Source organism: Collinsella aerofaciens (genome assembly GCF_040910245.1).
Classification (GTDB): domain Bacteria; phylum Actinomycetota; class Coriobacteriia; order Coriobacteriales; family Coriobacteriaceae; genus Collinsella.
Genome location: NZ_JBDGAY010000008.1, coordinates 1 through 56,966 on the forward strand (window position 1 = coordinate 1; position 56,966 = coordinate 56,966).

The window sequence follows — 56,966 nt, forward strand, 5'->3', positions numbered from 1 at the left end:
CGCTCGCAGCGAACTGGATGTGCTCCTTCTCGGTGGCCTACGCCGCGCGGCGGTAGCGGATAGGATTCCGTATCCCGGAGAGGCAAGGTCAGTCTCACGACGCATCTCAACGACAACATCGCGCAGGTCGCATTCGATGCTCCGATCGCTGGAGACTACGTCGTGGTAATAACCAGCGAGTTCGTGAAGGGCGCCAATGCCTGGGGCTGGACGCAGACCGCGTGCATGGTCTACGACAAGACGCCGACGGGCTTCAAAGTCGACTTCTTCGCGCCGAACGAGACCTATAAGTATTTCGACGTCGTGCTGAACTGGATCGCGCTACCCGTCTAGATGAACCACGACGTTTCCCCGTGATTCCAGACATTCCGGTTCGTTGTCGCCGCCACCTGCAGGCCGACCTCGCCGGTCGATGCCGAGACATAGCAGTACGCGCACACGTTCTCGACCGTTCCGTTGGGGGACACGCAGACCCCCGGCACGTAGACGTTGCCGTCCCTTGGCCGCATCTGCTCGGGCAGGAGGCCGGCGGCCCAATATGCCGACGTGCCCTGCGTCGCGCCCCATTGCAGCACGCAACGGGCGCCGTCGCGGCGGTAGCGCACGAACGACTTTCCGGCGCCGGGTTCGCCGTACAGATAGGTCCAGTCGATCAGGGATACGGAATGCTATCCGTATATCGCGTCGATCGTCTCGGCATCGCCCGCGCCGAAAGCCAGCGCGCTGCCGAGGCCGGACGTCCTGTATACGGCGAAGAGGGCTCCCCTGAAGGTCACCTGCTCGCCCGATACCGACGCCATCGCGAATGCGGTCACGACCGAGTAGCCGTCTCCACCCGCCGCGCCCGCGACGACGTGCGACCCGTCCGAGGTCGGCATGACGCCGCTCGCGCCGTGCCCGAAGGCGACGGTCACCGCAGCGCGGCCTTTGAGGCCAGGGATGACAACCGTGCCGTTTTGCTTGATTCCCGGCGTCGCCAAGACGCGGGATACGGAATGCCTACAGCTCCATCGCTGCCGTGTATGAGTCGCTAGCCCTCGCCACGACTGTGCGGAATGATTGCAGGTAGTGGCTCATGGCCGTGTTGACCGTCGTGTGGCCGAGAGCCACCGCAATGTCCTCGATGGCGGCCCCGTGCTCAAGAGAGATCGTCGCCCAGCTGTGTCGCAGGCAGGTCATCGGCACGTGCGGCAGGTCGAATCGCTTGCAGAACGCGCGGAAGCGTCGCGCTAAGGTATTTGGGTCAAGCTCGCACAACCTTCCAGTTCTGCGGTTTCCGCGAATCTTGCGTAGGCGCTCAAGCGCGAATCGCGGCAGCTTGAGACGCCTGTTTGATAGCTTGGTCTTGCATCCGGTTTCGACCAGCTCGCCCTTGACTACATGCAGCCCGCGCCGTACGTGCACCCACCCGCTCCGCCAGTCGACGTCCTCGATGCGCACCGCACATGCCTCGCACCTGCGCAGGCCCAAAGCGGCACCCAGGAGCACGGCAGCCTCGAACGGCTGTCCCACGATGGCTTTGAGCGTCGTTCGCTCCTGTTCAGCGGTCAACGTCGGGCGGCGCACGGTTGGCTTTTTGGGCAACTCCACGCCCTGAGTCACGTCCCAGATTCTGAGCTGGTGGCGGCGCAAGACCCAGCGGTATATCTGGCGGAAGGTCTTGTAAGCCTTCTCGGCGGCACCGGCAAGCTCAAACGAGTCCACCCATTCCTGGACTTGCTCGAATGTGATCGTCTCTATCTCGCGCTCGCCCCATCTGGGCAGCAGATGGCACCTGATGGCACTCTCGTAGCCCTCCAGGGTAGTGGCCCTCAGGCGTTTGCGCTTGTCGTCCATATATTCGTTGGCGGCGGTGGAAAAAATCATTATGCGAATCCAATCTCTCGAAAATCCCAGACGAAACGAATGGCAATAACCGTCGTTTTCGCCTGGGATTTTCCGCATTAAAGCGTGGGGGACATACCCGCGAAACTCGACGAATAAACGACTACGGAAGGAAGGTAGAGCGTGGAATCTCTAACGGCGCTCATCGTCTCGAATGTCATCTCATGCACCGTGGCGGCGCTCGTCGCGTCTGCCGTCGCGTCTGTGAAGACACAGGGACGCAAGGTGTCCGAGAACGCGCAGCGCGAGCGCGCAGCGGATGACGCCGTGCGAAACGGAATGCGCGAGCTGCTATGGAGTGAGCTGAAAGCCATCCATGAGGGTGCGACCAAGCAAAACGGCATGACCGTAGCAGACCGAAAGCACTTGGAGGGCGTGTACGCAGCCTATCACGGGCTAGGCGGAAATGGCACGGGGACGCGCCTGTACACGGATGCGATGAATCAGCCCGTAATCGATTAGGAGGAGTCATATGACAGCAATTCAGGCGGCGCTGACCATCGCAACCGTGGTGGTCGTCCCGTACATCGTCCAGGCGATCAAGACGGAGGCCATGAGCGGCACGGCCGCGCGCTGGCTCGCCATCTCCGTGTCCGCAGCGTGCGGCGCCCTGACCGCTCTCGCCGGCGGCCTGCCGGGCGACCCGGCGGCATGCGTGACGGCGGTCTTCGCGGCGGTCGGCGGCGTGCAGGTCGCCTACGCGGCCTTTAAATCTGTCGGCGTTACCAGCAAATGGCTCGATGCGCTCCTGGCGCTCGGGAAGCTGCCGAAGGACGGGGTAGATGCGTAGCAAGGCCCTCACAGCCGCCCTGTGCGCCGTTCTAGCCCTTTTTCTGGCCGGGTGCTCGGCCGCCGGGTCCACGGCCAGCGGTTCAGGGGCGCAGAACGACTCTCAGACCGTCTCAGAGAAAGAGACGGTGATTCTCTACGACGAGCCTGCGAGCGGGCCGCCCTACTACTATCAGGCGGACGAGCGCTGGGGCGGCCTGCCCTACGCCACGGCGGACAGCACCGTGGCGGAATCCGGCTGCGGCCTGTGCTGCGCCGCCATGGCCGCGAGCTACATCACCGGCGAGGACATCACGCCGCCGGTGCTGCTCAATCTCGTGGGAAACCGGTGCATCGACGGCGGCATGAACCACATGGGGAGGTTCTGCGAAGAGCTTAACGACCTCTATGGAATCGAGTACCAAGACCTTTGGACGCTGGACGACGCGGAATCATACCTGCGCGACGGCTGGATGCTCTTCTCCGGCATGGGAGGGGCGGTCTACGAGGGCGGCAGGGAGTACGGCGCTCACGTCCTGCTCATATGGAAGTGCGACGAGGACGGCGTGTACATCAAAGACCCCGACGACCCGAGCCTTACGGAACCCATCAGCTGGGAGCGGTTCAGGGGAATCGACTGGGGCAGCTACTTTTACGCAGTTAGGAGCGAACAGGTATGAACGGCATCGACATCAGTGACTACCAGAAGAGCATCGACCTTGGGAAGGTCCCCTTCGACTTCATGATTTGCAAGGCGACTGAGGGCACGTCCATCGTGCACAAGACCTGCGACCCCTTCATCCAGAAGGCGAAGTCCCTTGGCAAGTGCTGGGGCTTCTACCACTTCATGAACAAGGAAGACCCGGTGAAGCAGGCCGACTTCTTCTACAAGAACTGCAAGGGCTACTTCGGCGAGGGCATCCCGGTGCTGGATTACGAGCAGTACGGGCGCATCGGCACCGCCGGGGCGAAGAGGTTCCTCGATCGCATCTACGGGCTTACCGGCGTGCGTTGTATCGTCTACATGAGCCGTTCCGTGTGCACCGAGGAGGATTGGAGCGCCATCGCCCCCAACCACGGCCTGTGGGTCGCCCAGTACGCCAACAACAACCAGACTGGATACCAGGGCGACCCGTGGCTCCCCTCGGGCGGCTTCGGCGCTTGGAAGACGTGCGCCATCCACCAGTATTCCTCTTCCGGTCGATTGAGCGGCTACAGCGGGAACCTCGACCTGGACATCGCCTTCATGGACAAGGAGGCGTGGGGCAAGTTCGCCAACCCCTCAGGAAAGGCGCAGAAGCCAGCGGACACGTCCAATGCCCCCTCCGGCTCCACGCTCAACCTGGCGGCGGGTGTGATGCAGGGCAAGTACGGCACCGGCGACGCCCGCAAGACCGCGCTCGGCTCCCGCTACGACGAGGTTCAGGCGTTTATCAACCACATCGCCACGGCGAGCGCATCCACCCTTGCAAGCGAGGCGAAGTCCGGGAAGTACGGCAACGGCGGCACGCGCAAGGCGGTCCTCGGAGACCGCTACGACGAGGCCCAGACCATCATCAACGGAGACTCGAAGCAGACCTACACCGTCAAGAGCGGCGACACGCTCAGCGGAATCGGCGCGTCTCTCGGCGTTGACTGGCATACCATCGCCATCAAGAACGGCATTGGATCGCCGTACGCCATCTATCCTGGTCAAAAACTCTCTTACTAGCGCAAAGCGGGGCACCCTTAATAGGGGTGCCCCGCTTTTGGCGTTATACAGGCTTACGGTAAGCCGCTCAGCTTGTGTTTCTTAAACCGTCGCGTGCCTGCCACTTTCACAGGTTCCTATCACCACAAACCAGTTCTTAGACACTTTCACAACTGCCGTGTCGAGTTCAATAGTTGGCACCACAGCGGTGTTCGCTGCTTTTCTCATTAGCTCCACCATAAGCAACAGACAGGTAGATATTCGTATCTGCCTGTCTTTTTATTTCTAGTCCGTACCGCGGAGAATCGAACTCTGTGCAGGGCGCGGGCGTAAAGAAAACGCGTAAGCGTTTTTAGCCCGCGGGCGAGGACGCCGGTAGGCGGCCGAAGCCGGCGCGTATTTGCGAAGTAAATACGCGGATTCTCCGCGCAATGCCTCAGCCCAAAACAGATGCGATGTCGATCGGATGACAGCCGACAATGCCCCCGCGCCAACGTCATCTCTACCCGCGGAGAATCGAACTCTATGCAGGGCGCGAGCGTAAAGAAAACGCCTTGGCAACGCAGACCGGGACGCGCTTTCCCAATGGCGGCCCAGGCGGAAAGCGTGTCCCGGAATCCGCGCTCAGACTGGGACGTAGTTTCCGGATGGCGCCTCAAGCGGAAACTGCGACCCGGAATCCCGCCGTAGAGTGGGACATGCTTTCCCAATGGCAGCTCAAGCGGAAAGCGCATCCCGGAATCTAAGCTCGGAATGGGATTCATTTTCCTGATGGTGGGCTCAGCGGAAAATGAGACCCGGAATTTGCTCTGAGAACGGGACACACTTTCCGCTTCACCTGCCGCCTCGAAAAACCTGCGCTCTCACCATCCCAAAACTGGGTAGAAGAAAGCCAAAACGCAATCGCAGGAGGTCAACATGACTGCAGAAGATAAGGCAAAGAACGCCGGCAAGGTCGCGCTCGTCCTGGAGGGCGGTAGCTTTCGCGGGCAATTTACCGCAGGCGTGCTCGACGTCCTCATGGAGGCTGGTGTCGAAATCCCGGCGGTGTACGGCGTCTCGGCCGGCGCCCTCAACGGCGTGAACTATAAGTCGCACCAGATCGGCCGTGCCAACCGCATCAACCTGGCTTTCTGCAACGACAGTCGCTTCATGGGCGCCGCATCGTTTGCGTCCACGGGCTCTATTGTGGGTTACGACTTTATCTTCAACGATGTCCAGGACCGCCTGGACCCCTTTGACAACGAGACGTTCGACGCGAGCCCCATCGAGATGTACGCCGTCGCGACGGACATGCTTTTTGGAACCGCCGCGTACCTGCCGGTCAAAAGCGCCGTGCTCGATCTCGACGCTGTGCGCGCATCGACGTCGCTGCCGCTGGTGACGCCGCCGGTCGAGATTGACGGGCACAAATACGTCGACGGCGGTGTGGCCGATTCGGTTCCTATCGAGCACGTGCTGGAGGAGGCGGGCTTCGATCGCGCGGTTGTCATTGTCACGCAGGACCGCTCGTACGAGAAAAAGCCCTACGAGTTTATGCCTGCCGCGCGCGCCCGCTATGCCGACTACCCCTATCTGCTCGAGGCTATCGAGACGCGCCACGACCGTTACAACATCCAGCGCATGCACCTGTGGAAGTATGAGCGCGAGGGCCGTGCGTTGGTCGTCGCTCCGCAAAAGCCGGTCGAGGTCGGCCATGTCGAGCACGATTCGGCAAAGCTTTTGGACCTGTATATCCAGGGCCGTCAGGAGGCAAAGCGTCTGCTCGCGGAAATCCAAGAGTTCGTTGAGCGCTAACGACGGCGAACCCTCAAAAAATGGCAACAGCTAAAGAGCTGGAAAATCACGGCTCGTGGATGACATGTGCAGAAACTCTGGTCGGAGCCAAAATACCTGTTGACTCGTACGGCGAGCGGGGTAATATGGACGGGTTACTTGCAGAGCCCCGTGAATCTCTGTAACAACACGTACTGTACATGGAGGAGTCTAAGTGATTTCGAAATCGACTCACTACGCCAAGCAGGGCGAGGTCCAGCGCAACTGGGTTCTCGTTGACGCCGATGGTGCTGTCCTGGGCCGTCTTGCCACCCAGATCGCAATGATCCTGCGCGGTAAGAACAAGCCCCAGTTCACGCCCAACAGCGACTGCGGCGACTTCGTTGTCGTCATCAACGCCGATAAGGTCCAGCTTACCGGTAACAAGGCCGATACGAAGACCTATTATCGCCACAGCGGCTACAACGGCGGCCTCAAGGCTGAGAGCTTCCGCCAGGCTATGGAGAAGCACCCGGAGAAGGTCATCGAGCGCGCCGTTCGCGGTATGCTGCCCAAGACCACCCTCGGCCGTGCCCAGATGACCAAGCTTAAGGTCTACGCTGGTGCCGAGCATCCGCATGCTGCCCAGAACCCCACGAAGATTGAGCTGGAGGCTTAAAGATGGCTGAGAACACCGTTGTCTACCAGGGTACCGGCCGTCGTAAGAACGCCGTCGCCCGCGTCCGTCTCGTCCCCGGCACCGGCAAGGTGACCATCAACAAGCGTGACGCCGAGCAGTATTTCGGCCGTCATCAGCTCGTTGAGAACGCCCTTGCTCCCTTCAAGGTGACCGACACCGCCGGTCAGTTCGACGTTATCGCTCTGTGCGATGGCGGCGGCATCTCCGGTCAGTCCGGCGCTCTGCGCCTGGGCATCGCTCGCGCTCTTCTGAACGCTGGCGACTACCGTGCTGACCTCAAGAAGGCCGGTTTCCTTACGCGCGATGCTCGCGTGGTCGAGCGCAAGAAGTACGGCCTCAAGAAGGCCCGCCGCGCTCCCCAGTTCTCCAAGCGCTAAGGTTTTATCTCCTTTCGAGATACAATGTACAAGCGGGGCCTGCCGATTCCTCGGCGGGTCCCGCTTTTCTTTTTCGACTAGGGTGGGCGGTTGCATATCGCCTACTAGGGAAGGAGCGATCCTATGCCCCAGAACATCTTCGGCACCGATGGCGTCCGTGGCGTCGCCAACGCCGATCTTTCGTGCGACCTCGCGTTTCGCCTGGGCCGCGCGGCGACCAAGTTTCTTGGTCCGGACATCTGCATCGGCCGTGACACGCGCCTTTCGGGCACCATGCTCGAGAGTGCTCTGACCGCCGGCATTATGGCCGAGGGCGGCCGCCCGCACTGCTGCGGCGTTATCCCTACGCCGGCCGTGGCGCTGCTCACCGTCCAAAACGAGCTCGATGGCGGCATCGTCATTTCTGCTTCGCATAATCCGCCGGAGTTCAACGGCATCAAGTTCTTTAGCCGCAAGGGCATGAAGCTTCCCGACGCGGTTGAGGAAGAGATCAGCGCCTGGGTCATGTCCGAGGAGGCCATGGCTGCCGACACGCTGCCGACCGGCGCCGGTGTGGGTCACATCATCAAGATGAAGGACGCCCGCAAGGCATATGTCGATCATGCCATCAGCACGCTCGACGGCCTTAAGCTCGACGGCCTGGTTGTTGCCGTCGACTGCGGTCACGGTGCTTCCTGCCAGACCACGCCCGCCGCGCTGCAGCGCCTGGGCGCCACGGTCCATGCCATCAACACCGATTACTGCGGCACTGACATTAACGTTGAGTGTGGCTCCACGCACCTTGAGCCCCTGCGCGAGCTCGTGCTGCGCACCCATGCTGACATCGGTCTGGCCCACGACGGCGACGCCGACCGCGTGCTGTTCGTGGACAGCGAGGGCAATGAGATCGACGGTGACTACATCCTGGCTATCTGCGGATCTGACCTCGCCGCTCGCGGCAAGCTCGCCAACTCCGAGATCGTCTCGACCGTCATGTGCAACCTGGGCTTCTCCATCGCTATGAAGGAGCAGGGCTTCGAGATGGTCCAGACCGCCGTGGGCGACCGCTACGTTCTGGAGCGCATGCTCGCGGACGGCGCCGTCATCGGCGGCGAACAGTCCGGCCACATCATCTTCCTGGAGCACAACACCACCGGTGACGGCCTGGTGACGGCTCTGCAGCTGCTGGCCGTGCTCAAGCGCACCGGTCGTACCCTCACCGACCTTGCCGGCATCATGAAGAAGTACCCGCAGGTGCTCGTCAACGTGCATTCCGACAACAAGGCTGGTCTGGACGATTGCCAGCCCATCTGGGATGCCGTCGCTGCTGCCGAGAAGGAGCTTGACGGCCGCGGCCGCATTCTGGTGCGCCCGAGCGGTACCGAGCCGCTGGTCCGCGTGATGGCCGAGGCCGAGACGCACGAGCTGACCCAGCGTGTTGTCGACGACATCGTCGAGGTTGTCAAGCGCGAACTTCCCTAATGGTCAAAAACGGGTGCCAAGTGGTAAACTGTTAAAGCTATTTTGGTTGATTGGTATGTCCGAGGGGGATCATGTTCACTAAAGTCCTAAGGTCTTTTGGTATGCGTGGTCGAGTCCTTACGCTGGATGCTCCCATCTCGGGCGACGTCATTCCGTTGTCCGAGGTCAATGACCAGACATTTGCCACCGGCCTTTTGGGCCAGGGCGTGGCGATTCAGCCTACGGGTACGCGCGTGATTGCGCCGGCAGACGCCAAGGTCGAGGCCATTTTTCCCACGGGACACGCCGTTGCGCTTAACACGGTCGATGGCTTGGACGTGCTTATTCACGTTGGTTTGGACACTGTTCAGCTCGAGGGCAAGCACTTTACCGTACATGCGCAAGTGGGTGACATCGTCCATAAGGGCGATGTACTCATCGAGTTCGATCGCGAGGCAATTGCTGCCGAGGGCTACGATGTGACGGTTCCCATCTTGGTGTGCAACTCCGTTGAGTTCTCGAGCATTAAGGGCTCCGTTGGAGAGCACGTCGAGGAGATGGACCAACTCATCGTCGCTCGCGAGCGCTAGTGAGCGCGCTCGGCCTTTAGCCTACAATTCAAACACGTTTACGGAGGGCGCCCTTGAAAGAGGGCGCCCTCCGTGGCAAGATGGGAAACGTCCGAGGCTAAACAGCTTTGGGTCACCGTGGACGGGCAGGGGCCTCGACGCGGCTAGACACGAGACACATACATTACGCGACCTCGCCCTGGTGGCCGCACACGTTGGTTGCGGCCGACGCGGGCCGCGGGCAAGTGCTTGTAAGGGGAGCCTTGCCTCTTTTGTACGAGAAAGGACGCGTAATGAAGATCATTAAAGCTAAAGACTACGAGGATATGAGCCGTAAGGCCGCCAATATCATCTCGGCCCAGGTTATCCTCAAGCCCGATTGCGTACTGGGTCTTGCCACCGGCTCCACCCCGATTGGCGCCTACAAGCAGCTCGCCGCTTGGTACGAGAAGGGCGACGTCGACTTTGCCGAGGTCAGCACCTACAACCTGGACGAGTATCGCGGTCTTTCGCACGACGATCCCCAGAGCTATCACTACTTTATGCGCGAGAACTTCTTCGATCACATCAATATTGATCTGAACAACACGCACGTGCCCGATGGCTCCAACCCCGATGCCGCTGCTGCCTGCTCCGAGTACGACAAGATCGTCGCTGCCGCCGGTTACCCGGATCTGCAGCTGCTCGGCATTGGTAATAACGGTCATATTGGCTTCAACGAGCCCGATGACCACTTCTCCAAGGGTACGCACTGCGTCGATCTGACCGAGAGCACCATTCAGGCCAACAGCCGCCTGTTCGACAGCATCGATGATGTGCCCCGTCAGGCTTACACCATGGGCACCCAGACCATCATGTATGCCCGCATGATCCTGGTTGTCGCCAACGGTGAGGCCAAGGCTCAGGCTGTGCACGATATGTGCTATGGCCCGGTTACGCCCGAGTGCCCCGCTTCGATCCTGCAGCTCCACACCAATTGCGTCGTCGTTGCTGACGAGGCCGCTCTTTCGCTCTGCGAGTAACGCGACCAAGCGATCTTACATAGCTTTCCAAAAGGCCCTCGCTTTGCGGGGGCCTTTTTAGTGGATGCGGGCCGTAATGTGTGCATGACGGAAACCTTGCCACATGCTTGGCGAGTGGGCTCTAAATCATGAGATTCATTCCGTACCAGATTCTATGCACATTTGCCACTATAGAGTCGCAAGCGGTAGCGAGGAATAGGCGAGTTGCGCAACTCAAATAAAAACAGACGACTGCGCTACACTGCAAATTGGATGGGACATGCTGGCAAGCGCATTGACCTGCGCAAAGACCTATTGGTCGGGGGATAAATTACCATCGGGCCTCGCTGTACAAAAACTTGCCAAACACGTACCGGCAGACAACCAAAAACTCTAAGTCGCGCTATTCACGGGGTGGCTCATATGGTCCTGCAGCTACGGTGTCCATATGGTCGAGTTGAGGAGCAGGCATGGTAAACGATCTGGGCAATACGGACGACCTCGAGTTGATGCCGACGGGCGGCGGCTATATGGTGCGGCGCGATCGCTTGATGAACGAGCTCATCGTTAAAGGGCGCAAGGCAGGAATCGTTCTGCTTTACGCGCCCGACGGGTTTGGTAAGACGTCGGTATTGCTGCAATACGTGCAGGAAGTTAAATCGGATCCCACGCGAGGGCCGGTTCGGATAATCGAGGCCGACCGCGCGATTGGACGCGAGCTCTTTATGCAGCTCGAGGTTGTCGCCGATGAGCTTAAGGACAAACCGCATTCGCTCGTTGCGATCGACAACGTGCCCAATCTCGAGCAGCGCGAAACAGAGGACCTCATCGATCGAATCCGCAGCTTACGTGCTACGGGGACGGGGGTCTTTATTACTTGCCGCCCCTCCAACCGATTGCTTATCCACGGGTTGGGCGATTCTGTAAAAGTCAATGCGCAGATGCTCAAGGTGCACGCCTATGAGTATTCGTCATGGGCTACGGCGTTTTCGATCAGTACATCGCTCGATTTTTATCGGCTCACGCAGGGTGTGCCAGAGCTGGTATCTGCCCTGCAGACGGGAATGTATGGACAGGGCGATGTTGCCGGGTTGCTCGAGAACGAAATCGTCAACGTGTACGGTGCGGCGCTGGCAGATCTCGCATCGCTCGAGAACAACCTGTTGTTTACCGTTGCCTGCTTGATGGTGCTGATGGGCGAGGGTCGCATTGCGGAGCTAGAGGCGTGCGGTGTAAGGCTTTCGATGATCGACCAGTCCATCTTTGTGCGCGATTATCCGTTTTTTGGCGTGGATCCGTCTGATCGCACCTTTAGGTGTTTGGGCGCTAAGGACAACGCGCGCCTGAGGCTGCGAAAGCTCGTTGCCGAGATCCGTCCCGAACTTGTATCGCGGGCTGCTCGCATTTTGATTAAGGCGGGCCGATGCGATTTGGCTATGGACCTGGCCGATGCGTTCTTGGACCGCCATGTGGTGTTGGAACTTGCCGGGCAGTATGGGGCCGATCTTGCCCTGACCGGGCACGGAGGGGACATTTGCCGCGCGGCGACGGCGATGGTCAATGCGGAAAAGCAGGAGAAAGAGCCGGCACCCGCCGAGGCGCTCGGCGTGTATCTGGCGGCTGTCAGCGTGTGCAATACAAAGCTCGCAAGGTATATGGCGTCCGTTATCGAACGTGCGGGCGATCAGGCGGCGCGCGAGCTCGACCCCGCTACCTGGAAAATAGCACAGGCGCTCACTATCGCCTTTTACGGCGACAATGACCTGGGGCTTCCCGCCAACCCTGTTGTGCAAGAACAGACATCCTGCGAGGTGCTCGACATGCTGTCCGCGCATATCGAGGTCAAGCGCCACCTAACCGAGCGAGCGAAAGACGGCAATGTTCTCGCGAAGCTCAAGGCGCGCAAAGCCTATGATTGCGAGCTCGACATCGCGGGGATTCTCATACAGGCCGACCATATGCTGGTGGAGCTGTTCGACGGCTCGTTTGCTAAACCCGACGAGCGCGATGACAAGATGGCGCAGATACTCGAGGCGCTCGATATCCGCGGGCTTAAGGCGCCATCCATTTGGCTGCGTATGGTGCTGGCGGCGCGGCGCCTGCTCGCGGGCTTGCCCGTGACCGACGATGTGGCGTTTGGCGAGCTCGACCGCTTTGCGGTGCGTGTTCGCGACAATCAAATTCAGCTGTTTGGGCTATTGCTGGAGGGCTGGCAATCGCTGGCGGAGGGGCGGCCAGTCAACGCAAAGTTCCGTGCGGTCCAGGTGCTCAAGCTCGCCGACGAATCGATTACGTACATGCGCGAAAACGCTTTGCTGCTGGAGCGCGTGGCGTATCTGCGCAATACGTCGCTGGTATCGGTTCGCGAAGAGGCGGAGCTGCTCGATATTAGCAAGACGCAGGTCGGTGGCTCAGAAGCCTGGGTCGTGGCGCTGCATTTGGCCTGTGCGGGCCGAGACAGCGACCTTGCGGCCTGGATGTCCATGAATCGTGCGGGGATTCTAGAGCCATCGTATCGGCTCTTTGCGCGCCTTGCCATGCATTGTCTGGGCGAGCCGGCGGGCAGGATACGCAAGAAGCTTCCCGTGCGCGAGCTGTCGCGGTACTCGCTGCGCGACGATTTGGAAGGGGAGGGCGAGCGTCTGTTCCAGGCTGGCGAGGTTGAAGCCGTTGATACCATCGACCATATCGAGATTCGCATGTTTGGTGCGTTTCGCGCCGAGCGCGACGGGTTTCCCATCACGGACAAAATGTGGCGCCGCAAGAAGGCGGCGACACTTGCCGAGCGGCTTGCGCTGGGCATGGATGCGCTCGTCGATCGTGAGACGCTGGCCATGGAGCTGTGGCCCCATGCCGAGTTCAATAGCGCCCGCAACAACCTGTACTCGACGATATCGCGCTTGCGGTCGGCCTTGGGGCCGACGCCAGACGGCAAGTCGTGCGTGCTCATCCAAAATGAATGCATCGGACTCAACGGCGACTACGTCAAGACCGATGTACGGCTGTTTGACCAGATAAGCCGCGAGGTTTTGGGAAATCGCACGGGTGCGCGCGGGCCCCATTTAGTTGAACTGTGCCTTAAGATTGAGCAGCTTTATGCCGGACCGCTGTATGTTCCCAATGGCTGTAATCCCACCTACTTTTTGCGTATGCGACGCATTATGCAGTCAAAGTACATCGATTGCATGATTAAGGGGGCCAATGCCGCTCTAGAAGAAAACGATCTGCAGTCGGCGATTTGGCTGGCGGAGTCGGGGCTTCGGCAGGAAACGGCGCGCGAGGATATGGTGCGCTGCGCCATGCGCGTCTACAGTGCGGCGGGGCGGCGGCGCGATATCGTCGAGCTATACAGCGGGCATATGCACCATCTGAGGGAGCAGGTCAATGGCGTGCCCGAGCCCGAGACGCGGCGTCTATACGAGCGCTTGGTGGAGGGGCGGCTCAATCGCGTGCTGGTCGAGCGATAAAAAACGGGCGCCCAAAGTACTTGGGCACCCGTAAGCTTGCTATGTGTTGGCTCGCCGGATCATTGGCTCTTAGACGAGCTTGATCTTCTCGATGTCCTTGCGTGAGGACTCGCGATACAGCGAGAACTTGCGGCCGATGACCTGGACGACCTCGGCGTGGCAGCGCTCAGCGAGCTCTTCGGCGGCCTCGCGGGCAGAAAGGCTGGAGCCGTCCAGCACGGAGCACTTAACGAGCTCGTGCTTCTCCAGGTAGGCAACCGTCTGCTCGACGGTGCCCTCGTTGACATCGGACTTACCGATGATGATGGCGGGGTTGAGGTGATGGGCCATGCTGCGAAGCTGCTTGACCTGGGCTCCTGTCAGTGCCATGGGTTCTCGCTTTCTATGTATGGGGCGCCCCGCAATGGGGCCTTAATCTACGTGAGCTGTCCCACGATAGCGCAGGAACGGCGCGGTGTGGAGCGCGTTTGCCCAGTTCGCAAAGAATGCGGATGCCGGGCGGGAAGACGATGCAAGCTTTAGATGGGCTACGGGCGGGGTATGGAGACCGGCTCCCATGCAATAAACGCCCAACGGACCTTGCGGACGTGGTCGAGCATGTAACGCCCCTGCGGTACGCCCTTGGACCCTGGCTCGCCGGCATGGGGATTCTCAATCATATGCTGAGCGACGTAGTCGCGTAGACGGTCAATCTTATCCTCGTTACCGTGCTCGAGCATGCGGGAGAAGTCCGCCACTCCCGCCTCAAGGCTATCGAAGGTATCGCGACGAGGCGATTCAAAGTACGTAACCTGCGGCAGGGCGCCCATCTGAATGAGGATATTGAAGGCATACACAAAGCCATTACTGCGGGTAACCGAGGCACCGATAGCGTTCATCAGGTGCAGGTCATAGCGCGGGCTGGAGTTGGCGACCATCGTGACAGCACAACGCCGACGAGCCGTACGATCAAGCTTGGCAAGCGCGCCTTTTAGGTTGGTCGTGGTGACAGAGCGACTGGCAAAGGCAACATCTACCGCTTTCGCGACCGGTCCAACCAAATTCCAGTCATCATCCCAAGCAAGCTCAAGCGGCGTAATAAGATCCTCGAGCCCGTAATACTCAATGCCGGCATCAAGCGTGCCCAGCATGGCGGGGGAGAAATCAGCCGCAATCACAGGATGCCCGTCTTGCGCAAGCGGAATAGCAATCGACCCAGCCCCACACCCCATATCAAGCACCGATTCACCAGGCTCAAGAGCCAGCAATTTCATAAAATCCCGGGCATACGGAGCAGTCTCAAGAGGTCGAAAATGTCGAGCCCGCTTATCCCATTCAAAAGAATCATCAGCCCGATGCCGAGCGGCCTGCAGACGCATCCACTCCTGATTCCAATCAGCAGAAAGAAGCTCAGAGCGAGCATCCCCATCAACCACGGGCTAACCTCCTAGCAACAAAAAAGCGACTCCCCCCCAAAAGAAGAGCCGCAACCAGCATATATCAGAAAGAACCGATCCAACGCCAAACCGTCGCACCAGCCTAGTGGTGCAGGAGCGAAGCAACTGCAACCGGGATAGAGCCCAACCGAGGTCCCGTTGTGCGGGAGCCCCGGGGAGGGCAAATATATAAGGTCGATCGCGAGTTCCGCACGAGCCGGAGAGCACTTAATGTGCTCTCCGTGCGAGTCAGGACTGTCCGAGCAGGCGACCTTATATATTTGCCCTCCCCGGGGCTCCTCGCCAGTCCCCCTCAGCTAGTTCTTCAGCGAGTTCAGCGGTGCCGGGAAGCGTCCACCACGGTGGGCAAGCACGGTGCCGGCGTTGGGGTTCACCGGCATGATGGGCGCACGGCCAAACAGGCCGCCGTACTCGACGCAGTCGCCCACGCCCTTGCCGATGGCGGGAATCACGCGCACGGCCGTGGTCTTATTGTTGATGACGCCGATGGCCATCTCGTCGGCGATGATGCCGGCGATGGTCTCGACCGGGGTGTCGCCGGGGATGGCGATCATGTCCAGGCCGACGGAGCACACGCAGGTCATGGCCTCGAGCTTCTCGAGCGAAAGCGCGCCGGCCTCGACGGCGGCGATCATGCCGGCGTCTTCGGACACGGGGATAAAGGCGCCCGAGAGGCCACCGACGCTGGAACTGGCCATGACGCCGCCCTTCTTGACGGCGTCGTTGAGCATGGCGAGCGCGCAGGTCGTGCCCGGGCCACCGCAGGTGCCCACGCCGATAATCTCGAGGATGCGAGCAACGGAGTCGCCAATGGCGGGCGTAGGCGCCAGCGACAGGTCGACGATGCCCTTCTCGACACCCAGTCGATGGGCGGCCTCGCGGCTCATGAGCTCGCCGGCACGGGTGATCTTAAAGGCGGTCTGCTTAATCTTCTCGGCGACTTCCATCATCGAGGCGGAGTCGGGCAGCTTCTCCAGGGCTGCCGCCATAACGCCGGGGCCCGAGACGCCAACGTTGATGACGGCGTCGGCCTCGCCACCGCCGTGGACGGCGCCCGCCATAAACGGGGAGTCCTCGACCATGTTGGCAAAGCAGACAAACTTGGAGGCGCCAACGGAATCCTCATCTGCCGTAAGCTTGGCGGCATCGATGATGGTCTGGGCGGCCATGAGCACGGCGTCCATGTTGATGCCGGCACGCAGGCTGGCGACGTTGACGCTGGAGCAGACGCGGCTGGTGGTAGCGAGCGCCTGGGGGATGGACTGGATGACGCGGCGGTCGGCGTCGCCGATGCCCTTCTGAACGAGCGCGGAGAAGCCGCCCAGGTAATCGATGCCGAGCGTCTCGGCCGCGCGGTCGAGGGCATGCGCGATGGGGGTGAGGTCCTCATCCTTGCAGCATGCGGCGATCTGCGCCACCGGGGTGACGGAAACGCGCTTGTTGACGATGGGGATACCGTACTCGCGCTCGAGGTTCTCGGCGGTCTCGACCAAGTGCTCAGCCGTGTGCGTCACGTGGTCGTAGATCTTCGTGCACATGCGGTCGAGGCTCTCGTCGCCGCAACCCATGAGCGAAACACCCATGGTGATGGTCCTGATGTCGAGGTTCTGCTCCTCAACCATGCCGCGGGTTTCCGCGATTTCTGCGGGCGTGATCGCCATCCTTGCACTCCTATCTGCCAAAACGAGCATAGCCTTATCTATTCTAACGTGCCGCACGTGCCAAGTGGCGCGTGCGGCACGTTTTGGTGCTCGGTTGTTTCCGTTGTGTTACTGCCCAAAGACCTCTTCGGCGATGCGCGCGCTTTCGGCGGCATCCTTGGCGTAGTAGTCCGCGCCGATCTGCTTGGCGTATTCGGGGGTGAGCACGGCGCCACCTACGATGATCTTGACGCCCGGAACCTCGGCATGGAGCAACTTGATGGTCTCCTCCATAGCGACGACCGTGGTGGTCATAAGCGCCGAGAGGCCGACGAGCTTAATGTCGCGCTCCCGTACGGTCTTGAGTACCTCTTGCGGGTCGACGTCGCGGCCTAGGTCAAAGACGGTGTAGCCGTAGTTATCGAGCAGCATCTTGACGATGTTCTTACCGATGTCGTGGATATCGCCTTTAACGGTGGCCACGCAGATCTTGCCCTTGTCGGCAATCTCGCCGGCGGGCATCAGGCGCTTGATGGTGTCAAAGCCCACACGCGCGGCCTCGGCCGAGGCCATAAGCTGCGGCAAGAAGAACTTGCCCTGGTCAAAGAGGACGCCAACCTCGTCGAGGGCGGGGATAAAGTGATTGTTGATGAGGTCCATGGCGTCATGGTCTGCCAGCAGACGCTCGGTCTCGGCCGCGATTTCGCCCTTGCGACCCGAGACGACCATGCGACGAATCGGGTCGTCGTTGCCGTCGGTGCCGGTGGTGCCAGCAGCGGGCGCGGCGTCGGTCGATACCGCCTGAGCCGCCGCCGGATTCGCGGCGATCTTGTACGGATCGGTCCAGCCGGCGTAGCGCTCGATGTATCCGGTCGAGCCCTCGTCCTCAACGCTCAGCACGCGATAGCTGTAGACGGTATCCATAAAGCGCTTGGAGCCCGGGTTCATGATGGGGGCGTCCAGGCCCGCGCCAAAAGCGGCAGCCAAAAAGACCGAGCCCAGCAGCGGGCGGGCAGGCAGACCAAAGCTGATGTTCGACACGCCGAGCGCGCATTTGACGCCCAGACGCTCCTTGCACAGGGACATGGCGCGCAGGATCTGTTCGGCCTGGCGTTGATTGGTCGAGGCGGTCATGACCAGACAGTCGATGAGGATGCGGTCCGGGCCGATACCGTAGCGGGCGGCCTCGGCCACGATGCGCTCGGCGATGGCGAAGCGAGCTTCGGCGGTATCGGGGATGCCGCCTTCATCGAGCGTGAGGCCGACGACGTTGGTGCCGTAATGGGCGACCAGCGGAAAGATCTCATCCATGATTTGCTGTTTGCCATTGACCGAGTTGATGATGGGCTTGCCGGCGTAGCGGCGCACGGCTGCCTCGACGGCTGCGGGGTCGGTGGAGTCGATCTGCAGCGGCAGCAGCGTGGAGCCCTGGAGCTGCTCGGTCGCCTGCTGGATGATCTTGACCTCGTCGATCTCGGGCAGGCCCACGTTGACGTCCAGGATGTCGGCGCCCTGTTCCTGCTGGCTGATGCCCTGGCTCACGACGTAGTCCAGGTCGCCGTCGCGCAGGGCCTGTTGCAGGCGCTTTTTGCCGGTGGGATTGATGCGCTCGCCGATGACGGCGATTTTGTGGCCGTCACAGGGAAGGTCCACGACCGTCTGGGCGCTCGTGGCCGACATGCTGGGCTTGCGGCGGCGCGGGCTGGGCGTGTGGTTGTCGATAAGCGTGCGCAAGGCCGCCATATGCGCCGGCGTGGTTCCGCAGCAGCCGCCCACGACGCTCACGCCGTCCTCGATCATGCCGGCGACGGCCTCGGCGTATTCGGGGGCCTGGATATCAAAGACGGTATTGCCGTCGTCGTCCACGCGGGGCAGTCCCGCGTTAGCCTGCACCATAACGGGCTTGTCGGTAACGGTGAGCATACGTGCGGCGAGCCCTCGGAGCTCGGCCGGGCCCTGGCTGCAGTTGATACCCAAAACGTCGGCGCCGATGGCGTCGAGCGTGATGGCGGCGACCTCGGGGCTCGTTCCCAAGAAGGTGCGACCGTCTTCCTCAAAGGTCATGGTGGCAAAGACGGGCAGGTCGGAGTTCTCGCGGCAGGCGAGGACGGCCGCCTTGATCTCGGCAAGGTCGGTCATGGTCTCGATAATAAAGAGGTCCACGCCCGCGTCGACGCCGGCGCGCACCTCCTCGGCAAAGAGGTCATAGGCCTCGTCGAAGCTCAGGGTGCCCAAGGGGCGAAGCAGCGCGCCGATGGGGCCGATATCGCCGGCGACGTAGCGGGCGCCGGCCTCGCGGGCGCAGGCGACAGCGGCGGCAAAGACATCTGCCACGGTGGCGGCGCCGTCGAGCTTGTGGGCGTTGGCGCCAAAGGTGTTGGCGGTGATCACGTCGCAGCCGGCCTCGACATACTGACGCTGGATATCGGTGATAACCTCGGGCTCCTCAAAGTTGAGCAGCTCGGGCAGGGCGCCGGCCTTCATGCCGGCAGCCTGCAGCATGGTGCCCATGCCGCCGTCAAACAGCAGGTGCCCCGTGCCCTCGATGGCGGCGCGCAGGCGATCGTCCTTAATGCGCAGGTCGTCGATCGTGCGTGGCTTGTACACAGCGCCGTTGCAGCGTGCGGCATTGACGGGCGCCGCCAGCGCGGCACCATCCGAATTATGAGTAATAAGCGGGGTGAACATCGGGGGCTCCTAGTGGCTGGAATAGCAGGTGGTGTGGGCGGCGCGGAAGCGGCAGTGCTCGCGCATGCGGCAGATATTGCAGGTGGGGCGACTCTGGGCGTCGTGGACTTTGCCGTCGAACAGACCGATCACCGCGGTCACGCTCTTGGTGGGCATGAGCAGGCTGGTGGGCGTGACGGTAAGGCCGATGAGCCGCGTGGCGTTGAGCGCATCGACGATCGAGCGCTGGGCCGAGAGCGGGCAGTCGCCGTAGCCGGGGCTAAAGCGCCAGTTGCCGGCGAGCCCGTGTGCGGCGGCCGCAGCCTTGGCCTGCTGGTCCATCTGCTCAACGGCGGCTTCTACATAGGCAGAGCACGCGGCGTCGAGCACGGCTCCCTCCAGGGGCTGCTGGGCTCCCGTGGTGCGCAGACGACGCTCGGCGTCCATGCCGAGGGTGCATGCCATGAGTGCGGCAAAGCGGGCGTCTTTGAGGTGGCGATAGATATCGCGACCGCGCAGCTCAACGTTGGTGCCGACCAAGCGAATGCAAGGCTCACTTTGTTCGTCCACGCCCGTGGCATCGACGGCAAACACGCGGCGCACGCCACGGGGCTCAATGTCCAGTTCCAGACGTTCAACGACAAGCTCAATACGTCGTGACAGTTCGGGCTCAATCTGCTGGCCGCCGTAACCCAGATACCGCAGCATCTCGGCACGGTCGACACGGGGATGGTGCGCGGCATCGACACGGTAAAGCGCCGGCGACGCAAGGTCGGCCGGCACTTCGACAGCGGTTGTATCGATGTGCGGTTTTTCCATTACCCCAGGCGCTCCATAATGGTCGCGGCGATCGCAGGACGGTTCATAGTGTACAGGTGCAGGCCGTCGGCGCCGTGCTCCTTGAGGTCGCAAAGTTGGCGGGCGGCATAATCTACACCGGCTGCCTGCAGGCTCTCGGGGTCGTTCTCGTACTTGGCGAGAATCTTGATGACGGGGGAGGGCAGCGACGCGCCGCACATAAAGACCATGCGGCTGATCTGGGACTTGCCCATAAACGGCATGATGCCCGCGGTAATGGGCACGGTGATGCCGACCTTGTCGGCAAGCTCGCGGAAGCGGTAGAAGCACTCGTTATCAAAGAAGAGCTGCGTCACAAAGAAGCTTGCGCCGGCGTCCTGTTTTTGCTTGAGGTGTTCGACCGAGAGGTTGAGATCCTCACAGGCAATGTGGCCCTCGGGGTAGGCTGCGGCGCCCACGCAAAAGCCGGCGTCGACGAGCTCGGGGATGAGGTCGCGGGCGTAGGCGTAGTCGGAGGCGGGCTTGTCGTCCTCGGTCGCGCCGGCAGGGAGATCGCCACGCAGGGCCAGAATGTTTTCAACGCCGGCGGTGCGATACTCGTCGATCTTGGCGGCGATGTCGGCGTGGGTGCGGCCCACGCAGGTGAGGTGTGCCACCGAGGGCGTGTCGAATTCGCTCGAAATCATATGCGCGATGGGGGCGGTGGTGGCACCGTTGCCCGAGCCGCCGGCCGAGCAGGTGACCGAGACAAAGCTCGGCGAAAGCTTGCACAGATTGCCTGCCACTTCGCGAGCCGTGTCGAGGGTGAGCTCGCCCTTGGGCGGGAACATCTCAAACGAAACGGGCGCGGTGCCCTGGGATGCTGCCTGCTTAAAAACCTCGTCGACGCGCATATCGTGCTCCTCTAGATACGTAATAGTGTGATGTGTTGTAAGGATTCTACAGCACCACTGTGTCACGGTGGAGTTTCACTCGTTATTCGGGGATACCAATCAAAGATGCCTTGCTATCGGCTTTCTCTATAACAGAGCGGCTAATCTAGGCACGGACTATAAAGACTGGTATCTGATGCAAAATACCAGTTAATAGAGCTCCATCCCAAATTGACTACCCTTAAACCATGGGGAGAGGTCTGCAATTTATGCAGTTGATTGGCTGTTGAGGGTGGCAACGCCGCCTCGATAGGGTAACCTCATTGATTGGTTTCGCGACAGCAACATAACGGTAATGTCGCGGAAACACGGCGAGTCTAAGCTATGACTCGTTCGTTAGTAATCAACACCGCTTCTCACGCGGTGCCGATACGAAGGGAGTTCCGTATGGCCGAACTTACTGACCGCTTCGGGACCATGGTGTTCTCTGAGGAAGTCATGAAGGACTACCTCCCCAAGGACATTTGGAAGCGCCTTGCTGCAACCCTCGAGGGCGGTGAGCCGCTCGACCTGGATGTGGCCAACGCCGTTGCCCATGCCATGAAGGTCTGGGCCATCTCCAAGGGCGCGACGCACTACGCGCACTGGTTCCAGCCGCTTTCGGGCATTACTTCCGAGAAGCACGACAGCTTCCTGGAGCCCAACCACGACGGCACCGCCATTACCAAGTTTACGGGCAAGAACCTCATCCAGGGCGAGCCCGATGCCTCCAGCTTCCCCAACGGCGGCCTGCGCGCCACCTTCGAGGCCCGTGGCTACACCGCTTGGGATCCCACTAGCCCCGCCTTTATCAAGGACGATGTCCTGTGCATCCCCACGGCTTTCTGCTCCTACACGGGCGAGGCCCTGGACAAGAAGACCCCGCTGCTGCGTTCCATGACCGCGCTCTCGCGTGAGTCTAAGCGCGTTTTGGCGCTGTTCGGTAAGACCCCCAAGAAGGTCGTTCCTTCCGTGGGCGACGAGCAGGAGTACTTCCTGATCAAGAAGGACGCCTACCGCAAGCGCAAGGACCTGGTCATTACCGGCCGCACCCTCTTTGGTGCTGCTCCATGCAAGGGTCAGGAGCTCGAGGAGCACTACTTTGGCGCTATCCGCCCCACCGTCTCGGCCTACATGAAGGACTTGGACGATGAGCTGTGGGCGCTCGGCATTCCCGCCAAGACCAAGCACAACGAGGTTGCTCCCTGCCAGCATGAGCTCGCCCCCGTCTATGGCGAAGTCAACGAGGCCATCGACCAGAACCTGGTCATGATGGAGAAAATGAAGCTCATCGCCTCCCGCCACGACTTGGTTTGCCTGCTGCACGAGAAACCCTTCGAGGGCATCAACGGTTCGGGCAAGCACAACAACTGGTCGCTTGGCACCGAGTCCGAGAATCTGCTCGATCCGGGCGACACCCCGCTCGACAACCTGCAGTTCATCGTCTTCCTCACCGCGGTGATCGAGGCCGTCGATAACTATCAGGAGCTCCTGCGTGCCTCCGTTGCCTCGGCCGGCAACGACCATCGTCTGGGCGCCAACGAGGCTCCTCCGGCGATTATGTCCATCTTCCTGGGCGACCAGCTTACCGAGGTCGTCGAGAAGATCATCGATGGCAAGGCTTCCGTCCATGCCACGCGCGGCGTGCTCGACCTGGGCGCCGATACCCTGCCCAAGCTGATGCAGGACAACACCGACCGCAACCGCACCTCCCCGTTTGCCTTCACCGGCAATAAGTTCGAGTTCCGTGCCTGCGGCTCCGAGCAGAACGTCTCCGACTCCAACCTGGTGCTGGATGCCGCCGTGGCCAAGTCGCTCAAGTCCTTCGCCGACGCGCTTGAGGGTACGCCCGAGGATGAGTTCCAGGACGCTGCGCTCGAGTACTGCAAGAAGGTCCTGACCGACCACCAGCGCATCCTGTTCTCCGGTGACGGCTACTCCGACGAGTGGCCCGTTGAGGCCGAGAAGCGTGGTCTTGCCAACAACAAGACCACGGCCGACGCCCTGCCCGCCTTTGTTTCCGATAAGGCCATTGCGCTCTTTGAGGAGACGGGTGTCCTGACCAAGGCCGAGGCTCAGTGCCGCTACGATTGCAAGCTCGAGAAGTACAACAAGCTCATGAACATCGAGGCCACCACGATGGTTCGCGAGGCGCGTCGTACCTATCGCCCGGTCATTACCGCCTATGCCACCAAGGTCGCTAAGGGCCTTGAGACTATACGTGCCGCCGGTGCTGAGGCCGCCATGCAGTGCGAGCAGAACACGCTCAACAAGCTCTGCAACGGTATCACCACCATCAACGACTCCATCAAGGCGCTCGACGCCGTGCATCAGAAGGCCGAGGGCCTCGATGGTCAGGAGCAGGCCAACGTGTACGCGCACGAGGTCGTTCCCGCTATGGATGCGCTGCGTGCTGCCGTGGACGCAATGGAGGAGATCGTGGCCGCCGACTACTGGCCGGTCCCGACCTACGACGACATCCTGTTCTACGTATAGAGCGTAACTGACATATCGTCACGGTATTGAGCCGGGGTCCGCATCATGCTGGCCCCGGTTTTTGTTTGCGAAGGGCGCTTTGAAGCCCGTTTTGCCGCCGATTCGCCTAGGTATAAAGGGTTGTGGGCAAAAAACGTCAAATATGAGTACTGTCACAAGTCCTGTAGCATTATTTATTTGCAAAATATGCAGTGTTACGCAACATATGTCCAAGTACTTAGCCGATAAACGTCTGCAATTTTTCCGCCGTAGGACCCCTGGCGTCTAAATCGCCTTCTGATGGCATGAAATCGCTGTAACTAAAATGGTAGCAGTACTCATATTTGCCATTTTTTGCCCACGGGCCTTGCGATGATGCCGGGCTCCGCACCCTGCCGGGTTCGAATCCCGGCATATCGGTAGCAAAAAGCCCGCTACCGAATTGGTAACGGGCTTCACATCTCAAATGGTGCCCCCAGCGGGATGTCCGCGTGCGGCTGGCGCCGCCCGCTTTCGCTGCGTCGCTTCGCTCCTTGCGTGCTGCGCTGGAAAACGCTTCGCGTTTCCTCAGCTCCGCACCCTGTCGGGTTCGAATCCCGGCGCATGGGTAGCAAAAAGCCCGCTACCGCGAGGGTAACGGGCTCTTCAATTCAAATGGTGCCCCCAGCGGGATTCGAACCCGCGATATCCACCTTGAAAGGGTGGCGTCCTTGGCCGCTAGACGATGGGGACAGCGGGAAAGAGTATAGCAGACTTTTTTAGCCGTTCACATATCGTTGGCAAACTGAAAAACCACCACAAAGGTGCCTGTCCCCTTTGTGGTGGTGAGGTGCTAGGGGAGGAGCTTCATGGCGGCGTCGTGGGCGGCGTGCTCGTAGGTGTCGTCGAGGGGCTTGAGCGGCAGCAGGGCGGCAGCCTGTGCATCGCCACGGCGCTCGAGGGCATGGGCGATCAACCAGTCGGCGAGCTCGGGGTTCTTGGGCAGCGCCGGGCCATGCAGGTACGTGCCGATGACGCCCTTGTAGATCAGGCCCTCAAAGCCATCGTCGCCGTTGTTGCCGGTGCCCGTGACGACGGACGTTCCGAGCGGCGTGGCATCGGCGTCCAAAAGCGTGCAGCCGCCATGGTTCTCGAATCCCACAAAGGGCTCAGGTGCCAGGTCGGTTTTGACGGCTACGTTGCCGATCAGGCGGTCGGAGCCGCGTACGGTTTCGGCGGCAATGACCCCCAGACCCTCAATGCGATCCTCGCCCATATAGTACGAACGGCCGAGCAGCTGATAGCTGCCACAGATGGCGAGCAGCGAGCCGCCATCCTCAACATAGGATGCGACCTTGTCTTTTTGGGCGAGCAGCTCGTGTGCCACGGCTAGCTGGTCGCGGTCGGAGCCGCCACCCATCATGACGATATCGGCATCGGTCAAATCAAGCGTTTCGCCCATACGGACCTCGTCCACGCGCACGGGAATGCCACGCCAGGCGCAGCGGCGCTCGAGGGCGATAACGTTGCCGCCGTCGCCGTAGAGGTTGAGGGCATCGGGGTACAGGTAGACGATGCGCAGCGGGCGCGAAAGCTCGACTGGCGCGATACCGACAGGAAGAGCGCTGCCGTCGGCACGGGCTACGGCGCGCCCAGCAACAGCGTCGGCGGTGGCGCCTTTCAGCCCGTCGAGCTCCTTGACCAGCGGCGGGAAGGCCGTGTAGTTGGCGACGGCGTAGAAGGTGTCATCGGCGGCCTCGTCTGCCACGGCGCCAATTGCCTGCGCGACGTCCGAGATAATCGCGGCATCGATGCCGGCGTACTTGAGGCGCACCTGCATGTCGTGCGCGCGCGTGCCTCCGGCAAAGGCGACAAGACCCGGCGTGTCGGCGATGCGCTCAAAGTCGACGTCGTAGATCCACGATACATCGTGGCCGTCGGCGTCGTTGTCGTTGAGGAAGAAAGCGCAGAGTCTGCCGCCTGCCGTCTTGATGGACTGGATTTGTCGATCGAAGCCTACGGGATTTTTGGCCAGGTTTGCCTCGACGGTACGGCCGGCGATCTCCCAGCGGCCCATGCGTCCGCCGGCGGGGACATAGGCATCGAGCGTGGGCTGCAGATGCGCCGCGTCTACGCCCAGCTCGCGCGCCGCAAAGAAGGCGGCGGCAACGTTGTAGACCATGTACAGGCCGTTGTAGCGCGTGGCGATGTGTACGGCAGCTGCGTCGGACGCAGATCCAAAGACCAGGTCAAAGCCGTAGCCGTCGCAGCCGAGCTCCACGCCCGTCACACGGCGGACCAGTGCGGGGCGTGCCCAACCGCACGAGGGGCAATGGTAGGCGCCGAGTTGACCATACTGCACATAGTCGTACTCCAACGGCGCGTTGCACTGCGAGCAAAAACGCGAGTCGCTAATGCGATCGGACTCGGTGCCCGTGGCGCCGTCGATGCCAAAGGCGATGCTCGTGTTAGGGACGCGCGCGGCAATCGAGGCACACAGCGGGTCGTCGGCGTTGTAGATAAGCGTTGTTGTCGGCGAGAGCTCCAACGCATGGGCGATGACCTCCTGGGTGTGATCGATCTCGCCGTAGCGGTCTAGCTGGTCGCGGAACAGGTTGAGTAGCACAAAGTACGTCGGCTTGAGCTTGGGCAGAACGCGTACGGTGTAGAGCTCGTCACACTCAAAAACGCCCACGCGCTTGCCGCTGCTGGTGTGCCTAAGGCCGCCGCGGGCCTCGAGCAGAGCACCCACCACACCAGGTTCCATATTGTTGCCGGCACGGTTGCACACCACGGTAGCACCGCTGGCAGCAACGGCATCGGCGATGAGGTTGGAGGTGGTGGTCTTGCCATTAGTGCCGGTGATCACCACGCTGCGGTCGACCAGGCTCGCGAGGTCGCTTAGCAGCTCGGGGTCGATTTTCATGGCGATGCGGCCGGGAAGCACGCCACCCTGGCGTTTGAGGACAGAGCGCAGTCCCCAGCGAGCGATATCGCTCGAGGTGCAGGCAAGAGATGAGCGGAAGTTCATGAAGCCGTTCCTAACATAGATGACATGGTCGGGGCGATCGCGTCGCTAAAAGCCGTAGCGGCGCGCAAATTCCTGGGCAAGCTGCGATACGTCTTCGCAGGCATTGGCCCAGGGGGCAAAGTCGGGGGTATCCGAGATAATGCCGTCCGCTTCCCAAACGGCCTGGTGCGAAAGATCCCAGGGATCGCGTGGCTCGGGCCGGCAGGGAAGGTACGGCGTCTGGTACATGGGGTTCAGCAAGAAGAACGCGCCGCCCTCGCAGCGGTTAGCAAACTCGCGCAGCGCGCGTGTCGCCGGGCGCATCTTGTTCGTTTTGAACAGCAGAATCGTGCGGGCGAGCAGATACCAAGGAGAGTTCTCGAGTGCGTCTGCCCCGATCTCTTCCTCGAGCTGGTGGGCTAGGGCAAAAAAGCCGTCCTGATCTTCCAGACGAGCGAGGGCGAGCAACACGGTGCCTGCGGCTCGGGTGGGATAGCCTTCTGCCTTAAGGACGCGGCGGGCGTAGTTGGCGGCAGCGCGGTAGCGGGCGCTCGCCATGCACAGCTGCGAGATGGCCTCGAGCGTATGAAGCCACCCGATAAGAGCCGGCTCGCTCACGGTGAGATCGGCCGCCGTCACGCTGTCTGTCAGCACTTTGTTGGCCCAGTAGTGCGGGGCTTCCATGTCGAACCCGGGCACGCTTTGCTGCAGGTAATCGGCCGTGGTCGCCTCGAGCTTCATCAGGTCGCCCAGGCAGGCGTCAACGGGCATGTCGGCCAGGATGATGGCGAGCAGCTGGGCATCGAGGACATGCGCATCGACGCGGACGATCTTGAGCAGTTCATCACGCATATCGTCGAACAGGCGGTTGCGCGTCTGCTCAAACTCCTCGTCGCTGCCCATGTCCTCGATGCGATGGAGCTCGTCGAGCAGGTGGCGATGAACACCGGCATAGGACAGCAGCGCTTGGGCATGCTCGGACTGCGCATACTTTTGAGGATTCGCGCTAATGTCGTTATGGACAAGCTCGCGTGCTGCATCGGTGAGCTCGGGGTGCGACGCCAGATAGGTGCGCTCCAGGTAGGCGGGGATGTAGACGCTCGGATCCATTAGAGGTCCCCTCCCTTAAATGGAAGTCCCTGCTCGGCTGCGCGCAGGATGCGCTCGTCGATCTGGGAACGCACGATATCGTTGGTGGCGACCCAGGCGGCAAAGCTGGCGTTGTCGGGGGCGCCCAGGCCCTCCTGCAGCACCGGCGTCGCCTCGGACAGCGCGAGGACAAGCTCGTCGGTGGAGCCTACGCCTACGTTGACGCGGGCATAGACGCCATCGGGAAACTCGGTTTGGAAGTAGAGTGCCTCGGCTGCGTGCGGACACGAGCGCACAAGGATACGCAGGTAGTGCTCGGCGCCCTCGTAGTCCAGTTCGCGCCAAGCCGTGCTCATCAGCGCGATGAGCGTCCACGGGTCCAAGTCGCGCTCCGCATCTTTGGGGCGGCGGCGCAGTGGGGTATTCGCGAGGTACGGCACGGAGTGAGCGGAGCGAAAGCGCTTGAGCTCCTCGGCGGGGTATTCGAGCTTTGCCATGGCGAGCATCGCGGTGTGGCGGACACCAGCGGGGTCGTTGGGCGCAAAGTCCAAGCTGCGATTCGCGGCTTCGAGCGACATGCGATAGCGGCCGCTAATGAGGGCGCGCGATGCCAAGGCGGCAAGCCAGCGCAGATAGGGGCGGCGCGTAAGGTCGCCTGCGGCCTCGCGCTCGTAGGGGTCCTGGGCCGAGGCGATTTTGAGCGCTAGGTCGTGCTCGACCTCATCGCACTTGGACACCAGGTACTGTACGTATTCCTCGTTGGATTCGGCGGTGAGGGCGGTCAGCATGCGCTGAGCGTCCCAGTTGGCCGGATCGAGTGCGGCCGCCTCGCGGAGCATGTTCTCGGCAGCTGTCTCTTCTTGCTCTGCCTGGGTATCGTCAGGGATAAAGGGAATGCGGTAGTCGACAGCCTCGACCACCTTGGCAATGAGGTGCCCGGCGCGGTCGCGGTCGTGCACGATGAGCGGTGCGGGGTTGCGGGTGAATTGTTCCATCAGACGCTCTACGGCGGCAGCGTCGGTGAGCGGGATATTGTCGCGGCGCAAGGCCTCAAGAACGAGGCGATGGCAATCCTCTTGAATGGGATCGAATGCCATGGGGCCTCCTTTGCTGCGGTTAGGGTTCAAATGTTTCTATATAAGGTTCTAGTTTACCCGCATGTGGCACACCGGGGGTGCCGCACTTGGACTTGCACCTTTGCACCACGAAGACGGATGTCGCACAAATGTCGGCACCTTGGACGACCGAGTGGTATCACGGTGCCGCAAACGGTCGATTTTTGGCGGCGAACGGTGCATATTTTGGAGGGGCACCGTCCTGCCCAGGATATGTAGTCAACCTTGATAAAACGTTTGCCCAGCTTGGGAGTATGAATGCCGCACAAGGGTCTTCAGGGATAGAAAAAACGTTTCATCATTGGCGGCTTTAGGTGAATAACTGACCAACCAGAACGGTAAAATAGTGTTTGTCTGAGCGTTGAGACGTTTAGACATCGCGCATTGTCATCGCCGGCAACGCGCAAACCGGTCCTAACGGAGCCAATTGGGTGCTCCGTTATATACGCAAGTCTAAGAGGGGCTTGTTTAGGAGGCACAGTATGGGACGTTTTACCAATCCTCGCGATCTGTACTTTGGTGAGGGCGCTCGCCACGAGGTGAAGAACCTCAAGGGCAAGAAGGCCATCATCGTTTCTGGCGGCAGCTCTATGCGTCGCGGCGGGTTCCTGCAGGACGTCGAGGCCGACCTCAAAGAGGGCGGCTTCGAGGTCAAGCTGTTCGAGGGCGTCGAGTCCGATCCGTCCATCGAGACGGTCATGAAGGGCGCCGAGGCCATGCGCGAGTTCGAGCCCGACTGGATTATCGCCATCGGCGGCGGCTCGCCCATCGATGCCGCTAAGGCCATGTGGGTCTTCTACGAGTATCCCGAGGAGTCCTTCGATAACATCATCCAGCCGTTCAGCTTCCCCGAGCTGCGTCAGAAGGCTCACTTCTGCGCCATCTCCTCTACCTCCGGTACCGCTACCGAGGTCACTGCCTTCTCCGTCATCACCGACTACGCCAAGGGCATCAAGTACCCGCTGGCCGACTTCAACATCACCCCTGATGTCGCCATCGTCGACCCCGAGCTCACCTACACCATGCCCGCCAAGCTGTGCGCTCACACCGGCATGGACGCTCTGACCCACTGCATGGAGGCCTACGTTTCCACCTGCGCCTCTATGTTCACCGACGCCAACGCTCTGCACGGCATCCGCGAGATCGTCGAGTGGCTGCCCAAGTCCTATGCTGGCGACCATGAGGCCCGTCAGCACATGCACGAGGCTCAGTGCATCGCCGGTATCGCCTTCTCCTCGGGCCTGCTCGGCATCGTTCACTCCATGGCTCACAAGACCGGTGCTGCCTTCGAGAACGGCCACATCATCCACGGTGCTGCTAACGCCATGTACCTGGGCAAGGTCATCCAGTGGAACTCCAAGGATCCCCGTGCTGCCGAGCGTTACGCTTACGTGGCCAAGGAGATCCTGCACCTTCCCGGCGAGACCAACGAGGAGCTCATCGCTGCACTCGTCCAGAAGATTCGCGACCTCAACGACCAGCTCAACATTCCGCAGTCCATCAAGGATTACGCGAATGGTGGCGTGAAGGTCGACGCCGAGAACCCGCAGATGGTTTCCGAGGAGGAGTTCCTCGCCAAGCTGCCCGAGATCGCCGCGAACGCCGAGCAGGACGCCTGCACGCCCGAGAACCCGCGTGAGACCAAGGCTGCCGACTTCGAGAAGATCCTCAAGGCCTGCTACTACGACACCGACATCGATTTCTAATCGACTCTTGTTATCGTAACGAGGGGCTCCGCACGTATCTGTACGGAGCCCCTTTCTTTTTTCTTTTAGAGAATGGGATAGTTATGGCTGCAATTTTCAATAGCCCCAGCAAGTACATCCAGGGTCCGGACGAGCTCGCCAAGCTCGGCTCCTATGTCGAGCCGCTCGGCGCTAAGGCCCTCGTCATCGTGACGCCTTCGGGCAAGAAGCGCGTCGGTGCCAAGATCGAGGGCGGCTTTGCCGAGGCCAAGGCCGAGCTGCTGTTTGAGGACTTTAACGGCGAGTGCTCCAAGGGCGAGGTCGATCGCCTGGTTGCGCTCGCTCGCGACAACGGTTGCGACATCATCGTCGGCGTCGGTGGCGGCAAGATCCTCGACACCGCGAAGGCCGTCGCCTATTACCTGGAGTCCCCGGTTATCATTTGCCCCACCATTGCCTCGACCGATGCACCGTGCTCGGCGCTTTCGGTGCTTTACACCGATGACGGCCAGTTCGATAAGTACCTCTTCCTTAAGGCAAACCCCAATATCGTCCTGATGGATACGACGGTTATCGCGGCGAGCCCGGTGCGCCTGACGGTTTCCGGTATGGGCGATGCGCTCGCAACCTACTTCGAGGCCCAGGCGACGCACGATGCCGACGGCGGCACCTGCGCTGGCGGCAAGGGCAGCATGGCTGGTCTGGCGCTCGCCAAGCTCTGCTACGAGACGCTTATGGCCGATGGCGTCAAGGCCAAGGTTGCGCTGGAGAAGGGTGCGCTCACGCCTGCCGTCGAGCACATCATCGAGGCCAATACGCTGCTTTCGGGCATTGGCTTTGAGAGCTCGGGCCTTGCTGCCGCTCATGCCATCCACAATGGCCTGACGATGCTGCCCGAGTGCCACAGCATGTATCACGGCGAGAAGGTCGCCTTCGGCACTATCGTCCAGCTGGTACTCGAGGATGCCCCGACCGAGAAGCTCGAGGAAGTCTTGGGCTTCTGCATTGAGCTGGGCCTGCCGGTCACGATGAAGGAACTTGGCGTTGCCGAGCTTACGCGCGAGCAGGCCATGATTGTTGCCGAGGCCGCGTGCGCGCCCGAGGACACCATGTGCAATATGCCGTTTGAGGTGACGCCCGAGATGGTCGCAAACGCCATCCTGGGTGCCGACGCACTGGGCCACTACTATCTCATGGATGAGTAAATCAAGCTAAGGAAGGGGCAAAGCCAACAGATGGCTTTGCCCCTTTTTGCTATGGTGCAAAGGGGTCAGGGTACTTTGCACCCATCGTTGTTTGATGAAGGGTGGATTCTCGTATGGCGCTTCCTATGGTTTATGGCGGCCCCGGTCGGTATGTTCAGGGACCGGGGGAGCTTTCGCGCCAGGGCAGGTATTTGTCATGGTTGGGCTGCGCTGCCTATGTCTTGTTTGACCAGGGCACCGAGGATCGGCTGTGCAGGCAGATCGTCGATGGATTTCTGGATGAAGATCTAAGCGAGCCGTTCTTTAAGATTTACAACGGTCCGTGTACGGAAGATGCCGTTGTCGAAATGGCCAAGGAAGCCCGGGCCGAGTATTGCGACATGGTGGTGGGCATTGGCGGCGGCAAGATGCTCGATATCGCCAAGGCCGTTGCGTTTTATGCCGAGTTGCCGTTGTGTGTATGTCCCACGGCGGCGTCGATGGACGGTCCGTGCAGCGCGATTTCGGTGCTGTATCACGAGGATGGGTCGTTCGACCGCTACCTGATGCTCGAGAAGAATCCAGACTTGGTCGTGGTCGATACCAACGTGGTCGCGGCGGCCCCGCTGCGTATGACGGTCGCTGGTATGGGCGATGCGCTGGCAACGTATTTCGAGGCGCGTTCGTGCGCCGCGGCGCACGGCGCCAACGAGCACGGTGGCGCGCCGGGACACTTGGCCTTGGTTGCGGCTCGTGCCTGCTATGACACACTCATGGAGTGCGGCGTCGCTGCCAAGCGCGATCTCAAAAAGGGCCGTACATCGCCAGCGGTTGAGCGCCTGATCGAGTGCAATATTCTGCTCTCGGGTGTTGGCTTTGAGAGTGGTGGCTTAGCGCTTGCCCATGCCATAGCCAACGGCCTGACGATTCTGCCCGAGTGCAAGGCCATGCATGGTGAGGCCGTGGCATTTGGCCTGGTGGTGCAGCTGCGCCTGGAGCGTGCGCCCGAGCTTGATCAGGTGCTCGAGTTTTGCCAGCGCGTTGGTCTACCGACGACGCTCGCGGAGCTGGGACTTGGCGAGATTTCCGATACCGACCTGATGAGCGTTGCGGATGCGGTCTTTAGAAACGAGCGCAATATGGCCAACGAGCAGGCCAAGGTGACCAGACAAAAGCTCGTGCAGCTCATGTGCGAGGCATAGCTTGGCACTTGATTGACCTTGTGCAATCGAGGCGGCGATAGGCCATGGGCTATTTGCCGCAAAGATGCTCCGCGTGTAATTTGCCCGAGGCGTGGGCCGATAGCGTATCATTATCTCTTGCTTGTTTGCACTGCTCAGGGAGGGGCCGCGCATGGCGCAGGAACACGATCTGTTTGATGACATTATCGAGATCAGCAAGGGTTTCGACTTTCTTAAAAACCCGCTTGGCGGCGTGACCGATGCACTCGATCCATCGGCGCCGCAGTGGAATCCTGCCGACTACAAGGAGCGCCCGCGCGGCAACACCATTCCGTGCTTGACCTGCAAAAACGAAAAGAGCGGCTGCACCGCGTGCATGGACGTGTGCCCGGTCAACGCTATCGAGGTCGAGGAAGACTCCATCGAGATCCTCGACTCCTGTCGCAAGTGCGGCCTGTGCGCCGCTACTTGCCCGACGGAGGCGATCATCTCTCCGCGCCTTGCACCCAAAAACGTCTACGACGACATTGTCTCGGCGGCTACGAGCCACGAGACCGCCTACGTTACCTGCACGCGTGCCCTTAAGCGCATGCCGCGCGAAAACGAAGTCGTCGTTGCCTGCGTGGGCGATATTACGGCGGAGACCTGGTTCTCGGTACTGGCCGACTATCCCAACGTGAGTGTGTACCTGCCGTTGGGCGTGTGCGATAAATGCCGCAACACCGGCGGTGAGGACATTCTTGGCGAGGCGATTGCGAAGGCCGAAGAGTGGTCTGGCACGGGTATGGGCCTAGAGGTCGACCCCAAGAGCCTCAAGTGCCATAAGCGCCGCGAGTACGAGCGCAAGGAGTACATGGAAAAGATTGCCCGCACCACGGGCCTAACGGTGACCAAGCTCAATCCGGCGACGGCGGCGCTGGCCTCGGTGACGCAAAAGCTCAAGGCTCATCGCCATCAGATTACCCAGCTCGAGCGTACGCTCAACACCATGTGCGGCACCACGACGACCAAGCGTCGCCGTTCGCTCACGCACGGGCGGCAGCTGGTGCTCTCGACGCTGCAGAACCACCCCGAGCTTGCCCAGAATATGCAGGTGAGCACACCGGAATGCGATTTTGACAAGTGCACGTCATGCGGCGAGTGCGTCAACGTGTGCCCCACGTTTGCCTGCGATTTGGTGGGAAGCGGTCGCTTTGCACTGGAGTCCACGTATTGCCTAGGTTGCGGAGCCTGCGTCAAGGTGTGCCCCGAGCATGCGCTCAAGCTGGTCGAGCACGATGCGTCCAATCTGGTCGTTGTCGACCCCGAGGCCGAGGAAAAGGCCGCTCAGAAGGCCAAGGCCCACGAAGAGGCCCAGAAGGTCAAGGCCGAGGCAAAGGCCAAGCTGGACAAGATGCTCGACCAGGTGGAGAAGCTCGCGGACTAGTCAGCGAGCTCTATCTCTGCTTCATTTGCGCCGCCGCGGTGTCCGGATTCGCCCGGATGCTGCGGCGGCGCTATACTTATACGGTTTGAAGTACCTGTACCAAAAGGAGCTGTCGTGTCCCTTTCCATCGGTATCGTGGGCCTGCCCAACGTGGGCAAGTCGACGCTGTTCACCGCGCTTACCAAAAAGACCGGCCTTGCCGCCAACTACCCGTTTGCCACGATCGACCCCAACGTGGGTATCGTCGACGTGCCCGATAGCCGCTTGCAAAAGCTTGCCGACATCGTTAACCCGGGTCGCATTGTGCCGGCGACGGTCGAGTTCGTCGACATCGCAGGTCTGGTGAAGGGCGCTAACGAGGGCGAGGGCCTGGGCAACCAGTTCCTGGCCAACATTCGCGAGACCGACGCCATCTGCGAGGTCGTGCGCTACTTTAAGGACCCCAACGTCATGCGTGAGGTGGGCCGCACGGGCGAGTTCGTCGATCCCGCCGGCGATGCCGACACCATCATGACCGAGCTCATCCTGGCCGACATGGGCACGCTCGAGAAGCAGCTGCCTAAGCTCGAGAAGGAGGCCAAGCGCGACAAGGAGCTCATGCCCAAGTTCGAGGTTGCCAAGCGCCTGCTTGCCTGGCTCAACGAGGGCAAGCGCGCCGCATCCATGGAGATGACCGACGAGGAGCGTGCCGCCGCCAAGGGGCTGTTCCTGCTCACCATGAAGCCCATCCTGTATGTGGCCAACGTGGACGAGGATATGCTCAACGACGATCTGGCGCCCATCGACGGCGTCAAGCCGCTGCCGATCTGCGCCAAGATCGAGGCCGAGCTTTCCGAGCTCGATCCCGAGGACGCCGCCGACTACCTGGAAAGCCTGGGCCTGGAACAGCCCGGTCTGGACGTGCTCGCGCAGGCGGCCTATAAGCTGCTCGGTCTGCAGTCGTTCTTTACGGCCGGCGAGATGGAGGTCAAGGCCTGGACGGTTCGTCAGGGCGCGACCGCTCCGCAGGCCGCCGGTGTTATCCATACCGACTTTGAGCGCGGCTTTATTAAGGCCGAGGTCATTGGCTACGACGACTACATCGAGCTCGGCGGCGAGCAGGGCGCCAAGGCCGCCGGCAAGCTGCGTATTGAGGGCAAGGACTATGTCATGGCCGATGGCGACGTCGTGCACTTCCGCTTTAACGTGTAAGGGCGACGCATATGTTTAAATACGGCAAAAAAGCTGGGTACATGGGTATTGCGCTGCTCGTACTTGCGGTGATCCCGCTGGTGGTTGCAGCGTGTGTTATCCCCAACATTGGCCCCGAGGTGGCAACGAAGTTTAACGCCGCCGGCGAGGTGACGCGCTGGGGCAAGAGCTACGAGCTGTTGGCGCTGCCGGTACTCAATCTGCTGCTGAGCGTGGCGACGTACTTTACGGCGGGACGCCAGGCAAAAAATAATGATGACTCCGCCGCCATGGCGCGCATCGTGTGCGAGCGCTACCTGTGCAACGGTTGCATCACGGGTGTGTTCCTCAACGTGATCAACGTTTACTTTATGTACTCGGCGATTACTGGAACGGGCTTTGGCTTTGGTTTCTAGCTTGTCCTTTTAGGCAACGAGCCTGCACGCATATTCAATGGCTGCTGCGAGGCCGCCGCTCGATCGTGGTTTAAAGACCATGTCGGCGGCGGCCTCGTTTTCGTATCCGGCGCCGCGAAGGGCGAGTGCGATACCGGCTTCCAGGAGAAGGGGCAGACCGCGTTGGCTGGTTGCGATCACGGCAGCCTGATTGAGCGAGCAGCTGTGCGCTTGGCATTGGATGGCAAGTTCACCTTGCGCCGGGCAAGGGACCAGAATGGCGGCGACGCGACTTGATAGCAATGCAAATGCCGTGCGCTCATCGGGCGAAAGGGCTTCTGCTTCAACGACGACGAGCTTGGGCGGTGCGCTGTTTGTGCGAAGCGTGGCTCGGTACATGCGGACCGAAGAACCCGACATAGAAAACTCCTGTGTATTCGGCAAAACGTAAACTATAGTTTACGTTTATGTTCGGCTCCATTTCAAACTCGGCTGCATGGACGAACGTGCGAAACAGATTCTTGGCAGGCGGGTCGAAGAGACACGCAGGGACCTTGGTATCTCCAAGGTTGATTTTTGTGTGGCGACAGGAATCAGCCGACCCTACCTCGATCGAATCGAAGATGGGACGGCAAATTTCACGCTCAAGGTTCTATTTAAGATCGCGCCCGCACTCGGCATGACGGTGTCAGAGCTTCTCGAGGGCATCGAATAGGGGATACCCGTCGACAACTGAATTACGCCATCGGGATACGGTCGTGGTTGACTTGGCTGTAGAACAGGCGCTGGATCTCGGCGGCATCGCGTGACTGGCCGAGCGCCCACATGGTTTTGGCCACGAGCGTCTCGGTGGTCATATCGTCGCCGCGCAAAATACCCGGATGATCGGCGTAAGCTCGGCCGACCTCATAAACACCCAGGTCAAGGCCCTCCTCGGGGACCTGCGTGGTCATAACGACGGTGCGACCCGAATCGACCCAGCGGAAAATTGCCTCTTGGAACGAATCGCCGGACTCGCCAAACTCGGGAATACCGCCAATGCCAAAGGTCTCAAGAATTACAGCATCGTAGCTATCGGCTAGGGCGTCCAGGATACCCGGGTTCACGCCGGGCGTCAGCTTAAGGACAAATACGCGCGGATTGATACTGTCGTAGAAACGCACCGGGCTCTCATTCTGATGAGTGCCGTGAAGCCCGTTGCGCACAATGCGGTCGTTGCGGATGTAGGCAATGGGCGGATAGTTGACGCTAATGAACGCGTTAAAGCTCATGGTGCGCTGCTTGCGGGCGCGCGTGCCAGCAATGGCGACGCCGCCAAACACGATCGAAACGTCGTGCGAATGCTCGTCGAGCGCATAGAGCAGGCTCTGGTACAGGTTGAGCTTGGCGTCGGTAAAGGGATTGCCCATGGGCTTTTGCGAGCCGGTGAGCACGATAGGCTTAGGGCTGTCCTGAATCAGATAGGAAAGCGCCGCCGCGGTGTAGCTCATGGTGTCGGTGCCGTGTAGAATCACGAATCCGTCGTGGTCGGCATAGCCCTTGACGATGACGTCGCGGATACACATCCAGTCGCTGGGGCGCATGTTGGTGCTGTCGATGTTCATGGGCTGCACGACGTCGAGCTCGCAGAGGCCCGAGATCTCGGGGACGCTCTGGGCGAGCTCCTCACCGGTCAGGGCGGGGGAGAGGCCGTTGCCGTCCTCGGTCGATGCGATGGTGCCGCCCGTGGCGATGAGAAGGATGCGCTTCATGCTGGTATTCCTATCGTATTTGCCGCCGCAGAGGCGGAGTCGTTCGGCAGTATTGTGGCACAGGGCGTCCAATGTTCAAACGTATTACATCATCTGTAACGTTTGAAAACACTTCAATTGCCGTCAAACAGGGGCCCAGGTCGTGCGTTTGCCGTGCGCTGATGGCTGCGAGGGGCGAGAAACCCCATATAACGTGTACACTATGAAGGCTATTTTCGTTCATTCACGCGGGTGGGCACCGGCTCCCCGCCAACAAGAGGGGGAACCATGGATCAAAAGGCTTCCGCAAAGGTCCTCGTACTCGACTTTGGTGCGCAGTACGGTCAGCTCATTGCCCGTCGCGTCCGCGACCTCAACGTGTATTCCGAGATTGTCCCCTGCGACATCTCGGCCGACGAGATTCGCGAGATGAACGCCTCTGCGCTCATCCTTTCCGGCGGTCCGGCTTCCGTGTATGCCGAGGACGCTCCGTCTATAGATCCCGCCATCTTTGACCTGGGCCTTCCCGTCCTGGGCTTCTGCTACGGCCATCAGATCACGGCCGTGACGCTCGGCGGCAAGGTCGGCCACTCCGAGGTGGGCGAGTACGGCCGCGCCACCATCACGCGCACGGCCGGCGCCAAGCTCTTTAACTCCACGCCCATGGAGCAGACCGTGTGGATGAGCCACCGCGACGCCGTTTCCGAGGTGCCCGAGGGCTTTACCGTTACCGCCAGCACTGACGTGTGCCCGGTTGCCGCCATGGAGTGCGTCGAGCGCAAGATTTTCACCACGCAGTTCCACCCCGAGGTCAAGCACTCCGAGTATGGTCAGCAGCTGCTGAGCAACTTCCTGTTTGAGATCTGCGGCCTGGAGCCCAACTGGAGCATGGACAACCTGGTCGAGACCATGACGGCCGAGTTCCGCGAGAAGGTCGGCGACGACCGCGTGATTCTGGCCCTGTCCGGTGGCGTCGACTCCTCCGTCGTGGCTGCGCTGGGTGCTCGCGCCGTGGGCAAGCAGATGACCTGCGTGTTCATCAACCACGGCCTGCTGCGCAAGGGCGAGCCTGAGCAGGTGGAGGAGGTCTTCACCAAGCAGTTTGACGTCGACTTTATCCACGTCCACGCCGAGGACCGTTATGCCGAGCTTCTGGCCGGTGTGACCGAGCCCGAGGAGAAGCGCCGCATCATCGGTACGCAGTTCTGGAAAGAGTTCTTCGCCGTGGCGCAGCAGCTCGAGACCGATGGCAAGCCGGTCAAGTACCTGGCTCAGGGCACCATCTACCCCGACATCATCGAGTCCGGCGCTCGCAAGACGGGCGGCAAGACGGCCACCATCAAGAGCCATCACAACCTGATCCCGTTCCCCGAGGGCGTGCACTTCGACCTCATCGAGCCGCTCGACCACTTCTTTAAGGACGAGGTCCGCGCGCTTGGTCTGGCACTGGGCCTGCCGGGTCACATCGTGTTCCGCCAGCCTTTCCCGGGCCCGGGTCTTGCCATCCGCATCATCGGTGCGGTCGACAAGGAGAAACTCGAGATCCTCAAGAACGCCGACGCTATCGTGCGCGAGGAGCTGGATGCCTACAACCAGCGCCTGTTTGAGCAGACCGGCGAGCGCAACTCCGAGCACAGCTGCTGGCAGTATTTCGCGGTTCTGCCCGACATTAAGTCCGTCGGCGTTATGGGCGACGAGCGCACCTACCAGCGTCCGATCATCCTGCGTGCCGTCGAGTCCAGCGATGCCATGACCGCCGACTGGGCCAAACTGCCTTACGACGTCCTGGCCCGCATCTCCGGCCGCATCGTTGCTGAGGTCCCCGGCGCCAACCGCGTGTGCTACGACATCACGTCTAAGCCGCCCGCGACGATCGAGTGGGAATAGAACAGACGTTCGATTCTGTGTTATAATATCCTGCAATGGGCGCGGCCTCTTCCGAAGGCGCGCCCATTGCTATATTTGGTCGGATATCGACGGAAACCCAAGCTCAGGGAGGTTTGTTGCGATGGCATACGATTTCAAGAAGGAGTTCAGGGAGCTCTACAGGCCGTCCGGCAAGCCGAGCGTCGTAACCGTTCCGCCTATGAGCTACGTCGCCGTGCGGGGCAAGGGCAATCCCAATACCGAAGGCGGCGAGTACCAGAACGCGTTGCCGCTGCTCTACGGCGTCGCTTATACCATCAAGATGTCGAAGAAGGGCCCGCGAGAGATCGAAGGCTATTTCGACTTCGTCGTGCCTCCGCTCGAGGGCTTCTGGTGGCAAGACCGCACCGATGGCGAGATTGATTATGCGCGGAAGGATGACTTCAACTTCATCTCGTGCATCCGTCTGCCCGATTTCGTCACTCGCGAGGACTTCGACTGGGCAGTTTCGGAAGCTGCCGCCAAGAAGAAGCTGGACTTCTCGGCGGTCGAGCTGCTGAGGGTCGACGAGGGCCTTTGCGTTCAGTGCATGCATACCGGGCCTTACGACGACGAGCCGGCGACCATAGACGCCATGCGCACATTCGCGGCGGAACGGGGCTACGCCCCCGACTTCTCCGAAGCCCGTCTGCATCACGAGATTTACCTCTCCGACCCGCGCAAGTGCGCGCCGGAGAAGCTCAAGACCGTGATCCGTCATCCCATAAAGTTGATTTAGCGAAGCGAGTGACGCCGATGGCTTCGGCTTTTTGGGGGCTCACCGTGGCGTAGTCGGCAACGGGACGCGCCATGCGACCGGTGGCGGAGGCCGAGGCGCGGGAGCGCGCGTTCGTTTGCACCGCCTCGCACGACCTCGTCACCCCGCTCATGGCGGTGACCGCGAACTGCGACGTGCTTGAAGCGGAGGCATCCGATCAGGCCGGCCTTGCGTCCTGGGTCGCCAACATCCGTGCAGCGGCGGACGAGATGGCGACTCGCATCGCTGACATGCTCATGCACATGGGCGGCGACTAGACAGGGCGATCCCTGCAACGGGTATTATTATCCGGGAAGCGTTTGATTGCGAGGCACGCTGGTGTGAGGGCCTGAGTCGTCAGGCCCTCACAGGGGGACCGCGATGGTGGCCACCGCGCCGCCCGAGGGGCTGTTGGCGAGCGAGACGGAGCCCCCGTGGGCGCTCGCGGCCTCGGAGGCGGCGTGGAGGCCGAGCCCGTAGTGGCGGCCTCCGTCGCGCGAGGAGCGGGAGGAGTCGTCTGTGAAGAGGCGCTCACAGCCGCGTTCGAGGGCGGCGGGAGAGAAGCCCGGTCCGTCGTCGGCCACCTCGATGACGAGGTGGCCGCCCTCGACGTCGCAGGAGACCGCCACGCGCGAGCGCGCGTGCTCGGCGGCGTTGGCCACGAGGTTCGCGGCGGCTCGCGCCAGGGCGGTTCGGTCGAGCGGGGCCTCGGGCGCGCCCGCGACAGCAGGGCCCGTGGTCGCGTCGAGCGTCACGCCTCGCGCCCGGGCGATCTGGGCGGCCTCGGCGAGGACCTGCTCGCAGAGCTCGGCCGGCCGCATGGGGGCCCTCTCAGCCCCGCCGGACCCGCGCGAGGCCTCGATGAGCAGGCGCACGTAGCCGTCGAGCCTTTCGACACTGCCGGCTATGTCGCGCGCGGCGGCCGCGAGGTCGGCGTCTTTCTCGTCTTCCAGCTCCTCCGCCACGAAGTCGGCGTTGGCGCGCAGCACGGTGAGCGGCGTCTTGAGGTCGTGGGCGAGCGACGCCACCTGCTCGCGCTGCCCCCGCTCCGCGGCCCAGCGGGCTTCGAGCGACTCGGCGAGGGAGGCCCGCATGGCGTCCATCGCGGCGAGGACGTCGTTCACCTCGCGCACGTTGGTGCTGCCGACCGCGAAGTCGAGCTCCCCCGCGCCGACGCGCTCCGCCGCCTCCGCGAGCGGCTCCATCTTGCGCGAGATCACGCGGCTCGCGCGGTGCGCCACGAGCGCGAGCGCGAGCGCGCTTCCCGCAGCGGCGCCGACGAGCATGAGGTTCTGCGGGTTGGGAAGCAGGCCGGCGAGGTCGCGCGAGACCCACTGCGGCAGGTACTCGCTGACGAGCGCGCAGGCCCCGCCGCCCTTGAGCGGGAACGCGGCGTAGGTGAGGGCCGAGTCCCCGCCCTCAATCTCCACTGTGCCCGGATCCGCGGCGAGTGCCGCACGGGCCATTTCCGTCGCGTCCTCGAGCCGCGTGCCCTCGAGGTCTGTCATCAGCACGTGTCCGTCCTTGTTCAGGATGAGGTAGCGGTACGCCGTCGGCACGTCCTGCTGCCCGCAGACGCCGTCGCGTGCCAGGCCCTCCGCGACCTCGCGCGCATTGGCCGGCCCCCAGCTTGCCTCGTAAACGAAGCCCGCGTTGATCGCCGCGGAGAGCGCCATGAACGAGGCGAGCCACGCCGTGGCGACCGCCGCGAACGCGTAGGCGAAGTAGCGCGCGATGACGAAGGAGAGCGGCATGCCCCCGCGACCTCGCGCCCCGGTCCTCAAAGCTGCCACTTGTACCCCATCCCCCAGACGGTCGCGATTGGATCGGCGCCGGCCTCGGAGAGTTTCCTCCGGGCGCGGCTGACCTGCATGGATATGGCCGTGTCGTCGGCGTCGCTCCCCCAGCCGAGCACCGCCTCGCGTATCTGTGCGCGGCTCATGACCTGCCCGGGGTGGCGGGCGAGGTACTCGCAGATGGCGTACTCGGTGGGCGTGAGCGGCACGGCCTTGCCACCCACGGCGAGGCCGCGCGCCCCGAGGTCGATCCGCACCTCCCCGAAGGAGAGGGCGTGCGAGCGCGGCCGGCGCTCACGGCGTAGATGGGCCGCGACCTTGGCGCGCAACTCCGCGGCCCCGAAGGGCTTGCGGACGTAGTCGTCGGCGCCCAGGCCGTAGCCGGCCACGGCGTCCTCCTCGGCCACGCGCGCGGTCAGGAAGATGATGGGCCCGTCGAAGTCCGGGCGGATCTGCCGCACGAGCTCAAAGCCGTCGAGCCCCGGCATCATGACGTCGCAGAGCACGAGGTCGAAGCGCGAGAGGTCCATCCCCGGGACCGCCGTCGGGTCCGCTGCCTTGACGACCTCATGGCCGTCGCGGCCGAGGACGCGCGCGAGCGCGTCGAGGATCGCCCGCTCATCATCCACTGCCAGTATCCTCGCCATGTTCGACCTCCTGAAACTTCCGTCGGAATTGTACTAGCGCCGCGCTCAGCGGTCCAGAGCCCCGCGCGCAGCCGCGGGCGCCTCGGCCGCATCGCACGCGCGGTAGCGCACGCCCGAGCCGCGCGCGCCTCGGCCGCATCGCACGCGCGGTAGCGCACGCCCGAGCCGCCGCGCGCCTCGATTTCGAGCCAGCCCTCGCCGTCCGACTCCCGTCCGAAGAAGATGAGCTGGAGCTCTCGGACATTGCCCCTGTCGTCCGCCGCGTCCACCAGGTAGACGTAGTTCGCCCGCGCCCCGGTGGCGTCGGCGTAGGAGCTCGCGTGGCTGCCGGGCTCGGGCGCGGGCGCTCACATGGTGATCTCAGGGTTGGGCAGCACGCGGTCGGCGATCGAGCGCAGCGCCGACCCCCAGCCGGCGTCGAGCAGGGCATTCCCGCCCAGGACGAGCGCTGCGGAGAGGAGGACGAGCACGGCGGCGAGCGGCTTCCTACGCATCTACCCTCCCGTCCTCGAAGCGGCAGAACCAGGCCAGAAGGACGGCGGCGGCTGCCAGGGCGAGCACGAGGCCAGCGAGCGCAGTCGTGAGGAGAGGGCTCGCCGCGCGTGCGGCGTCGATGAAGGCCTCTACCCCGAGCGACCCCAGGCGCGCGGGCCAGGCGGGCGGCACCCAGCTCAGAGGCGTCGCCAGGGCACCGGTGAGCTCGCCGGTCATGAGGCCGTGCGCAAGTCCGCCCACTGAGAAGAACGCGAGGAGCATCCCCGCCGCGCCGGCGCCGATGGCGGCGTTGCGGCCGAGGCGCAGGGCCACGCCGAGCCCCAGCGCGTAGAGGGGCAGGCTGCCCAGCACGATGCCCGCCCAGGCGGCCGCAAGCGGAGCGGGCCCGAGCGGCAGGCGCCCGGCGACGGCGAGCACGGCCCCGAACACGCCGAGCGCCACGGCCAGCGCGCCCGCGCCGAGCGCCGCAAGGGCGAGCAGCTTCGCCGCGACGGCGCGCACGCGCGAGGGGACCGCCGTGAGGTTGGCGAGGCGCCCGGCAGCGCGCTCCTCGTCCACGGCGAGCCCGCAGACGATGGCGGACATGAGCGGCATGAGGGCGCCGAGGAACTGGACGTAGGCGTCCGCGCCCAGCGCCGGGTCCCATCGGGTTACGGAGAAGTACTCGCCGCAGGCAAGACCGGCTGCCAGGCCGCAGACGAGGCGCACCGCCGTGAGCGGGGAGCGCGCCAGGCGCAGGGCCTCGGAGAGCAGGGCCCGCGGGAGAGTCATGCGCGGCGTCGGGTCGGAGATTCGTGTCATGGCCATCACCTCTCCTCGGAGCGCGCGAACCAGGCCGCGCCCGCCGCCGTGAGCGCGGCGAACGCGAGCGCGCAGACCGCAAGGCCCGCCAGCGTGAGCATGCCGTCCGCCGCAAGCGCCCCGCCGAGCGCCATGTCCGCCGCGAGTGGCTCGCCGCTCGGCAGCACGGGGATGAAGCTCGTGGGGATGACCATGCCCGCGGACGGCGGAAAGAGCTGCGGCAGCGGCACCAGCGACCAGGCGAACCCACCCACGAGCTGCGCGGCGAGCGGGCAGAAGATGCCCGCGAGCATGCCGAGCCGCGCCGTGAGGAAGAGCCCTGCGGGGATCATCCACGCCGCGGTCACCGTGTTGGCGAGCGCGCAGAGGAGCATCGTGAACGTGCCCGCGGCCGTGAGGCCCTGCGAGGAGAACGCCGATCCCGCGAGGTAGATGCCGAAGACCACGAGGTTCGAGAGCGTGCAGAGCGCGAGGCACCAGAGCGCCTTGGCCCACCAGGCGCGCCCGAGCGGGAAGCCCAGGCCCAGAAGCCCCCGCATCCGCGTGCGCGCGTCCGCCCGCGCGACGCACGCCACCACGAGCGAGAGAGACACGGGCAGGAAGAGCGCGTACCAGTAGTTCCACGCGCTGAAGATCTGCACGCCCCGGTAGGGCATCGCGCCGAGCAGCGGCATCGGCAGCGCCATGAGCACGGCCAGGCGAACCGGTGCCGCGTGGCGCGACTTCAGGGCCTCGGCGCGCAGGCCCGCGAGCAGGCCGCCTTTCTCGCCCGTCATGCCGCCACCTCCCCGCGCGCTCGACGCCCCTCCCGGCAGACGCTCATGAAGAGTTCCTCGAGGTCCTGCCCGGACCGAAGCGCATCCTCGTAGGCGAGGCGCCCCCCGTAGATGATGCCGATGGTGTCCGCCATCTGCTGCACCTCGGAGAGGATGTGGCTCGAGACGATCACCGTCGTGCCCGCCGCCGCGAAGCCGCGGATCTGGTCGCGCAGCTCCTCGATGCCGATGGGGTCGAGGCCGTTGGTGGGCTCGTCGAGCACGAGCAGGCGTGGCCGGGCGATCAGCGCCAGCGCGAGCCCCAGGCGCTGCCGCATGCCCATCGAGAAGCGCCCGGCGCGCTTCTTCCCGGTGTCCGCGAGGTCTACGGCGGCGAGCACCTCATCTACGCGGCTCTCGGGAAGGCCCAGCAGCGTGGTGCGCACGCGCAGGTTCTCGCGTGCGGTGAGGTTGGGGTAGAGCGGCGCCTCCTCGATGAGGCTGCCGATTGCGTAGAGGTCCTCGCGGCGCCAAGCGTGCCCGGCAAAGAGGATCTCCCCGGCCGTCGGCCGCAGCATCCCGCAGATCATCTTGAGCGTTGTCGACTTGCCGGCGCCGTTGGGGCCGAGCAGCCCGTACACCTCGCCCTCGCGGATATGAAGGCTCACGTCGGCCACGGCATCCTGCGCCTGGTCGCCGCGGCCGAAGCGCTTGGTGAGCCCGCGCGTCTCGAGCATGTAACCCATGGGTTCGTCCTTTCTCTTCCGGGCGCGCGGGCCGAGTCGCCGTGCCCGCGCGCCTTACCTTTCGGGTTCACCATCCATGGTGGGGCGCGTTTCTAACGAAGCCGTAACGGCCGTTGGGCTCTTTTGGCGCCAGCCCTTCTCGACCCGTACGCCACTCATGGTATGTTTATCGCGATAACAAGGACGGAGGTGCCCGTGGCACGCAATAAGTACCCGGAGGAGACGGTCGAGAAGATTCTCGACGTTGCCGAGCGGCTCCTCGTGGAGCGCGGCTACGAGCACACCACGATGATCTGAAGAGCAATACGCTAAACCGAAAAAGGTAATCGAAGCCGCGCTTGTGGACTTATCGAGGGTCGAGATTCCCGCCCCATCCATCGGCACCCAGCAGAAGGTCGTCGACATCCTCGACCGCTTCGACTCCCTAACGAAATCGCTCACCGACGGTATCCCCGCCGAAATCGAGGTACGCCGGGCGCAGTACGGGTACTACCGCGACCGCCTGCTCGACTTCCGAAACTAAGTGAGAATAAGTTATCGGTACGCTTTTTTATAAAATGTAAAAAAGTACCCCCATAACTTATAAAATGGACACTGAAAAAGAGGGGTGCATCTTGCGTATATACCGACGTGAAAAGTATCTGAAGCGAATGCGTGGTTTCTACCACGATGACGGGATGGTCAAGGTGATCACCGGTGTTCGCAGATGCGGTAAATCCTGTCTCATGCAATCAATCGCAGACGAGCTTGTGGAATCCGGCGTAGCGAGCGACCACATCATCTATATCGACCTCGACTCACGGGAGAACAGGAAGGTCAAGACGACCGATGAGCTCGAAAATCTGATTGATATGTCGACTCCAGCAGACACTGAGGGGACGAAGTATCTCTTCATCGATGAGATTCAGAGCGTCAAGGAATTTGAGCTGCTCATCAATGGCTACCGGACAGATGGCGGTTGGTCCATCTTCATTACCGGTTCGAATTCATATCTGCTTTCTGGGCAGCTTGTTACAAAGCTGACGGGTCGCTATATCGAGTTTGAGGTGTTCCCACTCGACTTTGCGGAATATATCGATATGAAGCGTTTTCTCGGCAAGCCTGTCAATGACGTTCTCGTGGGAGAGTTTACCGAGTACCTGACCCTTGGAGGATTTCCCAAAGCGTTGGAGTATGAGGGCGAGGATGAAAAGCGCACCTATATCAAGAGTGTTATTCATGAGATCTTTGAAAAGGACGTCAAACATTCGAACAAGATTAAGAATGTCTCGGTTTTCGATGCCGTCCAGACGTATCTCATCAACAACTTTGGTGCGCCGACGAACCTGAAGAACCTCCTTGCGTACTTCAATGATGTCGAGAAGATTCCCATCAAGCGCGAAACGCTCAATCGGTATATCCAGATTCTTGTTGACGCGAAGATCCTTTATCGCTGCTCGAGGTTCGATCTCAAGTCTCGGAGATTGCTTATCCGCGAAGAGAAGTACTACCTGGCTGATCTCGGCTTCTATTTCGCCATGAACACGGATGCGAGGATTAACTGCGGGCCGGCGTTGGAGAACGTGCTCTACCTCTATCTTGCATCGCGCGGGTACGAGCTTTCTGTGGGCCGTATTGGGAAGCTCGAGTGTGACTTCATCGCTCGTAGGCGCAATGCTTACGCCTACATCCAGGTCTCTATGTCGATTGCCGACAGAGACGTAGAGGAGCGCGAGTACAGGCCGTTCGGCCACATCAGGGATGGGTATCCGCGCTACTTGTTCACGCTTGATCCTCTATTGCAGGAGAGGGATGGCGTCAGGCACCTTAACATGGCGTCGTTTATGCAAGATGGCGGTGATCTTATTTGAGCGGCGGCCAGATTCTTTTGCTCCCTAGTGCGCAAACAGTGCGGGCATCAAATGAGGACCATTGCCTCACGTAGAATCGATAGATTGAAAACTTGTTTTGATGTTGACAGGCTTTTGACCAGTGGCTCCTATTACTAAGTGGGAGTAGCTGAAACGAGGCGACTGCATAGCTCCATCTGTTTTGGTTACAACAAAATGTGTGCCGCGCGCCTGCGGCATGAAGGAGGGAGATTTCTATGAATATCGTTGTATTGAGCGGCAGCCCGCGTAAGGGCGCCAATACCGACACCATGGTCGAGGCGTTTGCCGAGACCGCGCGCGAGGCCGGCCATACGGTCGAGGTCATCCGCGTTGCCGGCAAAAAGATCGCTGGTTGCCTGGGGTGCCAGTATTGCTTCGCCCATGAGGGCACTTGCGTGCAGAAGGATGACATGGCCGACGTGATCGAGTCGCTGAAAGGCGCCGATATGGTTGTCTTCGCCTCGCCTATCTACTGGTTTGATATCACTGCGCAGGAGAAGGCCGCCATCGACCGCCTGTACGCCTTCGGTGCCACAGGCTTCCCGTTCACCAAGACGGCCCTTTTGCTCGATAGCCACAGCGAGGGCGTCTATGATGCGGCGATTGCTATGTACAGGGCCACATGCGCGTACTGCAAGTGGGAGGACCAGGGCATTGTCACCATTAGCGGCATGACCGAGCGCGACAGCATGGCCTCCTCGCCCAAGTTGGAAGAGGTGCGAGAGCTCGCTCGCAAGCTCGCCTAAGGACAAGAAGAACGCATGGCAATCGGTGTTGGTGGAAAATGCTTGCTATCCTTACCAAGAGGAATGCTGATTGTCATGCGTTGATGCTTCCGCGGACAATTCCGGCGTGCTAAAACGCCTTCTCGTTCAAGAATTCCCTGAACGCGGAAATGTCAAAGCCAACGAGACCACGCCCGCGCTCTCCAATGACGCCGTCCTCCAGGAGGCGGCGTTTGTATTGGCTTGCGTAGTTGCTGGCGACACCCATGCGTTTGGCTATCTCCGAGACCCTGCTGGGGCCAGAATCGGGCAGCATCGCGAGCAAAAACTCAATGTCTTTATCGGAAAGCTCCCGATAGGTCGTTTCGAGAATTCGATCGCGCAGCTCCATGCGGGCAAGCAGAGAACCCTGCTGTACATCAGGTGCACTGATTTTGGGCGAGTTCTCCGAAACATCCCATGTGCGATATCCGACGAGCTGCATCATATAGGGAAATCCGTCGACGGCCTTCACGGCATCCTCGAGCGCTTCTGGCGTGATTGAGCGGCCTTCGGCTTCAACGGTTTTGCGGAATGCGTTTGCAATTTCAACGTCAGTGATTCGTCCCAACTGATGATATTGGGAACGCCTGAGGAACGAGACGGAATCGTTACGCAGCAACGCCGATACTTTGTAGGGCAGTCCTGCCATGAGTAGGGCAACTTTTTTACCTTCGCGTACAAAGTGCTGGTAAACAGAGGCAAATTGAAGCATTTCTTCGAGATCGACGGTGACTTCATCGATGGTGATGAGAAGTCCGATGTCATGTTTTTCGAGTTGCTTAAAGATGCCATTCATGCGCGTGCGCCAGTTGCCCTGAGCCTCTTGAGCATATGTCCAATCGAGGCCCACTGGGCCAATTTGAACACCGTTTATGCGCGCGTGAGGCTGTGAGAGGTAGCTATCTGCGGCTTCTTTGGTTCGCTCGATAATATCTTCGAGCATGCCTGGCATGGCGGAGACATTTGCTGCAATCCATGGTGGCCCCTTTGCAGGTTTTGCTAACTTTTGCAACTTTTGCTAAATTTTGCAAGTTTTGCTAACGGCTTAACATGTCTTGTGCCGTGGGATTGCAGGAGTGAAAAACGGGGATTCCTATTATTCCGACTACGTTGCAGCGAGCGGGGCCCGGAGCGCGATATTGCTGCGCTCCGGGCCCCGCTGCTTTGTAAAACCATGACGGTTTGACTGCCGTTGTTTTAGTCAAACAAACTCGGCATGTCGTTTTCCTTCATGAGGGCACCGGCGGAGGGTAGGCTCTGCGCGGTGAACTTTTCGGCTGAGACGCCGGCGCCGAGGATTTCCTCGGTTGTGCCGACGGTGGTGACCGAGCGGCCCTTCTTGGCCGTAAAGGCCTGGACGCCCTGCGTGTTGGTAGTCGTCTTGGTCTTGAGCAACGACGTGTTGAAGTTCATCAAACGATAGTCGCTCGAGACCAGTGCGATGTCGCGATCTTCCTTGAGCACCTGGGCATACAGCAGCTTGCTGCCACCGTAGATGGCGTTCTTGAGGCGCTTGCGGTTGGTCTTGGTGACGTATCCAGAAAGCGCGACGCGCACCACGCGGCCGTTTTCAAAGACAAACAGCACGTCGGCCTTGTAGTCCTCGGGGTCGATGACCCAGATGACACTCTCATCGGGTTCCATCTCAAGATCGGTCGGCAGGTACGAGCCCAGCTGGGCCGACTTGGTATCCTCAAACGCCGCAACCTTGCACTTGTACACCTGGCTCTTGTTGGTAAACACGAGCAACTCGTGGGTGTTGGAGGACGGGAACTCGATAAAGGGTTTGTCGCCGTCCTTGTACTTGAGCGTGGTCGCCTTCTTGAGCACGCGGTCCGTCATCTTCTTAAGGTAGCCATCGCGCGAGAGCATGATGGTGACCGGGTACTCCTCGACCTCGGGCTCCAGGCTTACCTCGATGACCTCGTGGGGCTCGATCCTGCCCGTGCGCCGCGGCATCACGTACTTCTTGTTGACCGCGGCCAGCTCGTCGCTGATGACCTTCTTGATGTTCTCCTCGCTGGAGAGGATCTCTTCAAGCTCGGCAATCTCGCCCTCAAGCTTAGCGATGTCCTTGGTGCGGTTGAGGATGTACTCCTCGTTGATGTTGCGGAGCTTAAGCTCGGCAACAAACTCGGCCTGGGTCTCGTCGATGTCGAAGCCCTTCATAAGGTTGGGCACGACCTCGGCTTCGAGCTTGGTGCCGCGGATGATGGCGATGGCCTTGTCGATGTCGAGCAAGATCGCCTCGAGGCCGTGCAGCAGGTGCAGGCGCTCGGACTTTTTGCCTAGGTCAAAGTTAATGCGGCGACGCGTGGACTCAATACGCCACTTGACCCACTCGTGCAGGATCTGGCGCACGCCCATAACACGGGGATAGCCGTCGACGAGTACGTTGAAGTTGCACGAGAACGAATCCTGCAGCGTGGTCGAGCGATAGAGCTTGGCCATGAGCTTGTCGGGGTCGACGCCGCGCTTAAGGTCGATGGCGATGCGCAGGCCCGAGAGGTCGGTTTCGTCGCGGATGTCAGCGATCTCCTTGACCTTGCCCTCTTTGGAGAGCTTAACGATGCGCTCGATGATGACATCGGTCTTGGTGGTGTAGGGGATCTCGTAGACCTCGATGATGCGCTCTTCGGGAATCCAGCGCCAGCGGGAGCGGATCTGGAAGCTGCCAAGGCCGGTCTCGATAATCTTTTCCATCTCCTCGCGGCGGTAGATGATCTCGCCGCCGGTCGAGAAGTCGGGCATGGGCATGTACTCGAGCAGGTCGCAGTCGGGGTTCTGCAGGTAGTGCATCGTGGCGGTGCAGACCTCGTTGAGGTTGAAGCCGCAGATGTCGGACGCCATGGCGACGCCGATGCCCTTGTTGGCCGAGACAAGGATGTTGGGGAACGTGGTGGGCAGCAGGCGCGGCTCCTTCATGGCGCCATCGTAGCTGTCGACGAAGTCGACCGGGTCCTTGTCGATGTCCTTGAAGATCTCGGCGCTGATGGGGGAGAGCTTGGCCTCGGTATAACGCGAGGCGGCGTAGCTCAGATCGCCCGAATAGTACTTGCCAAAGTTGCCCTTCGACTCCACGAAGGGGGCGAGCAGCGCCTCGTTGCCGGTTGCCAGACGCACCATCGTCTCGTAGATTGCGGCGTCGCCGTGCGGATTGAGCTTCATGGTCTGGCCCACAATGTTGGCGCTCTTCTGGCGCTCGCCCTTGAGCAGACCCATCTTGTACATGGTGTAGAGCAGCTTGCGGTGCGAGGGCTTAAAGCCGTCGATCTCGGGGAACGCACGCGAGACGTTGACGCTCATGGCGTAGGGCATGTAGTTGACCTCGAGCGTCTGCGTGATCGGCTGATCGGTGACCTCGGAGTGCAGGCCGATGACGTTCTCGGCGTTGACCTGCTTTTTCTTTGGCTGGTTCTTCGTCTTCTTCTTTGCCACGATTTCCTCTTGAACTTCTTATGGGCCGTCGTTATCGATTTGCTGCTACTGCAGGTCCAACTGGTCCAGGTATTCCTTGCCGTGCTCGGAGATATGGCGCTTGCGGCCTGCCTCGTCGTTGCCCAGCAACAGGTTGAACATGGTCTCCATCTTGGTGACGTCCTCGGGCTCCACCTTGATCAGGCGGCGTGTCTCGGGGTTCATGGTGGTGAGCCACATCATGTCCGGATCGTTCTCACCAAGACCCTTGGAGCGGTTGATGGAGCACTTCTGGTCGCCGATCTCCTTAAGGATGCCGTTCTTCTCGAGCTCGGTGTAGGCAAAGTAGGTCTTTTCTTTGCAGTTGATCTCGTAGAGCGGCGACTCGGCGATGTACACGTAGCCCTCGTCGATAAGCGTGGGCACCAGGCGATAGAGCATGGTGAGCACGAGCGTGCGGATGTGATAACCGTCGACGTCGGCGTCCGTACAGATGATGACCTTGTTCCAGTTGAGGTTGTCCAGGTCAAAGGTGCCAAGGTTCTTGATGCGCTTGTCCTTGATCTCCACACCGCAGCCCAGCACGCGCATGAGGTCCATGATGATGTCGGACTTAAAGATGCGCGGGTAGTCCTCCTTTAGGCAGTTGAGGATCTTACCGCGGACGGGCATAACGCCCTGGAACTCGGCATCGCGCGAGGTGCGAATGGCGCCTGCTGCCGAGTCGCCCTCTACGATGTAGATCTCGCGACGGCTCTTGTCCTTGGAGCGGCAGTCGATGAATTTCTGCACGCGGTTGGCCATGTCGGTCTTCTGCTGCAGGTTGGTCTTGATGCTCTGGCGCGTCTTCTCGGCATTCTCGCGCGAGCGCTTGTTGATGAGCACCTGCTCCATGATCTTATTGGCGGCGTCCTTGTTCTCGATCAAGTAGGTCGAGAGACGCTCCTTAAAGAAAGCCGTCATAGCCTGCTGGATAAAGCGATTGTTGATGGCCTTCTTGGTCTGGTTTTCGTAGGACGTCTGGGTGGAGAAGCAGTTGGTCACTAGCACTAGGCAGTCTTGGACGTCTTGCCACTTAATGCCGCTCTCATTTTTGTTGTACTTGCCCTGTTGCTTGATGTAGGCATCGATGGCGCTGGTCAGAGCGCTACGGGCCGCCTTCTCGGGTGAGCCGCCGTTCTCGAGCCACGATGAGTTGTGGTAGTACTCCTGCATCATGAAGGTGCGCGAGAAGCACATGCACGCGGTAATCTTGACGTTGTAATCGGGCAGGTCCTCGCGATCGCGACCGCGACGGTCGGCCTCGATAAAGAAGGGCTCGGTGAGGTAGTCGGTACCGACCTTCTCGAGCACGTAGTCCTCGATGCCCTTGGGGTAGCAAAAGTCCTCTTCGGAAAACTCGCCATCGTCGCCCTCAATGCGCAGGCGGAAGGTCACGTTGGCGTTGACCACCGCCTGACGGCGCATGGTCTCGCGATACCAATCGTGGGGAATGCTGATGGAGGTAAAGACCTCGAGATCGGGGCGCCACTTGATAGTGGTGCCGGTGCGGTTCTCGTCGCTGGGCTCAATCTCGAGTGCCTTCTTCTTGGCGCCGACGACCTTGCCCTTTTTAAAGTGCAGAGAGTACTTGTTGCCGTCGCGCCAAACCGTGACGTCCATGTACTCGGAGGCGTACTGAGTCGCGCAGGAGCCCAGGCCGTTGGTGCCGAGCGAGAAGTCGTAGTCGCCGCCTTGGTTGTTATTGTATTTGCCGCCGGCGTAGAGCTCGCAAAAGACGAGCTCCCAGTTAAAGCGCTTCTCGGAGGGGTTCCAGTCGAGCGGGCAGCCACGGCCATTGTCCTCTACCTGGATAGAGCCATCGCGAAAGGCGGTAAGGGTGATGAGCTTGCCGTAGCCCTGGCGCGCCTCGTCAACGGCGTTGGACAGGATCTCGAAGGCGGCATGCGCGCAGCCGTCGAGCCCGTCCGAGCCAAAGATGACGGCGGGGCGCAGGCGTACGCGCTCCTCGTCCTTGAGCTGGCGGATACTGTCGTTACCATAGTTTGCGGTGTTTTTTGCCATACTCGCTCTCTCGGTGCTCCTTTGCTGCGTTTAAGTCATATAGATAGTCAAGGTAGCATAGCCCAGCCCACAGACGATTCCAACCAACACGAAATCCATCGAACAATCGTTCGGAATTTGGTGGAACAGCGTTTACTCGGACAAATCCGAGTCGGTTTTGTCCGAGTAAGTTTGAAGACGGCCGAATGTGTCTTGCTGCGTTTGCGGTTGGATGCGTTTGTCAAAAACGTGCCATGCGGATTGTTGGATCGAATCGAACATTGGGACAGACGTCTCGTTTTATGGGCCGGGGGCGTGCATGTGCGAGTTCTTTTGGCCCATAAGGAACGCTGGTGGGTCGTTATTTGGGCCACGGGTCACTTCGCCGGCGCCGTGTTTCGTCATACGCTCATAGTGGAAGCCGATGCCACGGGGTCGACTTGGGACTCGGGCAATGGATGAGCTGCAAGCCGAAAGGAGCGGTGAGAATGATGAGGCCCATGACAAAGAAACTGCTGTTAGGAATTCCCACCGTGACGCTTTCGGCCGTGCTGGCGTGTACGGTGGCCGGCTGTGGTGGTAGTGCTCCGAGTGGCTCGGCTGGCAACTCGGGTGGCAGTGCTCCCGTAGAGAAGAAGGCCAAGGCCTATGAGTCGCAGACGGTCGAGGTGGCTGGCATAACCTATGAGTCAGTAGCCCATGGTACGTTCTATCGCGGCGACGCTAAGTTGCAGGACGGTTTTTACCTGCACGTCAAGATTACCAACAACAACACAAAGAACAGGACGTTTGACTCCTTTAACGTGCATGCTGCCCAGGGCGATCTTGAGGCAGGCGACCCGTTGTTTACTTCCGGCAAGGCGGCCGTGCTCGACTACGTTGCAAGCGAGGCTCCCGATGAGCTTCACGAGGGCATCGATCTTTCCAAGAGGCCAGATATCGGCCCGGGCGAGACCGTTGAGTACGTGTATTTTTGGGCGCCTAAGACGGCGTACTACGGGCCCATCACTGTCGAGTTCGTAGACGCTTACGCCCCCGCCAAGAATCATGAGGCCATGCACTTTGACACCACGGGATGCGAGACCAAGGAGTTCAAGGCGGCCGGCGGCGTGGCCGATTCTGGCGAGAAGGCAGATTTAACGGGCATCGACTGCGCATCGTACAGTATCGAGGCCGCCGATGGGTACACGCTGGATTCGTCCAACGAAGAGCACGAAAAGGCAGACTTCTTCCACGACGAGACTGGAGGACGCCTGAACATCAGCATCTTCCCGCACTCGCCGGAGGAAGAGGTTGCAAGCCTAGAGCAGATCTACGAAGGCAAGGAGACAACAACCGACCAGGTCGAGTACAACGGCATAACGTGGCTGCGCTTTACCGGTTCCGACAACGGCCATACACTGTTTGCGACGGCTCCCGCAACGGGTGAAGCCGTCCGCGTATCGATCGGCTGGAAGATCGACTGGGATGCTGCCGTGCCCATGATGGAGGCGCTGAAGCTCAAGTAACGCCGCGAGTCTCACGTCAGGCGACTCAGGGCTGGCTCCGAGTTATCAGGGCCAGCCCTTTTGGTGTTCGATGAGCCGAGTCGGCGTCTCTCGCAAAGGTAACTGGGAGCTAGCGAGGCGTATCCGAATTGACCTCATCGGCGGTGTCGTTTTCGAGCGCCGTGCGGCGGGCGCTGTAGGCGACGAGGCCGGCGCCGGCTGCGGCGAGTGCTGCTGCGGCTGCCGTCAGGGGGACGTTGACATCGCCCGTGCCCGCAAGCGCGCCCGCTTTTCCGGAGCGCTTGTTATTGCCGTGGTCCTTGCCACTGCCGGAGCTGCTTCCGCCGGAGCTGCCTCCCGTGCCGGAACCGCCGCCACTCGAGCCGCCATCGCCGTCCGTCGTCATCGGGGCGTCGTGAAGTCCTGTCGTATCCGCGCTGTCGCATACGCCGACCTGAACTTCTGAGCGCTCGCATGCCGCGTCGGGCACATGAAGCTCGTGCAGTACGGCACCCAGCGCCGAGTTTGCCCCCGGTCGAATTTCCTCGAGCGTTACGGGATCGAGCGCCACCAGATTACGCGCCTTCGCATACAGCGTTACGCGTTTGCCCACTTCGTCGCTCCAACTCTCGGGAATGGCGAAGCTCATGCGGAACTGTGCCGTGCAACCTGGTGCCAGCACGGCGTTGCCACTGTCGGCTACCAGTGGGTGCGTTGCAAAACGTGCGCCCAGCGTCTCGAGCGCGTACTTCACGTGTGTCATGTCGTTGGCCGAAGCGTCCTCGGCAAGCTCTGGATCGTAGATCGATGCCATGCGTGTGTTCGCTCCGAACCCGATGGATGCGCTGGAGAACGGCTGGCTGGAGCCCTCTCGGTACAGATCGATCGTGCCGGCGGTCAGCAAGGTGTTGCCGTCGTTTCGCACCGTGACCATGAAGGATTCGCCTGCTGCTCCAGGCACCACCGCGCCCGAGGTAGCGACTGCGCCCGTCGGAGTGGCACACGCCACCAAGGGCACTTCGATGCCGTGCAGCTCTGCCTCGCTCTTCTCCGCGCTCACAATGTGCGTAGCGAGCGCGGAGAGCATGCTCCCCGACGTCAAAAATGTCGTTATCTGATCGACGGGATGGTCCAGCTCGCACATCACGAACGGCTCCGTGAACAGATCGCCTGCCAAGGTGCTGGCGAAGATGCGGAAGTGCTTGCCCATCACTGCCACCGGGTTGCCTTCTTCGTCGTAGGTTTGTCCCACCTTGCCATCGGTGTTCTCTACATAGAGCGCGCACCTGCCGTTGTCGCTTACGCTAAACGATGCCGGGCCACAGCCTGCGGCACCCACGGGCTGCATTGCAAATGCCGATGCACCTCGTGCCCAAGTAATATGCTGCAGTTGCTCGTTGACGGTTGCCAAAAAGCCCGAATGTTGTGGCCACGGCACCGCACGGGGTACCGTGGCGTCTGGTGACATAACGCCCCAGCCCGCAATGGACTGGCCGATCACGGCGTACGATGCGCAGCCGCAACCGTCTGCGGTCTCGTACGCAACGGGCACCACCATTTTGCCGTTGATATTCTCGGGCTCGCCCAGCTCGATACTCGATGGTGCTTGCGGAAAGCGGAGAACTTGGCGGAACGTCAGGCTGTCGCCCGAAACGTCCGACCACAGGGTAAAGCACTCCAGCGCAACCTCGGCCTCGCTGCCGAGCGCCTTTTCTGCGGTGGTTCCGCGGCGGTGGAGGTAGGCGCCCGACAGGCGCCCGTTGACAAGTGTCTTGCCCACCGTGATGCGTGGGCACTGCAGGCAATGGTAGCCATCCTCCTGAAGGCGGCCGCGCGAGATGCTGCGCCACGACGTGTGCGATACCACGCGACTCCGTCGTTGCTTATGCGCAGGCGCACAACGGACAGTATGCCGGCTGTGCTTGCCATATCGAAAA

52 protein-coding genes and 1 tRNA gene are annotated in these 56,966 nt (G+C 61.3%); 28 read left to right on the forward strand and 25 right to left on the reverse strand.

Translation table 11 applies throughout. From position 1 onward, the window contains the following. The first annotated feature begins 162 nt into the window (after positions 1-162). Complete coding sequence (locus tag AB5Z20_RS04250; protein WP_368156386.1) at positions 163-333, forward strand: hypothetical protein; 171 nt, start codon at positions 163-165, stop codon at positions 331-333. Here the strand turns inward: AB5Z20_RS04250 and AB5Z20_RS04255 are convergent. The 3 genes from AB5Z20_RS04255 to AB5Z20_RS04265 form a co-directional block, all read right to left on the reverse strand. Then, on the reverse strand, positions 330-605 hold the full coding sequence (locus tag AB5Z20_RS04255; protein ID WP_368156387.1) for a hypothetical protein: 276 nt from the start codon (positions 603-605) through the stop codon (positions 330-332). The two genes, AB5Z20_RS04250 and AB5Z20_RS04255, sit on opposite strands and share 4 nt — an antisense overlap. Before the next feature lie 63 nt (positions 606-668). Beyond that, positions 669-914, reverse strand: coding sequence for a hypothetical protein (locus AB5Z20_RS04260; protein ID WP_368156388.1), 246 nt, complete (start codon positions 912-914; stop codon positions 669-671). Positions 915-999: 85 nt separating this feature from the next. After that, a complete protein-coding gene (locus AB5Z20_RS04265) occupies positions 1,000-1,866 on the reverse strand; it encodes a tyrosine-type recombinase/integrase (RefSeq protein WP_368156390.1) in 867 nt (288 codons plus the stop codon). Positions 1,867-2,007: 141 nt separating this feature from the next. Between AB5Z20_RS04265 and AB5Z20_RS04270 the strand changes: the two genes are divergently transcribed. The 11 genes from AB5Z20_RS04270 to AB5Z20_RS04320 all read left to right on the forward strand — a co-directional run bounded on the left by AB5Z20_RS04270 (position 2,008) and on the right by AB5Z20_RS04320 (position 13,651). After that, entirely contained in the window at positions 2,008-2,346 is a 339-nt protein-coding gene (locus tag AB5Z20_RS04270; protein ID WP_368156391.1) for a hypothetical protein, read from the forward strand. A 10-nt stretch (positions 2,347-2,356) separates the two neighbouring features. Then, complete coding sequence (locus AB5Z20_RS04275) at positions 2,357-2,674, forward strand: hypothetical protein (protein ID WP_368156392.1); 318 nt, start codon at positions 2,357-2,359, stop codon at positions 2,672-2,674. After that, entirely contained in the window at positions 2,667-3,332 is a 666-nt protein-coding gene (locus AB5Z20_RS04280; RefSeq protein ID WP_368156393.1) for a papain-like cysteine protease family protein, read from the forward strand. The genes AB5Z20_RS04275 and AB5Z20_RS04280 overlap by 8 nt, the downstream gene beginning before the upstream one ends. Continuing rightward, positions 3,329-4,363, forward strand: coding sequence for a GH25 family lysozyme (locus AB5Z20_RS04285; protein WP_368156394.1), 1,035 nt, complete (start codon positions 3,329-3,331; stop codon positions 4,361-4,363). Before AB5Z20_RS04280 ends, AB5Z20_RS04285 begins: the two co-directional genes overlap by 4 nt. A gap of 897 nt (positions 4,364-5,260) precedes the next feature. After that, a complete protein-coding gene (locus tag AB5Z20_RS04290) occupies positions 5,261-6,139 on the forward strand; it encodes a patatin-like phospholipase family protein (RefSeq protein ID WP_138114202.1) in 879 nt (292 codons plus the stop codon). Positions 6,140-6,332: 193 nt separating this feature from the next. Beyond that, entirely contained in the window at positions 6,333-6,776 is a 444-nt protein-coding gene (gene rplM / locus AB5Z20_RS04295; RefSeq protein WP_022094635.1) for a 50S ribosomal protein L13, read from the forward strand. Positions 6,777-6,778: 2 nt separating this feature from the next. Then, the gene (rpsI, locus tag AB5Z20_RS04300) at positions 6,779-7,174 is read left to right on the forward strand and encodes a 30S ribosomal protein S9 (protein ID WP_022094634.1); all 396 of its coding nucleotides are present in this window, start codon (positions 6,779-6,781) and stop codon (positions 7,172-7,174) included. Between the two features lie 123 nt (positions 7,175-7,297). Next, entirely contained in the window at positions 7,298-8,635 is a 1,338-nt protein-coding gene (gene glmM, locus AB5Z20_RS04305; protein ID WP_117862485.1) for a phosphoglucosamine mutase, read from the forward strand. Between the two features lie 101 nt (positions 8,636-8,736). After that, positions 8,737-9,204, forward strand: a complete 468-nt coding sequence (locus AB5Z20_RS04310; protein WP_320676340.1) for a PTS sugar transporter subunit IIA — start codon at positions 8,737-8,739, stop codon at positions 9,202-9,204. Positions 9,205-9,476: 272 nt separating this feature from the next. Then, positions 9,477-10,205: a glucosamine-6-phosphate deaminase gene (nagB, locus tag AB5Z20_RS04315; protein WP_117583336.1), complete on the forward strand. Its 729-nt coding sequence runs from the start codon at positions 9,477-9,479 to the stop codon at positions 10,203-10,205. A gap of 449 nt (positions 10,206-10,654) precedes the next feature. Further along, a complete protein-coding gene (locus tag AB5Z20_RS04320) occupies positions 10,655-13,651 on the forward strand; it encodes an AfsR/SARP family transcriptional regulator (RefSeq protein WP_138111634.1) in 2,997 nt (998 codons plus the stop codon). 69 nt (positions 13,652-13,720) lie between these two features. On the opposite strand, the gene AB5Z20_RS04325 is transcribed toward AB5Z20_RS04320, so the two are convergent. The 6 genes from AB5Z20_RS04325 to AB5Z20_RS04350 form a co-directional block, all read right to left on the reverse strand. After that, on the reverse strand, positions 13,721-14,020 hold the full coding sequence (locus tag AB5Z20_RS04325; protein WP_006234690.1) for a YhbY family RNA-binding protein: 300 nt from the start codon (positions 14,018-14,020) through the stop codon (positions 13,721-13,723). Positions 14,021-14,178: 158 nt separating this feature from the next. Next, on the reverse strand, positions 14,179-14,904 hold the full coding sequence (locus tag AB5Z20_RS04330) for a methyltransferase domain-containing protein (RefSeq protein WP_138111637.1): 726 nt from the start codon (positions 14,902-14,904) through the stop codon (positions 14,179-14,181). Between the two features lie 479 nt (positions 14,905-15,383). After that, complete coding sequence (locus AB5Z20_RS04335) at positions 15,384-16,748, reverse strand: PFL family protein (protein ID WP_138111640.1); 1,365 nt, start codon at positions 16,746-16,748, stop codon at positions 15,384-15,386. A gap of 108 nt (positions 16,749-16,856) precedes the next feature. Then, positions 16,857-19,415, reverse strand: a complete 2,559-nt coding sequence (locus AB5Z20_RS04340; RefSeq protein WP_217495600.1) for a homocysteine S-methyltransferase family protein — start codon at positions 19,413-19,415, stop codon at positions 16,857-16,859. A gap of 9 nt (positions 19,416-19,424) precedes the next feature. Next, positions 19,425-20,213 carry a hypothetical protein gene (locus AB5Z20_RS04345; protein ID WP_138111643.1) on the reverse strand — a complete coding sequence of 263 codons (789 nt, stop codon included), beginning with the start codon at positions 20,211-20,213 and terminating at the stop codon, positions 19,425-19,427. Beyond that, entirely contained in the window at positions 20,213-21,085 is an 873-nt protein-coding gene (locus tag AB5Z20_RS04350) for a methylenetetrahydrofolate reductase (protein WP_138111646.1), read from the reverse strand. Before AB5Z20_RS04350 ends, AB5Z20_RS04345 begins: the two co-directional genes overlap by 1 nt. Positions 21,086-21,511: 426 nt before the next feature. On the opposite strand from AB5Z20_RS04350, the gene AB5Z20_RS04355 reads away from it, so the two are divergent. Then, positions 21,512-23,599: a glutamine synthetase III family protein gene (locus AB5Z20_RS04355; protein WP_138111648.1), complete on the forward strand. Its 2,088-nt coding sequence runs from the start codon at positions 21,512-21,514 to the stop codon at positions 23,597-23,599. 634 nt (positions 23,600-24,233) lie between these two features. On the opposite strand, the gene AB5Z20_RS04360 is transcribed toward AB5Z20_RS04355, so the two are convergent. The 4 genes from AB5Z20_RS04360 to AB5Z20_RS04375 all read right to left on the reverse strand — a co-directional run bounded on the left by AB5Z20_RS04360 (position 24,234) and on the right by AB5Z20_RS04375 (position 28,753). Continuing rightward, positions 24,234-24,310 (reverse strand) — tRNA-Glu (locus AB5Z20_RS04360). A 100-nt stretch (positions 24,311-24,410) separates the two neighbouring features. After that, the gene (locus AB5Z20_RS04365) at positions 24,411-26,588 is read right to left on the reverse strand and encodes a MurT ligase domain-containing protein (RefSeq protein ID WP_368156398.1); all 2,178 of its coding nucleotides are present in this window, start codon (positions 26,586-26,588) and stop codon (positions 24,411-24,413) included. Positions 26,589-26,633: 45 nt separating this feature from the next. Further along, a complete protein-coding gene (locus AB5Z20_RS04370; protein ID WP_138111650.1) occupies positions 26,634-27,677 on the reverse strand; it encodes a hypothetical protein in 1,044 nt (347 codons plus the stop codon). Next, positions 27,677-28,753 carry a hypothetical protein gene (locus AB5Z20_RS04375; protein ID WP_035136915.1) on the reverse strand — a complete coding sequence of 359 codons (1,077 nt, stop codon included), beginning with the start codon at positions 28,751-28,753 and terminating at the stop codon, positions 27,677-27,679. The genes AB5Z20_RS04370 and AB5Z20_RS04375 overlap by 1 nt, the downstream gene beginning before the upstream one ends. A gap of 500 nt (positions 28,754-29,253) precedes the next feature. Here AB5Z20_RS04375 and AB5Z20_RS04380 point away from each other — a divergent pair, with 500 nt between their 5' ends. The 6 genes from AB5Z20_RS04380 (at position 29,254) to AB5Z20_RS04405 (ending at position 35,833) form a co-directional block, all read left to right on the forward strand. After that, entirely contained in the window at positions 29,254-30,477 is a 1,224-nt protein-coding gene (locus tag AB5Z20_RS04380; RefSeq protein WP_035136916.1) for an iron-containing alcohol dehydrogenase, read from the forward strand. A gap of 83 nt (positions 30,478-30,560) precedes the next feature. Next, positions 30,561-31,661, forward strand: a complete 1,101-nt coding sequence (locus AB5Z20_RS04385) for a glycerol dehydrogenase (protein WP_138111652.1) — start codon at positions 30,561-30,563, stop codon at positions 31,659-31,661. Positions 31,662-31,774: 113 nt separating this feature from the next. Beyond that, positions 31,775-32,842 (forward strand): glycerol dehydrogenase, encoded by a 1,068-nt coding sequence (locus AB5Z20_RS04390; RefSeq protein ID WP_195568500.1) that lies wholly within the window; start codon positions 31,775-31,777, stop codon positions 32,840-32,842. 151 nt (positions 32,843-32,993) lie between these two features. Further along, positions 32,994-34,247, forward strand: coding sequence for a 4Fe-4S binding protein (locus tag AB5Z20_RS04395; RefSeq protein WP_195568502.1), 1,254 nt, complete (start codon positions 32,994-32,996; stop codon positions 34,245-34,247). A gap of 114 nt (positions 34,248-34,361) precedes the next feature. Beyond that, the gene (gene ychF, locus AB5Z20_RS04400) at positions 34,362-35,438 is read left to right on the forward strand and encodes a redox-regulated ATPase YchF (RefSeq protein ID WP_035136922.1); all 1,077 of its coding nucleotides are present in this window, start codon (positions 34,362-34,364) and stop codon (positions 35,436-35,438) included. Between the two features lie 11 nt (positions 35,439-35,449). Further along, positions 35,450-35,833, forward strand: coding sequence for a DUF1648 domain-containing protein (locus AB5Z20_RS04405; RefSeq protein ID WP_368156400.1), 384 nt, complete (start codon positions 35,450-35,452; stop codon positions 35,831-35,833). A gap of 9 nt (positions 35,834-35,842) precedes the next feature. Here the strand turns inward: AB5Z20_RS04405 and AB5Z20_RS04410 are convergent, their stop codons facing one another. Continuing rightward, positions 35,843-36,232 (reverse strand): hypothetical protein, encoded by a 390-nt coding sequence (locus AB5Z20_RS04410; RefSeq protein ID WP_138111664.1) that lies wholly within the window; start codon positions 36,230-36,232, stop codon positions 35,843-35,845. Positions 36,233-36,308: 76 nt separating this feature from the next. Here AB5Z20_RS04410 and AB5Z20_RS04415 point away from each other — a divergent pair, with 76 nt between their 5' ends. Further along, positions 36,309-36,527, forward strand: coding sequence for a helix-turn-helix domain-containing protein (locus AB5Z20_RS04415; RefSeq protein ID WP_035136926.1), 219 nt, complete (start codon positions 36,309-36,311; stop codon positions 36,525-36,527). 22 nt (positions 36,528-36,549) lie between these two features. Here the strand turns inward: AB5Z20_RS04415 and AB5Z20_RS04420 are convergent, their stop codons facing one another. Next, entirely contained in the window at positions 36,550-37,563 is a 1,014-nt protein-coding gene (locus tag AB5Z20_RS04420) for an asparaginase (RefSeq protein ID WP_195568504.1), read from the reverse strand. 267 nt (positions 37,564-37,830) lie between these two features. On the opposite strand from AB5Z20_RS04420, the gene guaA reads away from it, so the two are divergent. The 3 genes from guaA to AB5Z20_RS04435 all read left to right on the forward strand — a co-directional run bounded on the left by guaA (position 37,831) and on the right by AB5Z20_RS04435 (position 40,482). Continuing rightward, the gene (gene guaA / locus AB5Z20_RS04425) at positions 37,831-39,429 is read left to right on the forward strand and encodes a glutamine-hydrolyzing GMP synthase (protein ID WP_035136929.1); all 1,599 of its coding nucleotides are present in this window, start codon (positions 37,831-37,833) and stop codon (positions 39,427-39,429) included. Positions 39,430-39,550: 121 nt separating this feature from the next. Continuing rightward, on the forward strand, positions 39,551-40,186 hold the full coding sequence (locus AB5Z20_RS04430; protein ID WP_368156402.1) for a GyrI-like domain-containing protein: 636 nt from the start codon (positions 39,551-39,553) through the stop codon (positions 40,184-40,186). 71 nt (positions 40,187-40,257) lie between these two features. Continuing rightward, positions 40,258-40,482 carry a histidine kinase dimerization/phospho-acceptor domain-containing protein gene (locus tag AB5Z20_RS04435; RefSeq protein ID WP_368156404.1) on the forward strand — a complete coding sequence of 75 codons (225 nt, stop codon included), beginning with the start codon at positions 40,258-40,260 and terminating at the stop codon, positions 40,480-40,482. An 87-nt stretch (positions 40,483-40,569) separates the two neighbouring features. Here AB5Z20_RS04435 and AB5Z20_RS04440 read toward each other — a convergent pair whose 3' ends face one another. The 6 genes from AB5Z20_RS04440 to AB5Z20_RS04465 form a co-directional block, all read right to left on the reverse strand. Then, the gene (locus tag AB5Z20_RS04440) at positions 40,570-41,958 is read right to left on the reverse strand and encodes a sensor histidine kinase (protein ID WP_368156405.1); all 1,389 of its coding nucleotides are present in this window, start codon (positions 41,956-41,958) and stop codon (positions 40,570-40,572) included. A gap of 26 nt (positions 41,959-41,984) precedes the next feature. Continuing rightward, a complete protein-coding gene (locus AB5Z20_RS04445) occupies positions 41,985-42,647 on the reverse strand; it encodes a response regulator transcription factor (protein ID WP_368156406.1) in 663 nt (220 codons plus the stop codon). 347 nt (positions 42,648-42,994) lie between these two features. Further along, positions 42,995-43,141 (reverse strand): hypothetical protein, encoded by a 147-nt coding sequence (locus tag AB5Z20_RS04450; protein WP_368156408.1) that lies wholly within the window; start codon positions 43,139-43,141, stop codon positions 42,995-42,997. Next, on the reverse strand, positions 43,134-43,949 hold the full coding sequence (locus tag AB5Z20_RS04455) for a lantibiotic ABC transporter permease (protein ID WP_368156409.1): 816 nt from the start codon (positions 43,947-43,949) through the stop codon (positions 43,134-43,136). The genes AB5Z20_RS04450 and AB5Z20_RS04455 overlap by 8 nt, the downstream gene beginning before the upstream one ends. Then, a complete protein-coding gene (locus tag AB5Z20_RS04460; protein WP_368156410.1) occupies positions 43,949-44,719 on the reverse strand; it encodes a hypothetical protein in 771 nt (256 codons plus the stop codon). Before AB5Z20_RS04460 ends, AB5Z20_RS04455 begins: the two co-directional genes overlap by 1 nt. Next, positions 44,716-45,444, reverse strand: coding sequence for a lantibiotic protection ABC transporter ATP-binding protein (locus AB5Z20_RS04465; RefSeq protein WP_343006673.1), 729 nt, complete (start codon positions 45,442-45,444; stop codon positions 44,716-44,718). Before AB5Z20_RS04465 ends, AB5Z20_RS04460 begins: the two co-directional genes overlap by 4 nt. A 195-nt stretch (positions 45,445-45,639) precedes the next feature. Between AB5Z20_RS04465 and AB5Z20_RS04470 the strand changes: the two genes are divergently transcribed. The 4 genes from AB5Z20_RS04470 to AB5Z20_RS04485 all read left to right on the forward strand — a co-directional run bounded on the left by AB5Z20_RS04470 (position 45,640) and on the right by AB5Z20_RS04485 (position 48,061). Continuing rightward, entirely contained in the window at positions 45,640-45,741 is a 102-nt protein-coding gene (locus AB5Z20_RS04470) for a TetR/AcrR family transcriptional regulator (RefSeq protein ID WP_218565035.1), read from the forward strand. A 43-nt stretch (positions 45,742-45,784) separates the two neighbouring features. Then, entirely contained in the window at positions 45,785-45,967 is a 183-nt protein-coding gene (locus AB5Z20_RS04475) for a restriction endonuclease subunit S (RefSeq protein ID WP_368156411.1), read from the forward strand. Positions 45,968-46,121: 154 nt separating this feature from the next. Further along, positions 46,122-47,294 (forward strand): ATP-binding protein, encoded by a 1,173-nt coding sequence (locus tag AB5Z20_RS04480; protein ID WP_368156413.1) that lies wholly within the window; start codon positions 46,122-46,124, stop codon positions 47,292-47,294. A gap of 236 nt (positions 47,295-47,530) precedes the next feature. After that, complete coding sequence (locus AB5Z20_RS04485) at positions 47,531-48,061, forward strand: flavodoxin family protein (protein ID WP_368156414.1); 531 nt, start codon at positions 47,531-47,533, stop codon at positions 48,059-48,061. Positions 48,062-48,170: 109 nt separating this feature from the next. Here the strand turns inward: AB5Z20_RS04485 and AB5Z20_RS04490 are convergent, their stop codons facing one another. The 3 genes from AB5Z20_RS04490 to AB5Z20_RS04500 form a co-directional block, all read right to left on the reverse strand. Further along, complete coding sequence (locus AB5Z20_RS04490) at positions 48,171-49,034, reverse strand: ATP-binding protein (RefSeq protein ID WP_368156415.1); 864 nt, start codon at positions 49,032-49,034, stop codon at positions 48,171-48,173. Positions 49,035-49,279: 245 nt separating this feature from the next. Continuing rightward, positions 49,280-51,520: a DNA gyrase subunit A gene (locus AB5Z20_RS04495; protein WP_368156416.1), complete on the reverse strand. Its 2,241-nt coding sequence runs from the start codon at positions 51,518-51,520 to the stop codon at positions 49,280-49,282. A gap of 45 nt (positions 51,521-51,565) precedes the next feature. Then, complete coding sequence (locus tag AB5Z20_RS04500) at positions 51,566-53,563, reverse strand: type IIA DNA topoisomerase subunit B (protein WP_368156417.1); 1,998 nt, start codon at positions 53,561-53,563, stop codon at positions 51,566-51,568. Between the two features lie 479 nt (positions 53,564-54,042). Here AB5Z20_RS04500 and AB5Z20_RS04505 point away from each other — a divergent pair, with 479 nt between their 5' ends. After that, positions 54,043-55,050: a hypothetical protein gene (locus tag AB5Z20_RS04505; protein WP_368156419.1), complete on the forward strand. Its 1,008-nt coding sequence runs from the start codon at positions 54,043-54,045 to the stop codon at positions 55,048-55,050. 109 nt (positions 55,051-55,159) lie between these two features. Here AB5Z20_RS04505 and AB5Z20_RS04510 read toward each other — a convergent pair whose 3' ends face one another. Further along, positions 55,160-56,809, reverse strand: a complete 1,650-nt coding sequence (locus tag AB5Z20_RS04510) for a hypothetical protein (protein ID WP_368156420.1) — start codon at positions 56,807-56,809, stop codon at positions 55,160-55,162. Between the last annotated feature and the right edge of the window lie 157 nt (positions 56,810-56,966).

Excerpts from the sequence above, each read along its gene's own strand:
- AB5Z20_RS04430 (WP_368156402.1), top strand. The coding sequence starts at position 39,551 with ATGGCATACGATTTCAAGAAGGAGTTCAGGGAGCTCTACAGGCCGTCC.
- AB5Z20_RS04320 (WP_138111634.1), top strand. The coding sequence starts at position 10,655 with ATGGTAAACGATCTGGGCAATACGGACGACCTCGAGTTGATGCCGACG.
- AB5Z20_RS04290 (WP_138114202.1), top strand. The coding sequence starts at position 5,261 with ATGACTGCAGAAGATAAGGCAAAGAACGCCGGCAAGGTCGCGCTCGTC.
- AB5Z20_RS04440 (WP_368156405.1), bottom strand. The coding sequence starts at position 41,958 with ATGCCGCTCTCCTTCGTCATCGCGCGCTACTTCGCCTACGCGTTCGCG.
- AB5Z20_RS04445 (WP_368156406.1), bottom strand. The coding sequence starts at position 42,647 with ATGGCGAGGATACTGGCAGTGGATGATGAGCGGGCGATCCTCGACGCG.
- AB5Z20_RS04375 (WP_035136915.1), bottom strand. The coding sequence starts at position 28,753 with ATGGCATTCGATCCCATTCAAGAGGATTGCCATCGCCTCGTTCTTGAG.
- AB5Z20_RS04265 (WP_368156390.1), bottom strand. The coding sequence starts at position 1,866 with ATGATTTTTTCCACCGCCGCCAACGAATATATGGACGACAAGCGCAAA.
- nagB (WP_117583336.1), top strand. The coding sequence starts at position 9,477 with ATGAAGATCATTAAAGCTAAAGACTACGAGGATATGAGCCGTAAGGCC.
- AB5Z20_RS04280 (WP_368156393.1), top strand. The coding sequence starts at position 2,667 with ATGCGTAGCAAGGCCCTCACAGCCGCCCTGTGCGCCGTTCTAGCCCTT.
- AB5Z20_RS04450 (WP_368156408.1), bottom strand. The coding sequence starts at position 43,141 with ATGCGTAGGAAGCCGCTCGCCGCCGTGCTCGTCCTCCTCTCCGCAGCG.
- AB5Z20_RS04455 (WP_368156409.1), bottom strand. The coding sequence starts at position 43,949 with ATGGCCATGACACGAATCTCCGACCCGACGCCGCGCATGACTCTCCCG.
- guaA (WP_035136929.1), top strand. The coding sequence starts at position 37,831 with ATGGATCAAAAGGCTTCCGCAAAGGTCCTCGTACTCGACTTTGGTGCG.
- AB5Z20_RS04335 (WP_138111640.1), bottom strand. The coding sequence starts at position 16,748 with ATGGCGATCACGCCCGCAGAAATCGCGGAAACCCGCGGCATGGTTGAG.
- AB5Z20_RS04310 (WP_320676340.1), top strand. The coding sequence starts at position 8,737 with ATGCGTGGTCGAGTCCTTACGCTGGATGCTCCCATCTCGGGCGACGTC.
- AB5Z20_RS04405 (WP_368156400.1), top strand. The coding sequence starts at position 35,450 with ATGTTTAAATACGGCAAAAAAGCTGGGTACATGGGTATTGCGCTGCTC.
- AB5Z20_RS04395 (WP_195568502.1), top strand. The coding sequence starts at position 32,994 with ATGGCGCAGGAACACGATCTGTTTGATGACATTATCGAGATCAGCAAG.
- AB5Z20_RS04410 (WP_138111664.1), bottom strand. The coding sequence starts at position 36,232 with ATGTCGGGTTCTTCGGTCCGCATGTACCGAGCCACGCTTCGCACAAAC.
- AB5Z20_RS04500 (WP_368156417.1), bottom strand. The coding sequence starts at position 53,563 with ATGGCAAAAAACACCGCAAACTATGGTAACGACAGTATCCGCCAGCTC.
- AB5Z20_RS04325 (WP_006234690.1), bottom strand. The coding sequence starts at position 14,020 with ATGGCACTGACAGGAGCCCAGGTCAAGCAGCTTCGCAGCATGGCCCAT.
- AB5Z20_RS04490 (WP_368156415.1), bottom strand. The coding sequence starts at position 49,034 with ATGCCAGGCATGCTCGAAGATATTATCGAGCGAACCAAAGAAGCCGCA.
- glmM (WP_117862485.1), top strand. The coding sequence starts at position 7,298 with ATGCCCCAGAACATCTTCGGCACCGATGGCGTCCGTGGCGTCGCCAAC.
- AB5Z20_RS04370 (WP_138111650.1), bottom strand. The coding sequence starts at position 27,677 with ATGGATCCGAGCGTCTACATCCCCGCCTACCTGGAGCGCACCTATCTG.
- AB5Z20_RS04435 (WP_368156404.1), top strand. The coding sequence starts at position 40,258 with ATGCGACCGGTGGCGGAGGCCGAGGCGCGGGAGCGCGCGTTCGTTTGC.
- AB5Z20_RS04505 (WP_368156419.1), top strand. The coding sequence starts at position 54,043 with ATGACAAAGAAACTGCTGTTAGGAATTCCCACCGTGACGCTTTCGGCC.
- AB5Z20_RS04365 (WP_368156398.1), bottom strand. The coding sequence starts at position 26,588 with ATGAACTTCCGCTCATCTCTTGCCTGCACCTCGAGCGATATCGCTCGC.
- AB5Z20_RS04330 (WP_138111637.1), bottom strand. The coding sequence starts at position 14,904 with ATGAAATTGCTGGCTCTTGAGCCTGGTGAATCGGTGCTTGATATGGGG.
- AB5Z20_RS04385 (WP_138111652.1), top strand. The coding sequence starts at position 30,561 with ATGGCTGCAATTTTCAATAGCCCCAGCAAGTACATCCAGGGTCCGGAC.
- AB5Z20_RS04415 (WP_035136926.1), top strand. The coding sequence starts at position 36,309 with ATGGACGAACGTGCGAAACAGATTCTTGGCAGGCGGGTCGAAGAGACA.
- AB5Z20_RS04345 (WP_138111643.1), bottom strand. The coding sequence starts at position 20,213 with ATGGAAAAACCGCACATCGATACAACCGCTGTCGAAGTGCCGGCCGAC.
- AB5Z20_RS04485 (WP_368156414.1), top strand. The coding sequence starts at position 47,531 with ATGAATATCGTTGTATTGAGCGGCAGCCCGCGTAAGGGCGCCAATACC.
- AB5Z20_RS04480 (WP_368156413.1), top strand. The coding sequence starts at position 46,122 with ATGGTCAAGGTGATCACCGGTGTTCGCAGATGCGGTAAATCCTGTCTC.
- AB5Z20_RS04390 (WP_195568500.1), top strand. The coding sequence starts at position 31,775 with ATGGCGCTTCCTATGGTTTATGGCGGCCCCGGTCGGTATGTTCAGGGA.
- AB5Z20_RS04340 (WP_217495600.1), bottom strand. The coding sequence starts at position 19,415 with ATGTTCACCCCGCTTATTACTCATAATTCGGATGGTGCCGCGCTGGCG.
- AB5Z20_RS04380 (WP_035136916.1), top strand. The coding sequence starts at position 29,254 with ATGGGACGTTTTACCAATCCTCGCGATCTGTACTTTGGTGAGGGCGCT.
- AB5Z20_RS04465 (WP_343006673.1), bottom strand. The coding sequence starts at position 45,444 with ATGGGTTACATGCTCGAGACGCGCGGGCTCACCAAGCGCTTCGGCCGC.
- AB5Z20_RS04460 (WP_368156410.1), bottom strand. The coding sequence starts at position 44,719 with ATGACGGGCGAGAAAGGCGGCCTGCTCGCGGGCCTGCGCGCCGAGGCC.
- AB5Z20_RS04285 (WP_368156394.1), top strand. The coding sequence starts at position 3,329 with ATGAACGGCATCGACATCAGTGACTACCAGAAGAGCATCGACCTTGGG.
- rpsI (WP_022094634.1), top strand. The coding sequence starts at position 6,779 with ATGGCTGAGAACACCGTTGTCTACCAGGGTACCGGCCGTCGTAAGAAC.
- AB5Z20_RS04350 (WP_138111646.1), bottom strand. The coding sequence starts at position 21,085 with ATGCGCGTCGACGAGGTTTTTAAGCAGGCAGCATCCCAGGGCACCGCG.
- AB5Z20_RS04275 (WP_368156392.1), top strand. The coding sequence starts at position 2,357 with ATGACAGCAATTCAGGCGGCGCTGACCATCGCAACCGTGGTGGTCGTC.
- AB5Z20_RS04355 (WP_138111648.1), top strand. The coding sequence starts at position 21,512 with ATGGCCGAACTTACTGACCGCTTCGGGACCATGGTGTTCTCTGAGGAA.
- AB5Z20_RS04420 (WP_195568504.1), bottom strand. The coding sequence starts at position 37,563 with ATGAAGCGCATCCTTCTCATCGCCACGGGCGGCACCATCGCATCGACC.